A 57,671-nucleotide genomic window follows, 5' to 3' on the forward strand; every position below is an offset into this window, starting at 1 on the left:
CTCCGTTTTTCGTGCTGTTCTTGGGGTTTTTTGGTTCTAAAATGTTTTTCCCGCTCCCTTTGTGGGGGCGCCACTACAGAAACAAAAAACGCCACCTTACGGTGGCGTTTTCAATCAACCGCTACCTGCTCAGCGCTTGCCGCTGCCCAACAAGCCACTGCCCAGCCTGATCAGGTCGCTGACGCCAAACTGGCCGTCGCCGTCCTGGTCCAGCACGCTGCCCAGCAGACCGCCGCCGATACCGCCGGCCTGCGTCACCTGCTGCTTCTCCTGGCCCAGGATCTGCGCCAGACCATCGGGGTTGGCCTGGGCGCCGCCGCTGCTCATGCGCTGGGCGATGTAGGCCATCACGATCGGGGCGAGGATCTTCAGCAGCTGGCTGGAGCTGCTCGGGCTCAAGCCGGTGGCCTGGGCCAGGCCGGTCTCAGCGCGGTCCTGGCTGCCGCCGAAAATGTGGCCGAGGATGCCGGCGCCGTTGGCTGCCGGGCTGTTGCCGCCGCCCATCACCGCGCCCAGCACGCTGCCGATGTCCAGGCCGCTGTGGTTGTTTTGCAGTGCTCCGAACAGGGCTTCGGCGCCCTGCGGCTTGGCCGCGTTGTTGCCCAATGCGCCCATCAACAGCGGCAGCGCGGCGCTGATCGCGCCTGAGGCCTGCTGGCTGTCGATGCCAAGCTGCTGCGAAACCTGCTGCAACGGTGCGCCCTGCAGCTGGGAAAGAAGGTCGTCGGTCAGGCTCATCGGGATTCCTTGAATGGCGGGTTGCCGAGCGGCATGGTAACCCCCGCAAGGGGGCGTAAGTGAAGAGGCCGACGACGTGTTGGCTTGTGGGCGGAAACAGCACCGCCCGCGCAGGGCGGGCGGTGCTGTCTCGTCATTGGATCAACGGGCCGGGCTTACAGCTCGATGTCCTCGGCGCCCGGGGTGGCGGTCGGGAAATCGCTGCCCGGATGCGGCGGCGGTGCGAACGGATCAGCCGGGGCGGCTGCCGCGGCCAGCTTCTGCAGGGCGGCGGCGATGCCTGCGCCGTAGGCTGGATCGGCCTTGTTGCAGTTGTCGATATGGCGCTGCTTGATGAAGTCCGGCGCATCGCCCAGGGCGCGTGCAGTGTTCTCGAACAGACGCTGCTGCTGCGCGGCGTTGTAGCTGCGGAACAGGGCGCCGGGCTGGCTGAAGTAGTCGTTGTCGTCTTCGCGGAAGTTCCAGAAGTCGGCATCGCCACGGATCTTCAGTGCCGGCTCGCGGTACTGCGGCTGCTCCTGCCACTGGCCATAGCTGTTGGGCTCGTAGTGCGGCAGGCCGCCGTAGTTGCCGTCCACACGCATGGCGCCATCGCGGTGGTTGCTGAAGACCGGGCAGCGGGCGGCGTTTACCGGAATCTGGTGGTGGTTGACACCCAGACGGTAACGCTGCGCATCGGTATAGGCGAACAGACGCGCCTGCAGCATCTTGTCCGGCGACGGGCCGATACCCGGCACCAGGTTGCTCGGTGCGAATGCTGACTGCTCCACGTCCTGGTACCAGTTGACCGGGTTGCGGTTGAGCTCGAACTCGCCCACTTCGATCAGCGGGTAATCGCTCTTCGGCCAGACCTTGGTCAGGTCGAACGGATGCACGCGATAGGTCTCGGCTTCCAGCTCCGGCATGACCTGCACGAACAGTTTCCACTTCGGGAACTCGCCACGCTCGATCGCCTGGAACAGGTCACGGCCGTGGCTTTCGCGGTCCTTGCCGACCAGCACTTCGGCCTGCGCATCGGTCAGCGCCTGCACACCCTGCTGGGTGACGAAGTGGAACTTCACCCAGAAGCGCTCGCCGCCCTCATTGGTGAAGCTGTAGGTGTGCGAACCGAAGCCGTTCATATGACGGAAGCTGCGCGGGATGCCGCGGTCGCTCATCACCACGGTGACCTGCATCAATGCTTCCGGCAACAGGGTCCAGAAGTCCCAGTTGTTGCGGGCGCTGCGCAGGTTGGTGTGCGGGTCACGCTTGACCGCCTTGTTGAGGTCGCCGAACTTGCGTGGGTCGCGCAGGAAGAATACCGGCGTGTTGTTGCCGACCAGGTCCCAGTTGCCTTCCTCGGTGTAGAACTTCAGTGCGAAGCCACGGATGTCGCGCTCGGCATCGGCCGCACCGCGCTCACCGGCCACGGTGGTGAAACGGGCAAACATCTCGGTCTGCTTGCCCACCGCCGAGAAGAGCTTGGCGCGGGTGTACTTGCTGATGTCATGGGTGACGGTGAACGTACCGAATGCACCGGAGCCCTTGGCATGCATGCGGCGCTCGGGAATGATCTCGCGATTGAGGTTGGCGAGTTTTTCAAGCAGCCATACATCTTCCATCAGCAACGGGCCGCGCGGGCCTGCGGTCTTGCTGTTCTGGTTGTCCACCACAGGCGCACCGAAGGCGGTGGTCAGCGGCGTCACCGGTGCGTCGCCGTGCTGCTGCTTGGGGGTGGTGCTGGTGTCACGCTGCGACTGCGCGGCCTGCTCGGGGGAGGGGGCGCTGTGGTACGGACAGGTCGGCTTGGTGTCGTTGCTCATGGCTGGCTCCTGCTGGCGTTGGGGTAGTTCTTGCACCGACTGTAACCACCGACGTGTTAAATGAATAATCAAATGAACTGCTCGCTCTGATAGGGCTTACCTATTGCTCAGCTAGCCGGGATAAATGCGCTCTGTTGATGCCGCAGGCTCAATGCGCTGGCCGTCAGCCGGTATGCTGGGCACCTGCCTGTGCCGGAACCCCCAATGAGTCAACGCGCTGCCCGATTGCTGCACCTGCTGGATGAATTGCGGCGGCGCCGCACGCCGGTGCGCGGTGCCGAGCTGGCGCAGCGCCTGGAGGTGAGCTTGCGCACCGTGTACCGGGATATCGATGCCTTGCGCGCGCAGGGCGCCGATATCGCGGGTGATCCGGGCATCGGCTACCAGCTGCGGCCGGGTTTCCTGCTCCCACCGATGATGTTTTCCGCCGAAGAGCTCGAAGCGGTGCTGCTGGGCGCGCGCTGGGTGGCCTCGCATGGCGACCCGGAACTCGCGGCTGCAGCCGACACCGCATTGCAGCGTGTCATCGGCGTGCTGCCCGAAACGCTGCGCCTGCAGGTCGAAACCAGCGGCCTGTTCGCACCGCACTGGCACGCGGTACCACCGGAGCCATGGCTGCCAGCCTTGCGCCGTGCCATCCGCGATGGCAATGCGGTGCGCATCCAGTACCGCGACGTCGAGGGCAGGGTCAGCGAGCGCATGATCTGGCCGTTCGCGATGGCGTTCATGGCCGACGTACGCATGCTGGCCGCGTGGTGCGAAATGCGTGGTGATTTTCGTCACTTCCGCGCTGATCGATTGCTGGCACTGGAAGACACCGCGCAGCGCTATCCAGCGCAACGTCATCAGTTGTTGAAACGCTGGCGTGCGCAATGCATGACGGATACATGATGCGTCACTGCTGACAGCGGCTGTCAGTAGCCCCTGCGCACACTGTCGGCTCCTTACAACGCAGGTGCCTGACATGACCGATATGCTTACCTTCTACAGCCATCCACATTCGCGCGGCCGCATTACCCGCTGGATGCTGGAAGAAACCGGTCTGCGCTACGACGCGGTGATGCTGGAGTACGGCACCAGCATGAAGTCAGCGCAGTATCTGGCAATCAATCCGATGGGCAAGGTGCCGGCCTTGGTGCAGGGGACAACCGCGATCACCGAGAACGCCGCGATCTGCCTGCACCTGGCTGATCTTGCGCCGGCCAAGACCTTGTTGCCGCCAGTGGGCAGTGCCGAACGTGGAGAATGCTATCGCTGGGTGCTGTTTGCGGCCGGGCCGTTGGAAGCCTTCGTCACCGACCGTCGCCATGGTGGCTTGGCACCGCCGATGGAGGCCGGTTATGGCACCGCCGAGGATCTGTTGCGTACGCTGGAAGCAGCAGTTGCCGGCAAGCGCTATCTGGTGGGGGACAGTTTCACCGTCGCCGATCTTTATATGGCGTCGTTCCTGAGCTACTACATCCGCGTAGGTGAGCTTGAGGCCAAGCCGGCATTCACGGACTACTGCGCCGTCCATCTGCAGCGGCCGGCGTCGGTGCGTGCGGGCGAGTTGGATGATGCCTTGCTCCCGCTTGTGGGAGCGGCGTAAGCCGCGAAGCTGACATTGCTCGAAAGGCAGAAAGAGCCAACCCCTCCCCAACCCTCCCCTTGGCCTTCGGCCAAAGGGCGGGGGTAGAAGCCGTAGTGCCGAGCCATGCTCGGCAGCGGGTTGCGCCGGGAAAGCCCCATGCCGAGCATGGCTCGGCACTACAGGTGGGGCTTCATGCCGAGCATGGCTCGGCACTACAAGTGCGCTGCGGCTCAGATCAGCGACTTCACCCGGTACAGGGCTTCCAGCGCCTGCTTCGGCGTCAGCTCGTCCGGATCAATCGCCTGCAACGCATCCAAGGCAGCCGAGCTCGGCGCGGCGAACAAACCAAACTGCTGCGGCGCATCCAATGCCTGTGGCGCCATCGCCGCGCTCTGGGTTTCACCGCCACGCTGTTCCAGCTCGGCCAGGCGACGACGTGCCTGGGCGACGGTGGACTTGGGCAGGCCAGCCAGTGCCGCCACCTGCAGACCAAAGCTGCGGTTGGCCGGGCCGTCCTTCACCGCATGCATGAACACCAGCGTGTCGCCGTGTTCCACCGCATCTAGATGCACGTTGGCGATGCCGCTGGCGCCGCCTTCATGGCTCTCATCGGCCAAGGCGGTCAGCTCGAAGTAGTGCGTCGCAAACAGCGTGTAGCAACGATTCTGGTAGGCCAGGTGGCGCGCGACCGCATCGGCCAGCGCAAGACCGTCATAGGTCGAGGTGCCGCGGCCGATTTCATCCATCAACACTACCGAATGTTCGGTGGCGTGGTGCAGGATGTAGCTGGTCTCGGCCATTTCCACCATGAAGGTGGACTGGCCCTTGGCCAGGTCGTCACCGGCGCCGATGCGGGTCAGGATGCGGTCGATCGGGCCGATCACCGCGCGGCTGGCCGGCACGAAGCTGCCGATATGGGCCAGCAGCACGATCAATGCGTTCTGCCGCATGTACGTGGACTTACCGCCCATGTTCGGGCCGGTGATGACCAGCATGCGACGGTCTGGATGCAGGTCCAGGTCGTTCGGCTCAAACGGGGTATCGCGTACCGCTTCGACCACCGGGTGGCGGCCGCGTTCGATGCGCAGGCAGGCCTCTTCCTGCAGTTCCGGCTGCGACCAGTCCAGCGCCTGCGCGCGTTCGGCGAATGCCGCCAATACGTCGAGTTCGCTCAGGGCGCCAGCGCAGCGCTTCAGCGGTTCCAGATGCTGGCCAACGATATCGAGCAGACCTTCGTACAGCAGTTTTTCGCGACTAAGCGAGCGCTCACGTGCGGACAGCACCTTGTCCTCGAAGTTCTTCAACTCCTCGGTGATGTAGCGCTCGGCATTGGTCAGGGTCTGACGGCGGGTGTAGTGCACCGGCGCTTTATCGGACTGGCCCTTGCTGATCTCGATGTAATAGCCGTGCACGCGGTTGTAGCCGACCTTCAAGGTGGCGATGCCGCTGGACTGGCGCTCGCGTGCTTCCAGGTCGATCAGGAACTGGTCGGCGTGGGTGGATAGGCGGCGCAGTTCGTCGAGTTCGGCGTCATAGCCTTCGGCGATCACGCCGCCATCGGAGAGCTTCAATGGCGGCTGTTCGGCGATGGCACTGGCCAGCAGATGGGCGCTTTGATCGTGCGAGCCAAGCTCGGCGCGCAGCTGCTGCAGGCGCGGCGAATCCAGCGTGTCCAGCTGCGCTGTGATTGCCGGCAGCAGGGCCAGGCCGTCGCGTAGGGTGGAAAAGTCGCGCGGGCGCGCAGAGCGCAGCGCCATGCGGGTGAGGATGCGCTCGATGTCGCCGAGGGCGCGGAAGCTGTCGCGCAGGTCGGCGTCGGTACCGCGGTCGATCAGCGTTGCCACTGCATGATGGCGCTGCTGCAGCACATTGCGCAGGCGCAGCGGGCGGTGCAACCAGCGTCGCAGCAGGCGCCCACCCATCGGTGAGACGGTGCTGTCGAGCACGCCAAGCAAGGTATTGCGGGTGTCGCCGTCAACGCGCGTATCCAGTTCCAGATGGCGGCGGGTGGCGGCATTCATCGCGATCGCTTCGCCGGCGTTCTCCATCGAGATGGAGGTCAGGTGCGGCAGGCGCTGCTTCTGGGTTTCCTCGACATAGCCGAGCAGGGCGCCAGCGGCACCGGTGGCGCGCGGCTTGTCGTCGATGCCGAAGCCGCTGAGGTCATGCAGCTTGAAGAAGTTCAGCAGGTGGCGGCGGCCGCTATCAGCGTCGAACAGCCACGGCGCACGACGGCGCACGCCATTGCGATGGCGCAGGAATTCCGGCCAGTTTTCCTCGTCCGGCACCAGCAGCTCAGCTGGTTCCAGTCGGGCCAGTTCGGCCTCAAGCGCGTCATCAGTGTCGACTTCGTTGACCAGGAAACGACCGCCAGCCAGATCGGCCCAGGCCAGGCCGTAACCGGCCTTGCTGCGCGACAGCGCCATCAGCAAGGTGTCGCGGCGCTCGTCCAGCAGGGCCTCGTCAGTGACGGTGCCCGGGGTAACCACCCGCACCACCTTGCGCTCGACCAGGCCCTTGGCCAGCGCCGGGTCACCGATCTGCTCGCAGATCGCCACCGACTCGCCGACCGCGACCAACCGTGCCAGATAGCCTTCAAAGGCGTGCACCGGCACACCGGCCATCGGGATCGGCGCGCCACCGGAGCTGCCGCGCTGGGTCAGGGTGATGTCGAGCAGACGCGCGGCTTTGCGCGCGTCGTCATAGAACAGTTCGTAGAAATCGCCCATCCGGAAGAACAGCAGCAGGTCCGGGTACTCGGACTTGGCTGCGAAGAACTGCTTCATCAACGGGGTGTGTTCGGGCTTCTTCTCGGTCACGCGGGGTCCACTTGGTCGGTTGGGCAGGGGGCTGCCGCAAAGAGGACCATTGTAGGCGCTGTGCCCCGGCACACGAAGTGGCCATGTTCACCCGGGTTGCGTACCTGTGCGCCCTGCCAGTGTTGCCTGGCTTGGCGAGCGGTGTGAATGGGGCAGCGCATCACCTGGAGGGTTGGTGCTGTAGAGGCGCGGGCTTGGGCTGAACAACGGTATTGTCCCAAGCAAGGTTATTGCCTGATGCGCATGGCGTCTGGCGGCGGCAGGCGGCTGCGCAGGGAAGGCGCGTTGACGGATGAGATCCGGCAACGAGAGGAGGGCGCCTGTTGCAAGCCTGTTTGGCCGGAGGTCCGCCTGTTTAGAAGTTCAGCGTCGCTGTAACTCCGACCGTACGGAAGCTGTCCGGACCGAGATATTGGAAGAGCCCGCCCTGGTTCAGCACCGTCCCGAATGAAACGAAGCTGCGGTAGTGCTCGTCCAGCAGGTTGCGCGCATACAACGAAACTTCCCAGCGACCGTCCTCGGCGCCTATGCCAACTGAAAGATTGGCTATGCCGTAACCTTTGGTGCGGGTGTGGGATTGAGCCACCGAGTTGTAAAAAGTGCTTCGGTAGTTCCAGCCACCACTTGCATTGAATGCCAAGCCGTTGCCCAGCGCATGTGAGTAAAGGCCACTGAGGCCATAGCTGTACTTTGACACGAAGGTTGGCGAGAACCCGGACATGTCTCCCATCAGAATGCCATTGACCAGCTCGCAATTGGCGTCGCTCTCCACTTCGCAGCGCCCGTAATAGTCTACGAACTTGGCATCGGTGATCGCACCATTGGCAAGCAAAGTGAAGTCGGCAGATGGGCGCCAAGCTACTTCCAGCTCAACGCCCTGGGTACGCATCTTGCCCGCATTGGCCATACCAAAGCCCAACGTCTCTGGAATGTAGGTCTGTGCCTGGAAGTCCTTGAAGTCGGAGCGGTACAGGCTGGCGTTCACGGTCAGTACGCGATCCAGGAACTGCGATTTGACGCCAATTTCGTAGGCGGTGGATTTTTCAGGCTGGATCTTGTTGGAGCTGGTGCGTGTGGCATCTACCGTTGGGCCCTTGTAGCCAGTGCCGACATTGGCGTACCACATCAAGTTTGGTGTCTGCTGGAACTGGATGGCAGCTTTACCCGAAACATTGGCCTTGCTGATCTGCACGGACGACGCGACGGTCGAGCCGAGGTAGACGATGGGCAACCCATCCACGATCGGAGGGGTCAGCGGGGTGATGCCCGATTCCACGTTGTCATGGGTATAGCGCAGTCCGGCGCTGGCTGACCAGCGTTCACTCAGCGGGTAATTGCCGTTGGCGTAGAAAGCGTAGCTTTTTGTGTCGGCATCGATGTGCTGTTTGGGGCCAGTCACTGAAAACAACCTGGTCGGTTCGGTCGAGGTCAAGTTGAAGCCACCGTAGCCCATGTATTCGTAAGTGCTTGCAACGTTCACATAGTAGGCGCCGAGCACGTAGTCCAGCTTGTCAGCGAGTGTTTTTCCGGCAAGGCGGAATTCCTGGCTGATCTGGTGGGCACGGATTGTCGTCAGATTGTTGTTGAGGTAGTCGCCCGGTGTCTGGTCGATGTCGTGCATCTGATACACGCTTGAGCTGCGGTATGCGGTCACCGAGGTGAGCTGGGCACCACCGGCAAGCCGGAGGTCGGCTTTTCCGCTGAACCCGGTAACGCCTTGGAAGGCCAGCGCCTCGCCGTCGCCAGGGCCGATGAAGTTGTCCCCGCCTACGTTGGCAAAGCTGGCAAGGGCGTTGTTGTACGCCGCATCGTTACCCAATGTGTAAGGGATGTTTACTGTACGGGTAAGTAAGGTCTGTCGTTCCGCTGTCAGCAGCAAGTCGAGGTTTTCAGTAGGAGTCCACAGCCACTTGCCACGGACACCTTTTCCGGTCTGGTCGCCTATGTTCCAGTCGTGGAAGGCACTGGGTATCGCGCCGTCCTGGTCCTTGTAGTAAGCGGAAATGCGGACTGCGGCATTGTTTGAAACCGCAAGGTTGCCCGTCAGGCGCGCGACGTGCTCATTCCGTTCGCCCAGTGAGAGCGAAACGGTACCGCTGTTGGTGCCTATTTCCGGGTTATGGGTACTGATGTTGACCACGCCGGCGGAGGCGTTCTTGCCGAACAGCGTACCCTGTGGTCCACGCAGTACCTCGATGTGCTCCACATCGCTGAAGCCTGCAACACCGAGGTCGCGCGGAATGCCGATGACGACATCGTCAACCACGGTGCCGACGGTCTGCTCGGAGGCAACGCTATAGGCTTGCGTGCCGATGCCGCGGATCTGGAAACCACCACTATTGGAGGTGCCTGCTGTAGCCGAGAACGACACACCGGGTGCCAGGTATTGCAGGTCGGAGATGTTGCTCATGTTGGTGCGGTCGAGCTGTTCGGCCGTCACTACACTGACGGAGATAGGCGTACGTTGCAGGGGCTTGGCCTGGTGGGTGGAGCGTACCGTCACCGTGTCCAGGTCCTTGGTGGCAGGCTCCGAAGCGGCAGTCTGCTCCGTGGCCAGCGCGGGTTGTGCGGCTGCCAGCGCGGAAAGCAGGGCCAGTGACAAGTGTGTGCAACGCGGCCCGCTTCCGGGGCTCCGGTGTTGGTGCGTGGTGGATTTACTCATGCATTTCTCTCCGATGGTGCGGCTGGGAACCGGTGGGTCCGGTGGGTTTGTGCGTTGATCTGTTTGCGCAGGTGCCGTGCTTGCTGACGCTTGCCACCGTCGAGAAATTCAGCCGGGACATAGTCAACACGGCGATTCAACGTGGGTCTGAATAAGGTTGCTTCCGGTCCGGCGTAGTGGCCGCTGAAAGCACGCGGTGAGCCGTGACGTAGGAAGCTGCTACACGTTGGCGTAGCGGGCTCCGTGCCTGGTCTCTATCCGCAATGTTTGCCGCAAGTGCTGCATCAGAGCGGGGCTCGCTGGGGCAGGTGGATAGAGCAGCGACGCGGGTGCTGACGTTGTGCACAAGATGGAATGGCCGCCTGCATCCAAACGTTGCGTACGACGTCCAGGCTTGCCGTTTGCCAATCGTCGGATAATCCGCTCAGCGCTGCAGAGCGGCCTACACGAGCAGTCAGTAGTCAGTGGTTTGCTGACGGTTGCTGGCAGGGATGTTGATATTGCCTTGCGTTCCATTTCCGTAGTGACTCCACGCACGTTGGTCAATGCTTGCCACGCGTTGCGGGAGCGAAGATGTTCACTTGGTAATGTCGGCGTCAATGGGTTGCTGCGAGTTGCGCGAATTGGAACATTTCAGCGAAAAGTTGCAGGTGTTATCGAGCGGGATAGTTGTTTGATTTTCATCAATGGCGATGATGCAAGTGTGCATGGTCTGCGTTTATCCAAGTAAGGATTGCAACGCCGCTTGCTGCGTAGGCGATGCCTGTTTGCGCAGAGTGCGTGAGGGAAAGGCGAGTGGCGGAACGCATGAGGGGACGGATACTTCGACTGCGATGGGTACAGCTCGCTCTGCACGCCTGAGAAGGCATCTGCGTAGGCGCCGGCATTGGCGGTCGCTGCGAGGGGAGGCGAACCCGGCGGATGGCGCCAGAAGCAACATGGCGAGCGTGAGGTATGTGTCGCGCATGGCGGTCGCTTTGCGCTAGGCGTTCAGGTGCTCAGCGGTCGAAGCAACTTGCGGCGGTATGGATCTACCCGCAACACTGGGTGCGGATCTTCGGTGCCAGCACTGATGGCAATCCCATCGTCAGCAACGAGCGTGTAGGAACGCAACGTCTGCGGGTTGCAAAGGTGCCAAACGGATCTGGCGGTATTGCTGGCACAGCCGGACAACAACCCTGGGGGCTAGGCGCGAATTTGTTGCCTGTCATTCCTGCGCATGGGCAGCTGACGCTCTGGCCTGGCAATGCGGTCTGCTTCACCGCCGTATTTGCGGTGTCGATGTCGCATACTATGCACGGCTGGATTTACGTTCTTTGCTGCTTTCCAGCATCCGCTGGCGGAAGAACGGATACAGTGCCGCGCTGAACAGGATCGCCACCGTGGCGTAGGCGAGCAGTTGGGCATCTGCGCCGAGAAGCGCGTACAGGCAGTAGGCGATGGCGGCGGCCGCGGTGAACAGGCAGGCCGCGCGCATCCAGCCCTGTTCGCCACGATCAAGGGTGGTGCAGATCAGTGCGCCGGCAGAGAAAAGGTAGGGAATGATGGTCAGCAGAACCGCGATATTGGTCAGCTGGTCGAACTGGCGGGCCAGTGTGGGTGAGGAAGTCACCAGCAGCAGCGCGCTCATCAGTACTGCCACGATCATCAGGCCGGTGCCGGGCATGCCGTGCTTGTTGAGCCTGCAGAACACGCGCGGGAACAACCCGTCTTCCGCTGCTGCCTTGGCAGACTGTCCGACCAGCAGCATCCAACCGCCCAGCGCGCCCGCTGATTTGAGAATCGCGCACAGCGCGATCACCAGGACGCCCCAAGGGCCGATCATCAGCTGTGCGACATCGGCAAACGGTGCCGAGGAATCGCGCAGCTGCGCCATCGGCACCATGCCCATGATCACCAGCGAGCAGCTGATGTAGATCACCGCCGCCAGCGCCAGTCCGAGCAGGGTGGCCAGCGGGATATTGCGCTTGGGGTTGTCGATGACATCGGCCGATACCGCTGCGCTCTCCACGCCCATGAAGGCCCACAGTGCGATCGAGGCGCTGCGTGAGATGGCTGCGCTGTCGTCCATGCCGCTGACGTTCCAGCCGGCACTGAACAAGGCCGGGTCGAACCACCACCAACCGAAGATGGCGATACCCAATATCGGGATCAAAGCCAGCAGCAGAGTGCCGGTCTCCAACGCGCCGATCCAGCGTGCACCACGTGCATTTGCCAGACTCAGCAACCAGATCACCGCCAAGGTAAAGCCCAATCGTGGGTAGACATCCTGCAACCAGGGCCACAGGTGGCTCAGATAGCCGGTAACTACCAAGGCGATGGCGACGTTGCCGATCCAGTTGCCGAACCAATAGGCGTAGTTGCTGACGAAGCCGATGTAGTTGCCGAAGGCATCGCGCGCGTAGGCGTAAGGGCCGCCGGGCTGCGGATCGAGTTGTGACAGGCGAGCGAACACCAGTCCCAGCGCGATGGCGCCAGCGGTGGCTATCAGCCAGCCTACCGAGGAGATGCTGCCGACGGTGGCCAGATTTGCCGGTAGCAGGAATACGCCGGTGCCGATCATGTTGCCGGCAACCAGCATGGTCGCCATGGTCAGGCCCATCTTCTTGGGGTTTGGCGGGCTCATGTCCAGGCCGGGTCGGAGGTGAAGTCGATGGTCAGCCAGAAGCGTCCCGAGCGTGCGTCCAGCTGCGCAGCGATCTCATCGCGCAGGCGGTCGACATCACCGATGCTGCCGAGCTGTGTATCGGGTCTGGTCAGGATGTGGATCTCGACGAACTGCATGCGGCCGATTTTGGCAACGTGGCTGGTGAAGCCTTCGAACTGGTGCTTGGCGACGAACGCCTGCATCACCTGTTGCACGAGTTGATCCAGCTCGCTTGGTGCTACCTGCAGGACTTCGCGCGCAGCTTTCCATGCTCCAAGCAGCGGCACTGGTAGCGTCGCCAAGGCGATGCAGGCGAGCACCAAAGGGTCGAGGTAGGGAATCCAGTGTTCATGGGCGCCGCCGCGGAGTGCCAGTGCGATGACGAAGGACAGCACCACGGCAAGGCTCATCAAGCCGGTAAGCAGCCATGCGCGTGCGTCCAGGCGCAGCAGGCCGGATTGCAGCCGCCGCGCGTGACGGCCAATCCACACCGCCATCGCCAGGTCAACCACGGCCAGCAAACCGGCCCAGAGCAGGCCAGGGCCAAGTCGTGTCTCGTGGCCGCCGTCGCTGAAGCCGATCACTGCATTGGCCAGTGCGTAGATGCAGGCCAGGCTGAGGATCGCGCCGCCCAGCGCTTCGACCATGGGCTCAAGGTGCCAGAAACCGTACTGGAAGCGTGGGCTCTGCTCACGGGCCATCAAGCGCAGTACAGCAAGAGCGACCAGTGTCAGTGCCACGTCGACCAGACTGTAGATGCCATCGAACAGGATCGCTTGTGAGCGCGCGAGCATGCCACCAAAGAAGCCGATCGCAGCAACCAGTACGGTGGCTGCGATGGAGAGTTTCAACACGCGTTGTTCCTGGCGGGTGCTGGTCATTTGGTTGGTCGCAGGCCCGGTAGCCATGTAAGGGGAGCTAGGCTTTGAAAGCCCCTCTCCCGTTTACGGGAGAGGGGTTGGGGTGAGGGCGCTTTGAAAGCACGCGGAGCAGATTTTGAGTTGAGCTGGGCGGAGCCAGAGCCAAGGCCAAAGTGCAGAAAGCCAAAAAACCAAAAGCTCCCCTCATCCGTCCCTGCGGGCCACCTTCTCCCGCAAGCGGGAGAAGAAACAGCTAGCGCCGAGTCTTTCCTCTAGCTCAAATCTTCAAAACCTCCACCCGATAACTCGGCTTCTCACCGCTGTTATCGATGATCAAGCCATGCACATCCGACTCGAACCCCGGGAAGCGCGCGTTCTGCTCACGGGCGATGCGCAACGACTGGATGATCGGTTCATCGCTGGCGCCAAAACGCTCGCCCGGCATGATGGTCGGGATGCCCGGCGGATAGGGCACCAGCATGGTGCCGGCGACGCGGCCGCTGAGCTGGTCGATATCCACCCGCTCGATCTCGCCACGCACCAGATGGTTATAGGCCTCGGCCGGCGTGATCACCGGCTCCGGCAGCTCCACATACATCTCGCGCATCACCTCGGCCACGCGGAATTCCCGGTTGAATTCATGCAGGGCCGTGCACAGGTCACGCAGGCCCCAGCCGGCGTAAGCGGCAGCATTGTCGTCGAGCAGGCTGGGCAGTGACTGGCTCAGCGGTGCATTGGCGTCGTACAGGTCCTTGAAGGCCAATAGCTCCGTGACCAAGGTGCTCCACTTGCCCTTGGTGATGCCCATCGAAAACAGGAACAGCACCGAGTACAGGTTGGTCTTCTCCACGGTGATGCCGCGTGACCACAGGAACTTGCTCAGCACCGCTGCAGGAACGCCCAGCTTGCCCATCTCTCCGTCCATCGACAGGCCGGGCGTCAGCAGGGTGACCTTGATCGGATCGATCAACACATAGTCGTCGGCGAGATTGTCGAAGCCGTGCCAACGTGCATCCGGTCGCAGGTACCAGTCCGGCCGCGAGGTGGCCATCGGCTTGCTGCTGTCGCCCTTGGCCAGGGTGCGCTCCACGCCATCGGGCTGCCAGACCTTGAACCACCAGTCATCGCGGCCCAGGTCCTCGCTGACATGCAGCATCGCGCGACGGAAGGCGACGGCTTCGTCATGCATTTCCTGCACCAGCGATTTGCCGGCGTCACCTTCCATCATCTTCGACGCCACATCGCAGGAGGCGATGATGCCGTAATGCGGACTGGTGGAGGTGTGCATCATGAAGGATTCGTTGAAGCGTTCCGCGTCCAGTTCCCGCGTTGCCGCGTTGCGCACGTGGATCATCGATGCCTGCGAAAACGCAGCCAGCAGTTTGTGCGTGGAGTGGGTGGTGAAGATGATCGCGTCCTGCTCGCGCGGCTTGCCCTTGGCCATGCCGTAGTGGTTCTCGTAGAAGGGGTGGAACGCGGCATAGGCGTACCAGGCTTCATCGAAGTGCAGGAAGTCCACCGCGCTGCCGAGGTTGTCGGCAATCTTCTCTGCGTTGTAACAGAGCCCGTCATACGTGGAGTTGGTGACCACCGCGATACGCGGCTTGGCACCGGGCTTGGCCGCCTTGCTGGCCAAAGGATTGGCCTGGATCATCTTCTGCAGTGCCTCTCCAGAGAACTGGTCAAGACTGATCGGCCCGATGATGCCGTGGGCATTGCGGCTGGGAGTGAAGTACACCGGAATGCCGCCGGTCATGATCAGCGAGTGCAGCAGCGACTTGTGGCAATTGCGGTCGACGAACACGATGTCGCCACGCGCCACCGTTCCATGCCAGACGATCTTGTTGGCAGTGGAGGTGCCATTGGTGACGAAGAAGGTGTGGTCGGCGCCGAAGTTGCGCGCGGCCTCGGCTTCGGCGTCACGGATCGGGCCGGTGTGGTCGAGCAGCGAGCCCAGCTCCGGCACCGAGATCGACAGATCGCTGCGCAAGGTGTTCTCGCCGTAGAACTGGTGCAGTGCACGGCCTACCGGCGACTTGGTGAAGGCTACGCCGCCCGCATGACCGGGCGTATGCCAGGAGTAGTTGGACTGTGCCGAATGGTGGATCAACGCCTTGAAGAACGGCGGTAGCAGCTTGGCCATGTAATCGTCGGCGGCGCGCATTACCTGGCGGGCGATGAAGCTCTTGGTATCCTCGAACAGGAAGATGTAGCCGTGCACGAACTTGAGCAGCTTGCTCGGTATCTTCTCGATGGTGCGACGTTCGCCGTACAGGAATACCGGCAGGTCGGCGCGACGCTGGCTCTGCTCGCGCAGGAAGGCGAGCAGGCGCTGGAACTGGTCGTCATCGTCCTCGGTGCCGTCGATGGAGATCAGCACCGCCGACGCTGCCACATAGGTGCGTGCGCCGGCGCGGGCATCGTCCAGGTTCAGGCCCGAGAGCACGCGCTGGTCGCTCTTGCGCAGTTCTTCGGCCAGAGCGCGGATGAGGATGCCGGCGATACGCGGCGATTCGTAGTCGGCATCGATGATGACGATCGGGTAATCGAGTGATTTGAAGTACATGATGTTGTTCCTATCTACCGAGCGGGGGATCAGTTCGTGCTGGCACGGGCGGTGCCATTCGGAGTGAATTTGGCAAGGCGCTGCTTGCGGCGCTCATCGCTGAAGAACGGATAGAACACGGTGATGAACAGTACGAACAGGAAGGCGTACTGGACGATGCTGCCGGACGAGCCATAGATGGCCCACAGGCAGTAGACGACGGTGATGCTGGTCAACACCCAGAACGCGCCGGTATGGACGAGGGTGTGCGAACGCTCCACCACGAAGTAGCAGGCCACGCAGGAGTAGATGTAAGGCAGCAGGGTCAGTACCACCGCGGCCGATGTGATCACGTCGAACTGCGCGGATGCGGTTTCCGAGGTGGAGGTGATCAGTACAGCCAGGGTCATCAGCACGGCGACAATCAGCACGCCTTTGACTGGCACTTCATCCTTGTTGATCTTGCTGAAAATGCCGGGGAACAGGCCGTCATCCGATGCCGCTTTGGCGCTCTGTGCAGTCAACAGGATCCAGCCGCCCAGTGAGCCGGCAGCGCCGACGAAGGCGCACAAGCTGACCAGCGCGCCGCCCCAGCCGCCAACTGCGTTTGCGGCGGCCAATGCGAATGGCGCATCCGATACCTGCAGGTCGGCGTTGGGCACCATGCCCATGATCACCGAGGAGCTGGCTATATAGGCGATTGCCGCGAGGAACACGCCAGCCAGGGTGGCGCGGGCAACGTTCTTCTCCGGATTCTCGACCACACCTGCAGTCACAGATGCGGATTCAACTCCGATGAACGCCCACAAGGTCAGGGCCGCCGCGCTGGAGACGGCGCCGAAGTTGGATTGGCCGGATACGTTGTAGGCGCCCTTGAAGATGGTCGGGTCGAAGTAGAACCAGCCGAAGACGGCGATGCCAAGGATGGGTACCAAGGCAAAGCTGGTGGTCACCGTCTGCACGCGGGTGACGAAGGATGGACCGATGACATTGGCAAAGCTCAGCGCCCATACCAGCGTCAGCACCGCGATACAGCGTGGCACGGGCTCGGACAGGATCGGGAAGAAGTAGCTGAAGTAGCCGACCGCCGCGATCGGAATGGCGACATTGCCGATCCAGTTGGCGAACCAGTAGATGGTGTTGGTCTGGAAGCCCATGTAGGGGCCGAACCAATCACGTGCATAGGCATACGGGCCGCCCGCCTTCGGTGCCAGCTTGCCGAGCTTGGCGAACACGAAGGCCAGCAACAATGCGCCAGCGGTGGTTATCAGCCAGCCCCAGATCGAGGCGGTGCCGATCTTGGCCAGGCTGGAAGGCAGCAGGAAGACGCCTGAGCCCATCATGTTGCCTGCCACGAGGAAGGTCGCGCCGACGACCCCGATTTTCTTCTGACCTGCCATGACTATCTCCTCTCACCGGCATTGCCGGGTAATTCGATGGGAAGGACATTGCGTGAATCGTTGGGTGGCCAGCCGCACGTGGCGCGTGCAGTCATCGGCTGCCTGTTACTTGATGAAGTTGTATTGCAGGCTGCCCTGCAGGCGCAGGGTGTCCGCATCGTGGCCGTTCTGCAGCTGCTGCTGGCCGTACAGCAGTTCCATGCCCATGGTCCAGGACGGTGCCGGGCTCCACAGCAGGTTCAATGCCGCGTAACGGCTGCGACGGAACGCATCGCTGGCCAAGGCATCGGCGCTGTCGATCTGCAGTTGCCCGTAGATCAGGTTGGAACGCCACAGGTCCGACCAGTAGTGGGTATAGCCGAAGAAACCGCCACGCAGTGGAAGCGCTCTGAGCCGGCCGTCGCTATCGAGGGCGGCATCGAGATTGGAGCCGGTGAGGTCGGCGGTGTAGCGGCTGATGCCCTTGCCGCCGATCAGGCCGAACAAAAGCAGGTCGCGCTCGGCTACGGAGTAGGAACCACTCAGTTGCAGGCCGCCGCCGAACGTGCGGTCGCTGCGGCCATCGCCGTCGTAGCCAAGGCTGCGCAGCACCGCGCCCAGCTGCAGGTGGCCCCAATCACGCTCCATGCGTGCGACCAGGCTGATGTCGGGCAGGTGCTCGGTCTTGCTGTCGTTGTCGCCGGTGTTGGCGAGCTGCGAATCGGGGTTCTCAGCCGCCACGGTCAGGCTGTTGCCCTTGCCCAGCGCGAAGCTGTGGTGGATGCCCGCTACCAGCAGATAGCCGGCCGCGCCGGGGCCGGCAAAGTCCAGTGTGTCTGGCAGCGAGTCGGCATCCATGAAGGTGGAATAGCCGTAGCCGGCATAGGTATTGCCCAACTGGCCGTACGCGTGGCGCAGGCGGAATTCGTAGCTGTCGCTGCTGCCGAAGAAGTCGTTCTCCAGGTAAAAACGCAGCTTGCCGTGTGTGGTTGGGCGCCGTGCCTCGAAACTGAAGCGGGTCTGCTTGGCGTGCATGCCGAAGTGCGAGACATCACGGTGCGGGCTGTCGACCGGAATCGACGAAGGAATGAATTGCTCGGTATCACCAGCGGCGTGGCGGTCTGCAATCGCATCGAGCTTGGCATAGCCGCCGAGCCGGATCATGGTGTCGGTGCCGGGGATGGCAATGAAACCTTTCAGTTCCGGGTCGGTCGGTGACGGCGCGTTATCCAGACGTGAGGCAGCGGTGGAAGGGTCTGCGACCGAGTCACGCGCCGGCAGGATGCTCTGTGCGGTGATTGCTTTGCCGGTGCCGGCAGCTGTTGTATCCAGGGGGGAGGTCGCGGCAGGCGGCGGAGGTGGTGGCGGTTTTGGGGTGGGACTTGCCTGTCCTTGCTCCAGTGCATCCAACCGCGCGTTGAGCGTTTGCAGATGCTGCTGCGCCTGCGCGATCTCCGCCCGCAATGCGGCAACGGAGTCCTGCGCGCCTGCTGCGCCGGGTAGCAGCGCAAGTGGCAGCAATGTGGCCAGCGTCAGTGGTTTCATCGCCTGTTCCGTGGAGAAGAAAACGTCACTCACGGCCGGAACATATCCCCGCCGCGATTCACCTATCGCTTGCGTGGCGACACGCTGACTGCCCCCTCAGGCCTGCGTGAAACCTGCCTATTTACCATCGTTGAAATCAGGTTATGACTACGTGAATTTGGGATGAAACCTAATGTCATAAACGGTGATTTCTGATAGCTGAAATGGCTTCAGTCTTCGCGATCCACCTGGCCAATTTCCAGCGGCATCCGCGTGCCATCCAGCAACCCGCGGCTGAGCTTGCCGTCCTCGATGAACAGCAACTCGCCGTTCTCGCCGTCCTTGATGCTGCTGTCGATGGCGATGATGCGGTCGCCGTGGAAGCTGCTGACGTGTGACATCGAGGTGTGGCCGACCACGATGCGCTTGAGCCCGAGCTGGTCGAGCACGCTTTGCACACCTGCAGTATCCAGCTGGCCATTGAAATAGCCGCGGTACCAGATCGGGCTGGTCTTGCCGTCGTATAGCGGTGCGGTGGCCGGATCCGCTTTCACTTCTGCCTTGGGCCGGCCCAGCGAGGCCTGATACGCGGCGTTGGTGGCCGCTGGAGCGAGCGCGAGTTGTAGTGCATCAGGCGAGATGCCGCCATGCAGGAACAAGGTATCGCCGATGCGCAGCAGTACCGGACGCGTGCGCAGCCATTGCCCGATCACCGAATCGCTGCCGTACAGCTGCGGGTAGCTGCGGCCCAGCAGCTGGGCGCTGCGCAGGTACTTGGGATTGACGTAACGCAGGTCGTCGTACAGCACCATCGTTTCATGGTTGCCGAGCACGAAGTGCACTGCACCGCCAGCCTGCGCGGCCTGCTGCTGCAGGCTGTAGAGCAACCAGAAGGCTTCGGTGACCTGCGGGCCACGGTCGAATACGTCGCCGGCGATGACCAGCGTGTCCTGACCCAATGCCCAGTTGTCGTCGCTGTCGATCACGCCGTTGGCGCGCAGCAAGCGGCGCAGCAGATCGTACTGGCCATGGATGTCGGAGACGGCGACGATTCGCGGCACTGCGGGCAGTACCTCACTCGTCGGCACAGCGAGCGGGGCGATACGCAGTGGATGCGGATAGCTGCACTCTGGTGCGATGACACGGGCGATATCACGCCTTGCCTTCAACTTCCGGGAAATCACCCGATCGTCGCAGATCCATTGTGCCTGCAGTCGCTTGCCGTCGCGGAACACATAGGGGCCATCGGCCTGCACATGCGCCGCTGGCTGCGGCACCTCGCGGGCATTGGCATCCAGGGCGGACAGGGCACTGCACAGCAGCAGGATGAGCAGGGCGCGGAGGATGTGCATTGCAGGCTTCCAGAGGCGGGTGGCCGTTTGCACCCGCCTGCAGCCTATGCGTTCGCTGCACCTACAGCATGTGCTATCGGTTGGTGCCGTCTGCGGCTCAGTCGCGGCGCAATGCGTTGCGGCCCGGTGCGGTGGGCAAGGCATCGCTGCCAAGTACGACGCGATTGCGGCCCTGTTTCTTGGCCTGGTACATGGCGGCGTCGGCACGTGCCATCACCCGCTCGTAGTCCGGGTGGCCGTCATACAGGGCGACGCCGATGCTGGCGCTGATGGGCAGCAGCTGGCCGTCGGCCAGGGTGACCGGTGTATCGACCAGGCGTCGGCACAGGCCATCGGCGATCACCATGGCCTGGCGTTCCTCCACCGCCACCAGCACAACGACGAATTCTTCGCCGCCGTAGCGGAATACGTAGTCGCTGCCACGGGTGAACTGGCTGAGGATGCCGGCGACGTGTTGCAGGGCGCGGTCGCCAGCTTCGTGGCCGTGCTCGTCGTTGATGGCCTTGAAGTGATCCAGGTCCAGCAGCAGCACGGCAAAGCTGTCGCCGGACTTTTCCGCCAGCTCGATCTCGCGGCGCAGTACGGTGGGCAGGAAGCGGCGGTTGAGCAGGTTGGTCAAGGCATCGCAGCCGGCATCCAGTTCGCCGATGCGCTCGAACAACATGCCAAGCAAGGTGCGGATCTGGCTGACCTTGGAGCGCACATCCTGTAGCTGCGCGGTACGCGCGGCAGGGTCGTTGTCCTGCTGCAAGGTGTGCTGCAGCAACTGGTCGACGTCATGGATCAAACCGCTGATCTGGCGGGTCTCGGAGCTCTCGCCAAAACTCGGAATGCCTTTGTGGTTGAACCAGAGACCGAACTCCGAACGTGCAAGGGTCTGGAAGCTGCCCAGGTCGCCCTGCGCCGCCAGGGCGTACAGGAGGGTATTCTCCCAATCCAGCAGCAATGCACGCTGGCGTTCGCGCTCGGTGCTGACGTTCTGCACCAGCGAGAACAGCCGGTAGGCGGCATCCGTGCGTGAGGAACGTTCCCGTGCGTTGGAATAGGCCAGTGTCATACCCTCCAGTGCGATGTCGAACGATGCGGTGAGGCTGGCAATGGCGGCATGTGCGGCTTCGCCGTGTCCGGCCTGCGCGCCGATCAGCTGGAACAGGCGTTGCTTCAGCACGCGGGTGCCACGGGTGACCAAGTCAACCGGTATGCCCACGCGTGCATGCACATCGCCGATGACGCGCTGGTTGGCGATCAGCTGCTCGACGTTGTCGGGCGTTGCGCGCAGCAGGTCCCTGACCCAACGCTGCATGGCCGGTTGCAGTCGTACCCGGACCTGGTCGTGTGACATCGAGCGTGAGGCACGCGCGTCGTTCATCATGACCTTGTAAAAATGCGCGGCCAGTTCAGCGGCATGCGCGTCTGCCAGGCTCGCGAGGATCTGGCTCGCATCAGTGCCGGCGGCGTCGAGACTGTGTTTCCAGGCATCTGCGAGCGCGCTGCTGTCGGTGTCTGGGGGTGGTGCGGGGACGATGTTCATGCGTACGACCGGTAAAGTGCCAAGAGGCAGCCGACTATTATCGGCAGCAACAACAGGTTTTTGAGGACGTTGTGTTGATGGCTGGATTCACTGTTTGTTCAAGTTCGCTTGTGCTGGGCACCACTATCGGAATGGCGGAATGATCAGCGCCGGCCCGTTTCCGTTGATGGCGCTGGTTGCCCTGTTGGCGCTGGCGATTGGCTGGTTCTTCGCGCGCGCATTGACCCCTGTTGCCGATGGAATGCGCAGCCGCGCTGGTGCGGTGGTGCTGGATGCGTTTCTGCTGGGTTTGCTTGGCGCACGTCTGGGGCACGTGGCGCTGCATGCTGGCGACTATCTGCCGCAGCCGCTGTCCATCATTCGTCTGGGCGATGGCGGTTATTCGATCTGGGCCGGCCTGTTGGTCGCCGCCGCCTATGCGCTGTGGAAGACCCGCCAACGCATCCTGCGCAAGCCGGTGTTGCTTGGCCTGGCTGCCGGTGCGGCGTTCTGGGCAATCGGCGGCATGGCGTTGTTTGCAATGCAGCGCTCATCCATTCCGTTGCCGGACGCAGTGCTGGTTGACATGCAGGACAAGCCGGCACCGCTGGCTGCATTTGCCGGCAAGCCAACCGTGATCAATCTGTGGGCGACCTGGTGCGGGCCTTGCCGGCGCGAGATGCCGGTGCTGGCGCAGGCGCAGCAGGCGCACCCGCAGGTGCAGTTCGTGTTTGCCAACCAAGGTGAAACCCGCGATGAGGTCGCCGACTATCTGCGTGCCGAGAACATGCAGTTGGGCAACGTGCTGCTGGATGCCGAGTCGCGGGTGATGCAGCAGACCGGTGCCCGCGCATTGCCGACAACGTTGTTCTTCGGCGCCGATGGGCGGCTGCGCAATGTGCACATGGGCGAGCTGTCGCGCGCCACGCTGGAAGCGCGCCTGCGCGAAATGCAATAACCCCTTTCCTGAAAGAGACACACGATGATGCGTTCCCGTTCGATGTTGCTGTTGTTGTCCGCCATGACGCTGACGCCGCTGGCCTGCGCACAGACTGCCAGTGCCCCGGCGGCGACTACGGCAAAGCCGGCTGCGGCCAATGAGCCGGCGGTAGTGAAGACCCTGCGCTCGCAGGGCGTGGAGTTCATGGGCACGTTCGAAACGCCGGTTGGCCTGACCGGCTATGCCGGCGTCGCCGGCCAGCGTCCGCTGGGCGTGTATGTGTCCAAGGATGGTGAGTACGCGGTGGTTGGCACGTTGGTGAACGCCAAGGGTGAGGACGTCAGCGCCGCCAAGCTCAAGGAGCTGGTATCCGGGCCGATGGGCCAGCAGGCCTGGGCCAAGGTCGAGGCCAGCCATTGGGTGCGCGATGGCAAGGCCGATGCGCCGCGCGTCATCTATTCCTTCAGCGACCCGAATTGCCCGTACTGCAACCGCTTCTGGGAAGCTGCACAGCCTTGGGTAGCCGCAGGCAAGGTGCAGATCCGGCAGATCCTGGTCGGCGTGATCCGCGAGGACAGTGCCAACAAGGCCGCCGCGATTCTGGGCGCAGCCTCGCCGGAGCAGGCACTGATCCAGAACGAGCGTGATTTCGCCAAGGGCGGCATCAAGCCGCTGGCGACGGTGCCGGCGGCGGTGCAGGCCAAGCTGCGTGCGAATGAGGCGTTGATGCTGGACCTGGGCTTCCAGGGCACGCCGGGCATCCTGTTCAAGGATGCAGACGGCACGGTGCAGATGCGCTCGGGCATGCCGCAGGGTGATGACATGCAGACGGTGCTCGGACCACGCTGATCACTGAACCGGGCGGCGGCGATGTAATAGTCTCCGCCGCCACAGGCTGACTAAGCTGGCCCCGCTATGAGGAGCCAGCCATGAGTCACGACCACAACCATCTGCCCAGCGAAATCCGTCACGAGAAACCACTGTGGTGGGCGCTGGGCCTGACCACCGCCTATCTGGTAGTCGAAGTCATTGGTGCTTTCTGGACCAACAGCCTGGCGTTGTTGTCCGATGCCGCGCATATGGCGACTGATGCCATCGGGCTGATGATCGCCTTGACCGCCGTTCGCCTGAGCCGGCGTCCGCCCGATGCCAAGCGCACCTACGGCTATGCGCGGTTGGAAGCGCTTGGTGCGGTAGCCAATGGCCTGCTGTTGTTCGGCGTGGGTATCTACATCCTGTTCGAGGCCGTGCAGCGCTTCCAGCAGCCGCAGGCGATCGCCTCCACCGGCATGATGTGGGTGGCTGCATTCGGCCTGGTGGTGAACCTGATCGCGATGCGCCTGCTCAGCGCGGGCAGCGGCGAGAGCTTGAACGTCAAGGGCGCCTATCTGGAAGTGTGGAGTGACATGCTTGGCTCGGTGGCGGTGATTGCCGGCGGCCTGATCATCCATTTCACCGGCTGGACCCTGGTTGATCCGATTCTTGCGGTGCTGATCGGCTTGTGGGTACTGCCACGCACCTGGGTGCTGCTGCGCGATGCGATCAACGTGTTGTTGGAAGGCGTGCCCAAGGGCGTGGTGTTGGCCGATATCGAGCAGGCGCTACGCAGGCATGCCGGTGTTGCCGGTATCCATGATCTGCATGTATGGGCGCTGGCATCGAGCACGCCTGCATTGACTGTGCATGTGGTGATGAATGATGGGCAGGCACCGGATGTATTGCGTCGTGAGCTGGCTGATCTATTGCATGAGCGGTTTGATATCGATCATGTGACGGTACAGGTTGAAGCGGATCACTGTGGTGATGATTGTGCTGAGAAGAAGGCGGGCGGTGGTGATCATGATCATGATCATGATCACGAAGGTCATGCGCATGGGCCGGATGATCAAGGTCACCATGGGCATGTGCACCGCTAAAGTGTAGTGCCGAGCCATGCTCGGCAGAGGCTTTACCGATGATCCATCAGCCTCGGTTGTTGTTTGTGGGAGCGGCGTAAGCCGCGAAGCTGGCATTGCTGGAATTGCCGGAACAACTGCAATCTGATTGATCTGTGGTTTCGCGGCTTACGCCGCTCCCACAACCTGGCGCGCGTGCCGGTAAGGCTCCTGCCGAGCATGGCTCGGCACTACAGGTGAAACAAAAAAACGGAGCCTTTCGGCTCCGTTTTTCATTCAATCAACCGGCAAAAACTCAAACCACCGGCTCACGCAGCTCCGGCATGTCCCAGCCCTTGCGCGGTGCAAAGCGGTCGCCATGACGCGCCTGCAAGGTCTTCAGTTTCTCAACCAATACATCCACACCCGTCGCGCGGATATGCTGGATCGGGCCGCCGCGGAACGGGGCGAAGCCGGTGCCGAAGATCACGCCGGCATCGAGCAGGTCGGCATCGGCGACCACGCCGTCGTGCAGGCAGGCCACGGCTTCGTTGAGCAACGGCAGGATCAAGCGGTCTTCCAGATCCGATGGCGCCTGGTAGTCCTTGGCCACTTCCGGCTTCACTGCGCGGCCGTTCTCCCACTTGTAGATGCCCTGGCCATCCTTCTTGCCGCGCTTGTTCGGCTCGACGGTCGCCAGTGCGGCCGGGATCTGCAGACCGAGGAAGGGCGCCAGTTCCTTGCCAACGCCAGCGGCCACGTCCAGACCCACCGTATCCAGCAGCTCGATCGGGCCCATCGGCATGCCGAACTTGACCGCGGCCTTGTCGATCACCGGGCCAGGGATGCCTTCGGCATACGCGGTGGCGGCTTCCAGCATGTACGGGAACAGCACGCGATTGACCAGGAAGCCGGGCGTGCCGGCCACCGGCACCGGGAACTTGCCCAGCGCCTTGCAGAACGCAGCCAGACGCTTCTCGGTCTCCGGCGCCATGCCGTCGTGGTGGATGATTTCCACCAACGGCATCTGCGCGACCGGGTTGAAGTAGTGCAGGCCGGCAAACTGCGCCGGGCGCTGGATGTGGTCACGCAGCTCGACCAGCGGGATCGAGGAGGTATTGGTGGTCAGCAGCGCATCGGCCTTCATCTTCGGCTCCAGCGTCTGGTACAGCGCACGCTTGGCTTCCGGGTTCTCGATGATGGCTTCGATGACCAGATCGGCATCGGCAACACCGTCACCGGCGAGATCAGCCCTCAGTCGTGCGGCCACTTCCGGGCGCTTGCTCTCATCGCGCACCTTCTTGTCGAACAGCGCCTGCGCGCGGGTCATGGCCGGGTCGATGAAGCGGTGCTCGCGGTCCTGCAGGGTCACGTTGAAGCCCTTGTAGGCTGCCCAGGCAGCAATATCGCCGCCCATCACGCCGGCGCCGACCACGTGCACGTGCTTGATGCCCGAATCCTTGCCGCCCAGGCCCTTGAGCCGTTCGGTCAGGAAGAAGATACGGATCAGGTTGCGCGCGGTCGGGCTGCTGGCCAGCTTGACCACGGCGCGGCGCTCGGCGTCCAGGCGCTTCTGGATCGGGCTGCCGCCGGTGCGCTCCCAGGTGTTGATAAGCGCGTAGGGCGCCGGGTACTGGTCCTTCTTGGCCTTGCGTGCGACCTGCTTGGCCATCTGCGGGGCGAGGATCTTGCGGGCCAGGAAAGTATTGGTGGCCCAGGCGGTGGCGCGTTGCTTGAACGGCCGGGTCACCCCGGTCTGCAGCAGCGCGATGGCCGCATCGACCAGCACCGCCGGAGCGGCGACCTTGTCGACCAGGCCGATAGCACGCGCGGCCGAGGCCGACAGCGTGCGGCCGGTCAGCATCATGTCCATCGCCGCAGGCGCGCCGACCAGCTGTGGCAGGCGCGCACTGCCGCCCCAGCCGGGGAAGATGCCCAACTGGGTCTCGGGCAGGCCGATACGGGTGGATTGATCGTTGGAGGCCACGCGGTAACGGCAGGCCAGCGCCAGCTCGGTGCCGCCGCCCAGGCAGTGGCCGTGGATCGCGGCGACGGTCGGGCAGGGCAGCTCGGCCAGCTTCTGGTAGACGCTCTGGCCACGGCGGATGGCGTCATTGACGGTACCGCGGCGGTCGAATTCCTGGAATTCCTTCAGGTCGGCGCCAGCAATGAAACCGGCCGCCTTGGTCGAGCGCACCACCACGCCCTTGGGCGGGTCGATGGCCAGGCGCTCGACGATGTCGCCCAGTTCCAGCAGCACGTCCTGCGACATGGCATTGACCGGGCTGTCCTTGCGGTCGAGGCTGAGCACTGCCACGCCATCCTCGCGCAGCTCGGTTTGCCAATGATTGAAGCGGAGCCCGTCGAAGCCTGAGAGCATGGGACGTTCCATCCGGTTGTGTATGGAGAAGGCCGCTATGATCCAGAGGTTGTTTCCCTGCCGTCAAATCCCAATGTCAGGAAATGTGTTGTGCTTATCTGGTCAACGCCCCTGCAGGTTAGCCGAACGGGAGTTAAAAGCTGGTGCGGTGCCGCTGGGACAGGGTGCTGAACTTTTGCCGCGAACAGCGGTCTTAATGCCCGACGTCGGTTGGGCTGACAGGAGTGCGGCCCGTTATGGCCGAGGTTGAAACACCGCAGGAGCTGGACCTGGAACTGGTCCGGCGTGTGCAGCGCGGCGAAAGCGCGGCGTTCGATGTGTTGGTACGCAAGTACCAGCATCGGATCATCGCGTTGATCGGGCGCTACATCGCCGACTGGAGTGAATGTCAGGACGTGGCCCAGGACACTTTCGTGCGCGCCTACCGTGCGCTCGGGAATTTCCGTGGCGACGCCCAGTTCTATACCTGGTTGCATCGGATCGCAGTGAATACCGCAAAAAACTATCTGGCAGCACACAACCGGCGCCCCCCCACCGACGACATCGAGATCGGTGACGCCGAGCAGTTCGACAGTGGGGTGCGCTTGCGCGACAACGACACGCCCGAGCGTGAGTTGATGCGCCAGGAACTGGAACAGACCGTGATGAAGGCGGTTGATGCGTTGCCCGAAGAGCTGCGCTCAGCCATTACGTTGCGAGAGGTGGAAGGCATGAGTTACGAGGATATCGCGCAGAAAATGGGATGCCCGATCGGTACGGTGCGGTCGCGGATCTTCCGTGCCCGCGAGGCCATTGATGCACAGCTGCGTCCCTTGCTGGATACCCCCAGCGCTACCCGTGAACGGAGTCGCGTATGAACCCGCAAGACCGTAACCCGGTGTCGGCCGGTGCTGCGCCGGACAAATTCGAATTGCACTACCGCCAGCAGCTGTCGGCGCTGGTGGATGGCGAGCTGGCCGCCGATGAGGCGCGTTTCATGCTGCGCCGCTTGGAACACGACAGCGAGCTTTCGGCCTGCCAGGAGCGCTGGCAGGTAGTGGGTGACGTGATGCGCGGCCAGGCCTGCGCACCGGCACCCCTGGATTTCAGTGCGCGGGTCCGTCAGGCGGTGGACGCCGATGCCCGCCAGAACGGGCCGGTTGTTGCCGCGCCTGCCCAAGAGCGGGCAACGCGTACTGGCTGGCGGCGTTGGGGTGGCGGTGCCGCCTTGGCTGCCTCGGTGGCTGCGGTGGCCTTGTTCATGGCCCGTGAGCAGTTGCCGGAAACCAGTGCGCCGACGCCGGTCATCGCGACCACGGCGGAAGTTGCTCCAGCACCGGAACCGCCATCGGCACCCACTGCGGCGGATGCCGGCAATGTTGCCGGTTTGGTTGCAGCCGCACCGGCGGTTGCTGCAGCCGTGACCCGTCGTCAGGACGCCAATGCCCGCCGTGGCAGTGCGACCCGCACCCAGCAGGCGGCGCGCGCCGGTACTGCGCGTGTGGCCGAGCCGCAGCGGGCCATCGCTTCCGCGCCGGTATTGCCGGCGACCCCGGCACTGCGCCAGGACCCGTTCGCCACCGGCAACGGGGTGCTGCATGCGCGGCCTTGGCCGCGCTCGACGGTAGCACCGTCGCTGTCACAGGGGGCGCTCAACGCCAGTTTCCCTGGACAGGAGCAGGGTGGGGCGACGTTCTACCCGTTTGAACCGCGCATGCCGGCACAAAGTGCCGACGATGCTGCGTCGCGCAGGCTGTTGCCGCGTCAGTGAGTGTTGCTTGCCGGTCGTCCGCCTCCGGGCGACCGGTTTCTTCCCCGGATTCCAGGTTTGTGCGCTGTTGGCTTGCGTACCGGGCTTGGCTGTTCTTTCCCGCTTTGACTGAATTGGAGGTTCGAAGCTGATGACCCCACGTATCCAAAACAAGGTGTTTGGCCTGCTGGCGATGACCCTGCCGTTGGTGGCCTGCGCGCAGAGCCCGGCCCCGAATGCACCGGCCGAACAGGTGGCCGCTACCCGTGCCGCGCCCGCGCCGCAGCTGGTGCAGGGCCTGCCTGACTTCACCCAGCTGGTCGACCAGGTTGGCCCGGGCGTGGTCAAGGTCGATACCGTGATCGGCGCGCGCCGCAATCCGCGCGCTGCCCAGCAGGGCCCGGACATTGACCAGATGCCGGAGTTCTTCCGCCGTTTCTTCGGTCCGGACTTCCAGATGCCGGGGCCGGGTCAGCAAGGCCCGGACAGCGGTCCGCGTGGGCGCAGCATGGGCTCGGGCTTCATCATCTCCAATGACGGCTATGTGCTGACCAATCACCACGTCATTGATGGTGCCGAGTCGGTCAAGATCACCCTGAGTGATCGCCGCGAGTTCACTGCCAAGGTGGTCGGCAGCGATGCGCAGTACGACGTGGCGCTGTTGAAGGTCGAGGCCAAGAACCTGCCAACCGTGCGCGTAGGTGACTCCAACTCGCTCAAGCCCGGCCAGTGGGTGGTAGCGATCGGTTCGCCGTTTGGCCTGGACCATTCGGTTACCGCCGGCATCGTCAGTGCGTTGGGTCGCAATACCGGTGGCCAGGAGCAGCGCTATGTGCCCTTCATCCAGACCGACGTGGCGATCAACCAGGGCAACTCCGGTGGCCCCTTGCTGAATACGCGCGGTGAAGTGGTCGGCATCAATTCGCAGATCTTCTCCGCCTCCGGCGGCTATATGGGCATCAGCTTCGCGATCCCGATCGACCTGGCGATGAATGCAGTCGAGCAGATCAAGAAGACCGGCAAGGTCAGCCGCGGCCAGTTGGGTGTGATGGTCGGTGAGGTGACCAGCGACATCGCGCAGGGCTTCAAGCTGCCTGACAGCCGCGGTGCGCTGGTGAACCAGATGGTGCCCGATAGCGCGGCGGCCAAGGCGGGTATCGAGGTGGGCGACGTGATCCGTGCGGTCAATGGCACCGAGATCAATACCTCCAGCGAGTTGCCGCCGATGATTGGCGCCATGCCGCCGGGCAGCAGGGTGCGGATGAGCATCCTGCGTGACGGCAAGCCACGCGATATCACCGTCACCCTGAGCGAACTGGCCGAGGATGCGGCGCGGCCGGGTAACACCGCTGCCGCTGGCGATGAGGCCAAGCCGCAGGCCGGCGCCAATGCCCTGCTGGGGCTGGAAGTGGCTGATCTGACCGCCGCCGAGCGTCGCCAGCTTGGCCTGGAGTCGGGCGAGGGCGTGCGCATCACCGGTGTCAACAGCCAGTCTGGCCGCGAGGCGCGTCTGGCCCCGGGTATGGTGGTGCTACAGGTCGGACGTGCGCCGGTGGGCAGCGTTGCCGCCCTGAACCGGGAGCTGGCTGGCTACAAGAAGGGCGACGTGGTGATGTTGCTGGTCCGGGCCGGTGCCAACAGCGCCTTCGTCCCGGTCCGCGCTGGCGAATAAGCCCGCCAGGCCTTGTGATAGCAATGGGAGCCGCCTTCGGGCGGCTCCTTTCATTCAGCTGCCAGCCAAACCCTGTGCGGGGCTTGGCTCCGGCATGCGATAATGGCCCGTTATCCTGACGACGCAGCGCCGCCGCCGCCACCTATGTCACATGATTCGATGCGGATGATCCGCAACTTCTCCATCATTGCCCACGTTGACCACGGTAAGTCCACCCTGGCCGACCGCATCATCCAGTTGTGTGGCGGCTTGACCGCGCGCGAAATGGAAGCGCAGGTCCTGGACAACAATCCGATCGAGCGCGAGCGTGGTATCACGATCAAGTCGCAGTCGGTGTCGGTGCCGTATACGGCCCGCAACGGCCAGACCTACTTCCTGAACTTCATCGATACCCCCGGCCACGTCGACTTCTCCTATGAAGTCAGCCGTTCGCTGGCCGCCTGCGAAGGTGCGCTGCTGGTGGTCGATGCGGCCCAGGGCGTGGAAGCGCAGTCGGTCGCCAACTGCTACACGGCCATCGAACAGGGCCTGGAAGTGGTGCCGGTGCTGAACAAGATCGACCTGCCCACCGCCGACATCGACCGCGCCAAGGCCGAGATCGAGGCGGTGATCGGCATCGATGCTTCTGATGCAGTGGCTGTCAGCGCCAAGACCGGCCTGAACATGGAAGAGGTGCTGGAGGCCATCGTGCACCGCATCCCGCCGCCGGCCGACCGTGGCAGCGACAAGCTTCAGGCGTTGATCATCGACTCCTGGTTCGACAACTACCTGGGCGTGGTCTCGCTGGTACGCGTGATGCAGGGCCAGATCAAGGCCGGCGACAAGATCCAGGTCATGTCCACCGGCCGTTGGCACCTGGTCGACAAGGTCGGCGTCTTCACCCCCAAGCGCAAGGAAATGCCTGCGCTGCGTGCCGGTGAAGTGGGCTGGATCAATGCCAGCATCAAGGACGTGCACGGCGCGCCGGTTGGCGACACCCTGACCCTGATGGCTGACCCGGCGTCCGAGCCGCTGCCCGGCTTCCAGGAAATGCAGCCGCGCGTGTTCGCTGGCTTGTTCCCGGTCGATGCCGAGGACTATCCGGACCTGCGTGAAGCCCTCGACAAGCTGCGCCTGAACGACGCCGCGTTGCGTTTCGAGCCGGAAAGCTCCGAGGCGATGGGCTTCGGCTTCCGCTGCGGCTTCCTCGGCATGCTGCACATGGAAATCGTGCAGGAGCGGCTGGAGCGCGAGTACAACCTCGACCTGATCAGCACCGCACCGACGGTGATCTACGAGGTGCTCAAGAGCGACGGGACCATCGTGATGATGGACAACCCGGCCAAGCTGCCGCCGGTCAACCAGGTCGAAGAGATCCGTGAGCCGATCATCCGCGCCAACATCCTCACCCCCGAGGAGTACATCGGCAGCATCATCAAGCTGTGCGAAGAGAAGCGCGGCAGCCAGATCGGCATCAACTACATGGGCAGCCAGGTGCAGATCAGCTATGAGCTGCCGATGGCCGAAGTGGTGCTGGACTTCTTCGACAAGCTCAAGTCGGTCAGCCGTGGCTACGCCTCGCTGGAATACCACTTCGTGCGTTTCGAGGCCGGCCCGTTCGTGCGCCTGGACGTGCTGATCAACGGTGACAAGGTCGACGCGCTGTCGCTGATCGCCCACCGCAGCCACGCCGATCGCCGTGGCCGCGAGCTGTGCGAGAAGATGAAGGACCTGATCCCCCGGCAGATGTTCGACGTGGCCATCCAGGCCGCGATCGGCGCGCAGATCATCGCCCGCACCACGGTCAAGGCCATGCGCAAGAACGTGCTGGCCAAGTGCTATGGTGGCGACGTTTCGCGTAAGAAGAAGCTGTTGGAAAAGCAGAAAGAAGGCAAGAAGCGCATGAAGCAGGTGGGCCGCGTGGAAATTCCACAGGAAGCCTTCCTCGCTGTGCTGCAGATGGACAAGTAACAGTGAATCGAGAGTAGGGAATGGGGAGTCGTAACGGCCGAGCGGAAACGCTTGGGACTGCGCGATTGCCTGCTCCCCATTCCCCGTTTCCATTCCGAAGGAACATGAATGAAATGGTTTGAAATCATCCTGGTTGTGTTGACCCTGGGCTCTGGCCTGGTGGTGCTGCTGGACAAGCTGTACCTGCGCAAGCGTCGTGCCGAAAAGGCCAGCCTGCTGGACAGCGAAGAGCCGGCGGTGGTGGATTATTCACGCGCGTTCTTCCCGGTGCTGGCGGTGGTGTTGATCCTGCGCAGCTTCGTGGCCGAGCCGTACAAGATCCCGTCCAGCTCGATGATGCCCAACCTGCTGATCGGTGATTTCATCCTGGTCAACAAGTTCTCCTACGGCTTCCGCCTGCCGATCACCAATACCAAGATCATCCCTGTGGCCGAGCCCAAGCGCGGTGATGTGGTGGTGTTCAAGCCGCCGCATGCGCCGGACCAGAACTGGATCAAGCGCGTGATCGGCCTGCCGGGCGATCGCATCGGCTTCCACGGTGACACCTTGTCGATCAACGGCGTGCCGATGGTCTACGAAGACCGCGGTGAGTACGTTGGCAAGGGCCCGGGGGCAGAAATGACCGGCGCCTCGCTGCTGACCGAGCAGCTACCGGGCCGCAGCCATACCGTGCTCGAGCTGCTGGGTCGTGCCGACCCGCGTGGCCAGGGTGACTGGGTGGTGCCGGAAGGTCAGTATTTCGTGATGGGTGACAATCGCGACAACAGCGAGGACAGTCGCTTCTGGACCCAGACCCACTTCCTGCCGGAAGAGAATCTGCGGGGCAAGGCGTTCCTGATCTGGCTGAACTGTGAAGGCTGGTTCTGCAAGGGTAGTTTCGAACCGTCGCGTATCGGGGCGGGCATTCAGTGAGTGGACAACGCGTTTCTGGGGAGATCGCAATGAAGCACAAACAAGCGGGTATGACGCTGACCTCGTTCCTGATGGTGTTGGCAGTGGTGGGCTTCGGGCTTTACATCGGCATGAAGTTGTTCCCGATGTACCAGGAGTTCTATTCGGTGAAGGTGGCGATGAAGTCGATGGCCAACGAGTCAACCGGTGAATTCAATCCTTCGACCGCGACCCAGGCGTTTTTCAAGCGCATGGACATGAATTACTCCGATAGCGTCAAACGCGACAACATCAAGTTCGAGCGTACCGACGGTGGCTGGCGGATGAACGTGACCTATGAGGTGCGCAAGCCGCTGATCGGCAATCTGGACATCGTAGGCAATTTCACAAATTCCCAGGACTTCACCTCAGGCAGTGCTCAATAAAACGTTCCAACGGGGTGATCTGATCGGTCACCCATTCAAGGACCAGGGTCTGCTGAAGCAGGCCCTGACCCATCGTAGTGCCGGTGCACCGCACAATGAGCGCCTGGAGTTTCTGGGCGACAGCATCGTCAACATGTTGATTGCCGAGGCATTGTTCACCCGTTGGCCGAAGGCGGACGAGGGCGCGCTGACCCGCGCGCGCTCCGCGCTGGTCTGTGAAAGCGCGCTGGCGGTGATCGCACGTACGCTGCAGCTGGGCGACCGGTTGACACTGGGCCCGGGCGAGATGAAGTCAGGCGGCCATCGCCGCGACTCCATCCTCGCTGATACCTTCGAGGCTGTGGTTGCCGCGATTTACCTGGACGCTGGTTTCGACGCCTGCCGCGAGCGGATAATGCCGTGGTTCGAGGCCTCGCTGTCGGCAGTACCGGCGGGCAAGCCCGAGAAAGACCCCAAGACACGCCTGCAGGAATGGTTGCAGGCCCGGCAGAAGACCCTGCCGGTATACGAGCTGGTATCGGAGACCGGCGACGACCACGCCAAGCACTTCCATGTGCGCTGTTGCGTGGCTGACCCTGCCGTAAGTACCGAAGGCGAAGGCACTTCGCGACGGCTGGCCGAACAACAGGCGGCAGCCGCCGCAATAGAGCAATTGGATTCCAAGTGAACGACACCTCCTCTCATCGCTGTGGCAGCGTCGCGGTCATTGGCCGCCCCAACGTTGGCAAGTCGACCCTGACCAATGCCCTGGTCGGCGCCAAGGTCAGCATCGTCTCCAATCGTCCGCAGACCACCCGTCACCGTCTGCTCGGCATTGCCACCTACCCGGAAGGGCAGCTGGTGCTGGTCGACACCCCCGGGCTGCATCGCCAGCAGAAGCGTGCGATGAACCGGGTGATGAACCGCGCCGCGCGTGCTTCGCTGGAAGGCGTGGATGTTGGCTTGCTGGTGATCGAAGCCGGTCGCTGGGATGAAGAAGACACCCTTGCGTTCAACGTCCTCAGCGACGCCGGCGTGCCGGTCGTGCTGATCGTCAACAAGGTTGACCGGATGAAGGACAAGGGTGCGCTGCTGCCGTTCCTGCAGGAGATCACCGTCGGCCGCGAATTTGCCGCTGTGCATCCGATCTCGGCACTGAAGCGCAATGGTCTGGACGCGCTGGTGCGAGACCTGATCGGGCTGGTGCCGGAAGGCCCGCCGATGTTCGGCGAAGATGAAATCACCGACCGCAGCCAGCGTTTCCTCGCAGGTGAGCTGGTCCGCGAACAGCTGATGCGCCAGCTCGGCGAAGAGTTGCCTTACGCCACTACCGTCGAAATCGAGCGTTTCGCCGAAGACGGTGCGCTGCTGCGCATCGGCGCGGTGATCTGGGTCGAGCGCGAAGGCCAGAAGGCGATTGTCATCGGCAAGGGCGGCACCCGCCTGAAGGAAATCGGGGCCAAGGCGCGTCTGCAGATGGAACGCCTGTTCGGTGCCAAGGTATTCCTGGAAACCTGGGTGCGCGTACGTGAAGGCTGGTCTGATGACGAGGCCGCGCTGAAGGCCTTCGGCTACGGCGAGCAGTAAGGCTTGGTCCGGGAACCGGGAGTGGAAACTGCCTGGTTCTGCCGCAGCTTGCGGCCCTGGTTGCTACCTGGCTATGTGAAAGGTCAGGTTGCGTGATGAAGGCCGACGCTGCGACGACACAGTTTCGCAGCGAAGGCATGCCGCCGGGGAGCCTGTCCAACTCCCGTTTCTCCATTCCCGACGCCCCGCCTTAGATGCGCATCGAAGACCAGCCCGCCTACGTGCTGCATGCCCGGCCTTGGCGCGAGACCAGTGTGCTGGTCGAGGTGCTGAGCCAGGAGCATGGCCGCCTGGGCCTGCTTGCGCGTGGTGTGCAGGGGGCCAAGAAGCAGGCGTTGCGTGCAGCCTTGCAGCCCTTGCAGGCAATCCGTTTTGACGCACAGCAGACCGGCGAGTTGGCGCAGCTGCGCAGGGCCGAAAGCCAGGATGTGGCGCCGCGGCTGCACGGCCACGCCATGCTCGCCGGGTTCTATATCAACGAACTGGTGATGCGGCTGACGCCGCGGCAAGATCCGGTGCCGGAGCTGTATTCGGCCTATGGCGAGCTGCGTGGTCAGCTGGATCAGGAGCAGACGCTGGCATGGTCATTGCGTCGCTTCGAGCGTGATCTGCTCGATGCGTTGGGCGTTGGCTTCGACTGGAGTTGTGCTGCTGATGGCGAGCCAATCGATCCGGCCGCGCGTTATCGGCTGGATCCGCTGCAGGGGCCGCTGCGCCTGCTGAGTGAGCGCAACAACGAACGGCGTGCGTTGGCCACCGGCAGCGCGCTGCTGGCCTTGGCCGCGGATCAGCAGCCCGGTAGCAGCGATGTCGCCAGCCTGCGCCTGCAGATGCGCTCAGTGCTGTTGCATCACCTTGGCGGTCGCGGGCTCAAATCCTGGGAAATGCTGGGCGAACTGGCCCGGCCGCAACCGTAGTGCCGAGCCATGCTCGGCAAGGGTTTCAGCGATAGGGCCGGCCCATGCCGAGCATGGCTCGGCACTACGCCTGATCAGCGCAACAGGGCGCTGACGGCGCTACCGAACTGTTGCCGTGCCTGCATCGATGCCGGATCGTGGTTCAGTTGACGCACTGCAAACGCCAGGCGCGAAGCACCGACAAAGCCACAACTGGCCTGCAACCTGTGCAGTTGGGCGTGCAGGGTCTTGTCGTCGTGTTCTTCCAATGCATGACTGACCGCATCGCGGGTGCCGGGCAACTCGGAGAGGAACAGTTCGCGCAGTGCACGCACATGCGCCTGTTGCCCGTTCAATGCATTCATTGCGGCTGATTCGTCCCAATCCAGTGCGGCCTCGGCAACGCCGTCGTCTGCCTTTGCAGTGGACTTGGCCAGCGCACGGCGCACGCTTTTCAGCAGTGCATCGCGACTGATCGGCTTGACCAGGGTTTCGTGGAAGCCGGCCTGTTGCAGTGTCGCCTGCATCTCCTGGCTGGTATCAGCGGTGTGCGCCAGCGCAACGGTGTGCGGATGACGCTCACGCAGGTTGCGCAGAAGACCAGCACCGTTGCCGTCAGGAAGGTTCACATCCAACAGCCATAGGTCGTAGCTATCACTCTGTGCCCAGCGCAACGCACTGGCGCATGAATCAGCGATATCTACCTTGGCCGGTAGCGATTCCAGCACAAACTGGAAGAAGCCCTGGCTGGTCATGTCGTCCTCGACCAACAACAGGCGCGGCAGGTTTCCTTGGTGATGCGTATTCATCTGCTGCCTCCATGTCAGCTACTGCCCGCATATTAGCGATGGCGCCGTGATCTGCAAGTCATCGGGGTGTTCACGTTGAGCATCTGCGACAATGACCGCCCTTTTGCCCGCAGCCTGTTGCCACGTGGCCCGATCCAGATCCCCCCGCATAGACAAGACTCCGTTCCAGACCGACATCCTCGACCTGAGCCACGACGGCCGTGGCGTTGCACGCCGTGAAGGCGAGGGTGGCAAGGTCACCTTCATCAGCGGCGCGCTGCCGCAGGAAACGGTGATGGCCGAGCAGACCGGCAAGAGCCGGCATTTCGATGAGGCCAAGACGGTCGAAGTGCTGAAGGCCTCGCCGCATCGCGTCGAGCCGCGCTGTCCGCATTTCGGCGTCTGCGCTGGTTGCGTGTTGCAGCATCTGGAAGAGTCGCAGCAGATCGTCGCCAAGCAGCAGGTGCTGACCGACAACCTGACCCGCATCGGTCACGTCAGCCCGGGCGAGGTGTTGCCGGCGTTGGTGGGTGACAGCTGGGGCTACCGCCGCAAGGGGCGCTTTTCGGTGCGTCGCGTCGAGAAGAAGGACAAGACGCTGGTCGGCTTCCGCGAACTTGATCCGCGTTTCGTCGCCGATCTGTCGCAGTGCCTGACGGTGATCCCGGAGATCGGCAGCAAGGTCGGCGTGCTGTCTGCCTTCATCGAAACGCTGGATGGCAAGCGCGATATCCCGCAGATCGAATTCATCGCCGGCGATGCCGCCATCGCGCTGACCGTGCGCCATCTGCAGCCGCTCAGTGATGCCGACAGGCAGGCGTGGATCACATTCGGCCAGGAGCATGGCTTCGCCATCTACCTGCAGTCCGGTGGCCTGCACACCGTGGCGCCGTTGTGGCCGGCCGAAGGTGTCGCATTGTCGTTCGCGTTGCCGCAGTGGGACGTGGACCTGGCATTCCGTCCGCTGGATTTCATCCAGGTCAATGCCAAGCTCAACCAGCAGATGATCGCGCATGCGCTGACCTTGTTGGATGCAAAGCCGGACGAACGCGTGCTCGACCTGTTCTGTGGCCTGGGCAACTTCACCTTGCCGCTGGCGCGCAGCGTGCGCGAAGTGGTCGGCGTCGAAGGCGAGGCCGGACTGGTCGCGCGCGCCAAGGAAAACGCCGAGCGCAATGGTCTGGCCAATGCCGAGTTCCATGCCGCCGACCTGACCCTGGATCAAAGCGAAGCACCGTGGATGAAGCAGGGCTTTGACAAGCTGCTGCTGGACCCGCCGCGTTCGGGTGCGATCGATGTGCTCAAGCAGTTGCCGCTGGAGCAGTTCAAACGCATCGTCTACGTCAGCTGCCATCCGGGCTCGCTGGCGCGCGACGCCGGTTACCTGGTCAACGAGCGCGGCTTCACCCTGGTATCAGCCGGCGCGATGGACATGTTCCCGCACACCGCGCACGTGGAAAGCATTGCCGTCTTCGAGAAGAGGTAAGCGGTGGGTATCGAGATCGAACGCAAGTTCCTCGTCACCAGCGATGACTGGCGGGCCGCCGCGCACGCCGTCATCCCGATGGCGCAGGGCTATATCAACGATACGGCGGCGATGGACAGCGGCGCGCAGAAGGCTTCGGTGCGGGTTCGCATCCAGGGCGACGAGGCCTACCTGAACATCAAGTCGCGCGAGCTCGGCCACACCCGCCAGGAGTTCGAGTACCCGGTGCCGGTGAACGAGGCGCGTGAGCTGCTGGCGCTGTGTGTTGGCGGCCTGATCGACAAACGCCGATATCTGGTCAAGCACGACGGGCTGCTGTGGGAAGTGGACGAATTCCTCGGTGACAATGCCGGACTGGTAGTGGCCGAAGTGGAACTGGAGAACGCCGACCAGGTGTTCGCCAAGCCCGACTGGGCCGGTGCCGAAGTCACCGACGAACTGCGTTATTACAATCTGGCCTTGGCATCGAAGCCGTACAGCCAGTGGTGAAGCCCCTGCCGAGCCATGCTCGGCAGGGGCTTCGCCGGTATGGTGTCCGTCACAAATGACCGGGCATTGCTCCGGATTTACCGGCAAGGCCCCTGCCGAGCATGGCTCGGTACTACTTTGATATTAGGAACCCACATGCGCATCGATATCTGGTCCGACGTTGTCTGCCCCTGGTGCTGGATAGGCAAGCATCGCTTCCAGCGCGGTCTGGAGCTGCTGGGCGCCGACGTGCCCGATATCGAGGTGCGCTGGCATCCGTTCCTGCTTGACCCGGATGCCGGCACCACCCCGGTGCCGCTGCTGGAGGCCTACGCTGCCAAATTCGGCGGCCCCGAACGTACCCGGCAGATGCTGGCGCAGACCCAGAGCACCGCCCAGGCCGAAGGCTTGCCGATGGATTTCGGCAAGGGTCAGGTCAAGGTCAGCACCCTGTCGGCGCACCGGCTGATGTGGCTTGCCGGTCAGTACGGGGTGCAGGAGCAGGTTGCTGAGGCGCTGTTCCGTGCGCACTTCGCCGAGGGCCGCAACCTGGCCGACCCGCAGGTGCTGATTGCCGCTGCCGCGGCGGGCGAGATCCCGGCCGAGCGCGTGCAGGCGATGCTGGCTTCTGACGAAGGTCTGGCCCAGGTCCAGGCCGGCATCGGCCAGGCCCAGGCGCTGGGCATCCAATCGGTGCCGACCTTCGTCATCAACGGCCAGTACGCGGTGCAGGGCGGGCAGCCGGCGGAAGTGTTTGCCGACGTGCTGCGCAAGATCGCGGCCGAACAAGCACCGTCAGGTGCCGCCAGCCAGGATGAACAGGCCTGCGGCCCGGATGGCTGCAGCGTCTGAACGAGGGCTCTGACGCGGCGGGCGCCATCTGCGACAATATTCCGCTACACCGCAGTCTGCGGTGGATTGGAGTCCTTGCATGCTTTTGATCGGCGTTGCCGGCACTGAACTGACTGCCCAGGAGCGTGACTGGCTGCAGCACGACGCCGTGGCCGGGGTGGTGCTGTTCAAGCGCAACTTCGCCTCGCGGGCGCAGGTGGTGGAGCTGGCCGCGGCGATCCGCGCTGCCACCGTACGTCCGCTGCTGATCAGCGTGGACCAGGAAGGCGGGCGGGTGCAGCGTTTCCGCGATGGCTATGCCGATCTGCCGCCGCTGGAAGGCTTCGGCAAACTGTATGCGAGCGATCCGGACGGCGCCTTGGCGCTGGCCGAGCAGCACGCCTGGCTGATGGCCAGCGAAATCCGTGCCAGTGGCCTGGACCTGAGCTTCGCGCCGGTGGTGGACGTGGGCCATGGCAACCTGGCCATCGGCAACCGTGCCTTTGGCGAAGACCCGCAGGTCGTCGCCGCCTTGACCGCTGCCTATGTGCGCGGCATGCATTCGGTCGGCATGGCTGCCACGCTCAAGCATTTCCCCGGGCATGGCACGGTCCGGGAGGATACCCATGTGGATACCGCGGTGGACCCGCGGCCGCTGGCCGAAATTGAAGCGCACGACCTGATTCCGTTCCGGGCCGGCATCGCCGCTGGCGCCGATGCGGTGATGATGGCGCACGTCATCTACCCGCAGGTGGCGCCGGAGCCGGCAGGTTACTCGCCGCGCTGGATCAACCAGATCCTGCGTGAGCAGATGGGCTTCCGTGGCGTGGTGTTCTCCGACGACATCGGCATGGCGGCCTCGTTCGCCGCCGGTGGGGTCAAGGCCCGCGTAGATGCGCATCTGGATGCTGGTTGCGACGTGGTGCTGGTCTGCCACCCGGAGCTGGTCGAAGAATCACTGCAGGCCGTGACCGGCCGCAGCTTGAACACCGCCGCCCTGTTGAGCCTGATCGGCCGCGGGGCGATGGGCTGGGGCGGCCTGCTGGCCGATGCCCGGCATGCCGATACTCGTAATCATCTGTTTGAAAACCTTGGAAGAACCGCCTGATGTCCAAACTCACTCTTGAACAAGCCGTGGCCCAGGCCGACCTGCTGGTCGACCGTCCCACCATCGACACCGCCATCGCCGGCATCGCCGACGCCATCGCGCGTGACTACAAGGGCGAAGTGCCGGTGTTCATCTCGATCATGAATGGTGCGCTGCCGTTCGCCGGCCAGCTGGCACTGGAGCTGGGCGCGCGTGGCCAGGATGCGCAGTTCGACTACATGCAGGCCTCGCGTTACCACGGCGAGACCGGTGGCGAGCTGGTCTGGAAGCATCGCCCGGTGTCGGCCCTGTTCGGCCGCCGGGTGATCCTGGTTGACGACATCCTGGACGAAGGCTTCACCCTGCAGGGCGTGCGCGAATGGTGCCTGGAGCAGGGCGCAACCGACGTGCGCATCGCCGTACTGACGGTCAAGCAGCACGACCGTGCGCTGCCGGGCGTCAAGGCCGACTATGCCGGCATCGACCTGCCGGACCGCTTCGTGTTCGGCTTCGGCATGGACGTCAACGAATCGCTGCGTTCGCTGCCGGCCATCTACGCAATGAAGCAGTAATACCTTTGGGCCGATGCTGGTCATCGGCTTTCGGTTTGATCGCGGCTGGGCCACGCCAAGGGCGTGGCTTGCGCGTGCCCAACGAGAACATCAGGAATGAGCATGGAACCTATCGCCCTGGCCGTTATTGGCGGCACCGGTGTGTACAAGCTGGCAGCGTTGGACGATGTGCAGACGCACGATGTGCTGACCGCCTACGGCGCCCCCTCCGGCCCGGTCCGGGTTGGCCTGTTGAATGGCCAGCGCGTTGCGTTTCTGGCGCGGCACGGTGAAGGTCACTCGATTCCGCCGCACAAGATCAACTACCGCGCCAATCTGGCCGCGCTCAAGCAGCTGGGTGCAACCCGTGTGCTGGCCTTGAACACGGTTGGCGGCATTGGTGATGACTTCGGCCCGCGCGTATTGGCCTGCCCGGACCAACTGATCGACTACACCTGGGGTCGGATTTCCACCCTCAGTGAGGAGGAAGGCAGTGAGGTCCTGCATGTGGACTTCGGCCACCCCTACACCCCGTCGTTCCGTGCCAAGGTGCTGGCAGCGGCCAAGGCCAAGGGTGTGGCGATGCAGGACGGCGGCTGCTATGGCGCCACCCAGGGCCCGCGCCTGGAAACCAATGCCGAGATTGCCCGGATGCGCCGCGACGGCTGCGATCTGGTCGGCATGACCGGCATGCCCGAAGCTGGGCTGGCGCGCGAATTGGGGCTGGAGTACGCCTGTTTGGCGATCGTCGCCAACTGGGCAGCTGGCTGCGGCGATGCCGCGGAGATCACCATGGCCGAGGTTTTGGCCAATGTGGAGGCAGCTTCGTCCGGTTTGCCGACTTTGGTGGGTGAATTGGCCCGGGGGTGATTGTCATCCCGGCTTAAGGTTTGCATACTCCGCCAGTGCGCTTCATTCAGCGTGCATCAATCCATTCATCGAACAAGGTCTCGCATCACCATGCCGAACGGTACCGTCAAGTGGTTCAACGACGCCAAGGGATTTGGCTTCATCTCACCGGAGGACGGCAGCGCCGATGTCTTCGCGCACTTCTCTGCGATCAATTCCAAGGGCTTCCGCAGCCTGCAGGAAGGCCAGCGCGTCAGCTATGACGTGACCCAGGGCCCGAAGGGTGCCCAGGCTTCGAACATCATGCCGGTCGAGTGATCGACCCGCATGTGCGGAAAAACCCCGCCTAGGCGGGGTTTTTTTTTAAGGATGCAGTCGCCCAGGGAGGGACTGTAATGAGCAAGACATTGGATATCGCCATTGTCGGCTACGGCACGGCCGGCCAAGCGTTGGCCGTGCTGCTGTCGCGCGATGGGCACCGGGTGCAGGTGTTCGAGCAGGCCGCAACGCCGGGCCCGGTAGGCGCGGGCTTCCTGCTGCAGCCCAGTGGCCTGCAGGCGTTGTGGCAGATGCAGTTGATGCCGCAGGTGCTGGAGCACGGCGCGGTGGTGCGCCGCCTGTACGGCGAGACCCCATGCGGTCGCGCGGTGATGGACATGACCTACGCCGGGCTGGATGCACGCCTGTGTGGCGTGGGCATGCAGCGCGGGGCGCTGTTCTCGCTGCTGGATGCCGCCTGGGATGCCAGCCCGTCGCTGCATGTGGACAGCCGCATCAGCGCTATCGATGACACGTTGCAGCGCGTGCAGGACCAGCACGGGCGCTGGCATGGCCCGTTTGATCTGGTGATCGCCACCGATGGTTCCGGCTCCGGGCTGCGCGCGCGGGTGCAGGGCACCAAGCTGGATCGCATTTATCCTTGGGGGGCGCTGTGGTGCCTGCTGCCGCGCGGCGATTGGCCGCATGGCGACGAGCTGCGCCAACGCTATGTGGCCGCGCGCAAGATGATCGGCCTGCTGCCGGTGGGCACGCGCCCGGGCGACGGCGAGCAACGCCTGAGCTTCTTCTGGAGTTTGCCGCGCGATGGTTTCCAAGCCTGGGAGCGCGATGGGCTGGAGCCGTGGCTTGATGAGATCACCACGCTTTGGCCGGAAGCGCGCGAGCGGCTGGCGGGGGTAACGGTGCAGGCGCAGCTGGCCCGCGCCAGCTACCGCGATGCGGTGATGCAGCGCTGGTACCGCGGCCGCCTGGTGTTGGCCGGTGACGCAGCACACTCGATGAGCCCGCAGCTGGGGCAGGGCGTCAATATGGCGCTGATGGACGCGATGGCGCTGCGCGATGCCTTGCGCGCGGAGCAGAGCATTGATGCTGCATTGGCGCGTTACCAGCACCAGCGCAAGGCACATGTGTGGCTGTACCAGTTCTGGAGCCGCTGGCTGACGCCGATCTTCCAATCCGATCACGATTGGATCGCCAATGGCCGGGACCTGCTGTTCAAGCCAATGGGACGTATGCCCGGCGGTCGTGGCCATATGCTGCGGGTGCTCAGCGGCACCCAGCATGGCCTGTTTGGCAAGCTCGCGCTGCAGGATGAATTCATCGCCGCGCTGGCCCAGGTCGCGCAGAATCGTTGAGCAGCGCGCGCACGCCGGGTGCTTGCGGCAGAATCAAAGGCGGTCCTCCCCGAGTCGCCGCCATGCAGCCGCAGCCGCCTCCGTTTGAAACCCACGTCGTCGACAACCAGCCGCCACCGTTTGCCGAGCGCGATCTGTGGCACGACGATCTGGTCTTGCAGCAGTGCGTGCAACGCGAAGGTGCTGAGTCCTTTGCTGGGGCATTGCAGCACTACGGCGTGTTGGCCGGTGGCGAGCTGTACCGCATTGGCTTTGATGCCAACCGACAGCGCCCGCTGCTGCGCACCCACGACGCGCACGGCAATCGGATCGATACCGTTGATTTCCATCCTGCCTACCATCGGCTCATGGCCACGGCGAAAACCCGTGGCGTGGCCGGGTTGTCCTGGCGTTCGGCGCAGCCCGGCGCACATGTGGCGCGTGGGGCGCTGAGCTATCTGCATCATCAGGCCGAAGCTGGCACCAGTTGCCCGCTGACCATGACCCATGCCGCCGTGCCGGTGCTGCGCCAGGAGCCTGCGCTGGCCGAATGGGCCAGCAAGGCAGCCGCACCTTTCTACGACGCGCGCGATGTACCTATCGGCGACAAGCCGGGCATCACCCTCGGCATGGGCATGACCGAGAAGCAGGGCGGTTCCGACGTGCGCAGTAACACCACGCTGGCGACACCGTTGGCGGGCGAGGGCGAGTACAGCCTGGTTGGACACAAGTGGTTTTTCTCCGCGCCAATGTCCGATGGTTGGTTGGTGCTGGCGCAGGCGCCGGGTGGACTGAGCTGCTTTTTGATGCCGCGGCGGCTGGCCTGTGGACGGCGCAACAACTTCCATCTGATGCGCTTGAAGGACAAGCTCGGCGATTGGGCCAATGCCTCCAGCGAGGTGGAGTTCTGCGGCGCCTGGGCGCGGCGCGTGGGCGAAGAAGGGCGCGGCGTGGCGACCATCATCGAGATGGTGATGCTGACCCGGCTGGACTGCATGTTGGGCTCGGCCGCGCAGATGCGCATGGCCTTGGCGCAGGCGCTGCATCATGCGCGGCATCGGCGCAGCTTCGGCAAGCTGCTGGTCGAGCACGCGTTGATGGCCAATGTGCTGAGTGACCTGGCAATCGAATCGGAAGCGGCGACCACCTTGGCAATGCGTGTAGCCCGCGCAGTCGATGCCGCGCCGCAGGATCCACAGCAGGCGGCGTTCGCGCGCATCGCCACGGCCATCGGCAAGTTCTGGATATGCAAGCGTGCGCCGGGCTTCGTCAATGAAGCGCAGGAGTGCCTGGGCGGTGCCGGCTATGTGGAAGAGTCGATGCTGCCGCGGCTGTACCGGCAGGCGCCGTTGAACTCGATCTGGGAAGGCAGTGGCAATGTGCAGTGCCTGGATGTGCTGCGTGCCTTGCAGCGCGAGCCAGAAACGCGTGTGGCCTTGCTGGCCGAGTTGCAGCAGGTCGCGGGTCGCGATGATGACTACGACAAGGCGCTGCAGGCGCTGTTGGAGCGGCTGCAAGGAACGGAGTTGCTGCAGGCCGATGCGCGCACGCTGGTGGTGGATATCGCGCTGCTGTTGCAGGCGGCGATGCTGTTGCGCGCGGACAGCCCGGTGGCGCAGACCTTCGTACGTTCGCGGTTGCGCCAATCGCAGCCGGTGTATGGGCAACTACAGGCAGATGCACCGTTCGCCGACATCCTGGCCCGCGCTATGCCAGTAGGAGCGGTGTAAGCCGCGAAGTCGGCAGCAATGCAGTCGCGAGTCGGCCTGCAACCGCAGAATGCCGGCTTGCAGGCGTTGCCTTGTGGGAGCGGCGTAAGTCGCGAAGCGGACAGCGATTGCAGTCGCGAGCAAGCCCGCAACTGCAGAATCAAGGCCGCCGCGTAAGGCTGCTGTCTACGCCGCTCACGGCTTTCCTGCAACGCACCTCGCCGCAGCCGTGATCAACCGGCACCATCCAGCGCAGGGTCGAAGCGCAGCACCTGGTTGCGACCACTGCGCTTGGCCCGGTACAGCGCGGCGTCGGCCTTGCGCAGGAGGGTGAGGCCGGCCACGCCATCAACCGGATACGTCGCCACGCCCAGCGATATGGTGATCGGCGGCAGCGTCTTGCCGGAGAACGGCACGCTCATCTGCGACAGGGCAAGGCGCAGTTCCTCGGCCTGACGCAGGGCATTGCTGCTGTCCGACTCGGGCAGGATCACGGTGAACTCTTCGCCGCCATAGCGGCAGGCGATGTCCTCGCCGCGCAGGCGCGAACCCAGCAGTTGGCCGATGGCTGCCAGCAAGGCGTCGCCGCCGCCGTGGCCGTGGGTATCGTTGAACTGCTTGAAGTGATCCACATCCAGCATGATCACCGACAGCGGGAAGTCGCGGCGGCCGCAGCGGGCGATTTCGCGGGTCAGTGATTCTTCCAGATAGCGGCGGTTGTACAGGCCGGTCAGCGGATCGCGGATCGACTGCAGGCGTAGTGACTCGCGCAGGCGCAGATTGCTCAGTGCAAGCGACAGCTGTTCCACCGCCGATTCGGCGATGTGCAAGCGGGGCAGCGGGCCGGGACCAGCACCGGAAAGAAACAGAAAACCAATCTGCACGCCTTGTGCCGACATCGGGATGCAGGCGGTGGCCACACTTTGACCGTGCTCAGGCCGGCTGATGTGCGGGCAGCTGGCATCACGCAGCAGGTCATCAATCAGATGCGGTTGCCCACGCCGTAGCGCCCAGCAATCGCTGGGTGGCAGGAAAGCGCTGGTTTCCACCAGCGGCTTGCCCCAGCTGACGATGTTCTCGACGCGATCATTGGAGGCGCGCAGCAGATAGATCGAGCCGGCGATAGTGGGCATCAGTGCTTCCAGCGTACGCGCGCTGATTTCCAGGGCTTCTTCCGGGTTGGCGCAGCTCTGCAGCAGGCCGGTATAGCGGCCCAACGTCTGCAGGTCGGCGCTGGAACGTTCGATCTGTTCCAGGTTGCCCGCCAGTTGCTGGCTGGCGCTGGCTGCGCGTTTCTCGGCGCGGGTGCGGCGGCGCAGCTCGGACAGCAGGATGCCGTAGACCGATGCGACCACGGCCAGGCCGAAGGGGATACCGGCAAAGGCGAGCCCCAGCAGCAGGTCGGCGCTGCGGCGCGAGCTGGCGGCGCGATCCACCAGTCGCTCGTGTTCTTCCTCGACCATGGTCCGCACCTGCTCGCGGATCGCGCTGGTGGTGCGGAATGCGCTCTGGTTGATTGCCGCGCGCGCGGCGTCCAGGCCTTGGCCGTCGTATATGTCGACGACGTGCTGGATCTGCTGCAGGCGCCTGTTCACCAGCTCGTTGAGCTTGAGCGCGTTGTGTGCCTGATCGGGATTGTCGGGGACCGACTTGGACAAGCTGCTCAGCAGCAGCGGCAGCCGTTCCACGCTCACCTGGTAGTCCAACAGATAGGCCTGGCTGCCGGTCAGCAGGTAGCCGCGCTCGGCTGACTCGGCATCGAGCACCATTGACTGGATTTCATCAATCCGGCTGATGACTTCGTGGGTATGGGCGACCAGTCGTGCATCGGCGATGAACCGACGCGCTCCGACGAATACACCGACGCCAATGGCGACGAACACCAGCGCCGAGAAAATCAGCGCGAATTTACTGCCCGTGTGTTTCCGCATCCTGCCCTTGACTGCATGATCTAGGTGATACGCACGTGCTGCCTACGCGTGCGTGATCACATGCCCGCCCGGATGTGGTGTGCATCCGGCCCCCCGTGGCATCACGCATCCAGCGCGAGCGTCACGCAGCTGCCATCACTATGTCAGCTGCGTGGCGAAGTCTATCAATGCTTGGCGGCGTCTGCTTTTTCGCGCGCTTGCTTGGCTGCATCGTGGGCGTGGTCGGCAACCTTCTGCGCGGCGTCGGCGGTAGCGGCGCTGGCATCGGCGGCTGCGTCCTTGGCCGCGATCGAGGCGTCGTCGGCAGCCTTGGCGGTGGCGTCGGCGGCGTTGTCCAATGCCTGCTGCGATTCTGCGGCAGCGTTACGGGTGGCTGCTGCAGCCTGGTCGGCGGCATCGCGGGTTGCGTCGGCAGCGGATTCGGCTGCGTTCTTGGCCGCATCGGCGGCATGGTCGGCAGCAGCGGCTGCGTCCTGCTTGGCCTGCTCCGCGTTAGGGTCATTGCAGCCAGCCAATGCCAGCACCAGGCCTGCGGTCAGTACGGGGACAAACAGCTTCATTGCACTCTCCTGAGTTGGACCAATGTGGTCACCCTAGAGGCTGGCGTATTCAGATCACGTCAAGACCAGACCCTGCGGTCATGGCGCGCAGTACCTTTGCAGGAGCAATGCAGCGAAGGGTGGTACACGCCACGGTCCGCACTTGCTCGTACTGCGGTTTGCAGGTGGCGGCAGGCGGCGTGGGGAAAGATCCGCTTCAACGTGCAGGCTGCCGGTGGGGCGTTGTGGCGCGTTTGCGCCCCTGCGTGGCGATGCTGGAGCAACCCCCGCCCATAAGAAAAGCCGCTGGCGAACCAGCGGCTTTTCAAGACCAGCTTGGAAGCAGAAGTTATTACTTCTTGGCTTCTTCAGCAGCGTCCTTGGCCTGTGCAGCAACGTCTTCAGCAGCCTTGGCAGCGTCAGCAGCGGCGCCAGCAGCAGCGTCGGTGGTGGCAGCAGCGGCTTCGCCAGCAGCCTGACCAGCAGCGTCAGCAGCGGTGGCGGCGGTGTCAGCAGCAGCCTGGGCAGCGTCAGCGGTAGCAGCGCCAGCGGTGGCAGCAGCGTCAGCAGCGCCCTGGGCTTCGGTTGCAGCGGTGTCAGCGGCAGCGGCGGCGTCAGCAGCCTGCTCCTGCTTCGAGCAGGCGGTCAGGGCCAGACCCAGGGTCATTGCGATCAGCAGCTTGTTGATGCTCATTTGTGAATCCTCGTCGTGAAATTAGGCAACGCGCCATTGCGCGCCGGGAACATGATGACAAGCCCATTTCGACTGTCAAGCGGTCCCGCATTCAGGTTTTAAAAGATCTGAAATTTTTCAATCAAATCAATTCAATGGCGATGGCAGTTGCTTCGCCGCCGCCGATGCAAAGCGACGCAATGCCACGCTTGAGGCCACGCGTGCGCAATGCATTTACCAGCGTAACCACCAAGCGGGCACCCGATGCACCGATGGGATGGCCCAGTGCGCAGGCGCCACCATTGACGTTGATCTTGGCATGCGGAATGCCCAGCTCACGGATCGGTGCCATCGCCACAACGGCAAAGGCTTCATTGATTTCGAACAGGTCGACGTCGGCGATGTTCCAGCCCGCCTTTTCCAGGACCTTGCTGATCGCGCCAATTGGCGCGGTGGTGAACCATTCCGGTTCCTGCGAGAAGGTGGCATGTGCGGCAATGCGGGCCAGCGGCTGCACGCCGCGCTTGGCCGCATCGTCGGCGGAGAGCAGCACAATCGCGGCGGCACCGTCGGAGATGCTGGAGGAACTGGCGGCGGTGACGCTGCCGTCCTTCTTGAAGGCCGGGCGCAGGGTCGGGATCTTGCTGATGTCGGACTTGCCCGGCTGTTCGTCCTGGTCGAACGCCACGTCGCCCTTGCGGGTGGCAACCGTGACCGCAACGATTTCATCGTTGAACGCGCCGTTGGCCTGTGCGGCCTGTGCGCGGGTCACCGATTCAATGGCGTAGGCGTCCTGCTCTTCGCGGGTGAAGCCGAACTTGGCCACGGTGGCCTCGGCGAACACACCCATGGACTGGCCATCATAAGGGTTGGTCAGGCCATCCCATGCCATGTGGTCCACTGCCTGGAAATTGCCGTAGCGGTTGCCGGTGCGCGAGTTGGGCAGCATATGCGGGGCGTTGGACATGGACTCCATGCCGCCGGCAACCACGATGCTGGCCGAACCGGCCTTGATCAGGTCGTGACCCAGCATGATGGCTTTCATGCCCGAGCCGCAGACCTTGTTGAGCGTGGTGGCGCCGGCGCTGGTCGGCAGGCCGGCGGCAAGCGCGGCCTGACGAGCCGGTGCCTGGCCCAGGTTGGCCGGCAGCACGCAGCCCATGATGACCTCGGACACGTCCGCGGCGGGAATGCCGGACTGCGCGATGGCGGCGCTGATGGCAGTGGCACCCAGGGTCGGGGTGGGAACGCCGTTGAACTGGCCAAGGAAGGAGCCAATGGCGGTACGCTTGGCGGCGGCGATGACGATGTCAGACATGAGCAATCTCGGTTATACCTTGCGGCAATTATCGAACGTCTGCGGGATCGGGCACATTGGACCAACGGCACATCCCCACAGGCAGTGGATTGTCGTTGCAGTATAGAAGGTAGCCGGAGTGCTACCGGGATCAGGTAATACCTGAATTGGCGAATCATCCATAGGAAGGGGAGCAAGGGAATGAGTAGTGCAATGGTTAGCAGCAATCTGGTGCGCGGCGCGTTGGCCAGTTCATTGGCGCTGGCGTTGGCAGCCTGCGGCAGTGGTAGCGGGCCCAAATCCGATCCGCCGCCGGTGACGCCACCGGTGACGCCACCACCCACTACAACGCCACCCGTGACCCCCCAGCCCGCGTTTGATGCGCATCTGGCATTGACCAATACGCCGGCGGCGCACGCCATGGGTCTGACCGGTGAGGGCTACCGGATCGGCGTGATCGACTCAGGAGTGATGCGCAACCATCCAGCGCTGGCAGGACGCGTGCTGGCCAACCACAACTATCTCAATCCCGCACAGAACAACTTGTCGGTGGATGATGTGGTTGGGCATGGCACCACGGTTGCACAGCTGGCCGCTGGCGCGGCGACCGGACGGTGGCCGGGTGGCGTCGCGCCGGGCGCGCAGATCCTGTCCGCGCGCATCATCGCCGACAAATCGCCAACCGATGATGGTTCCGGCAATGGCAATGAAGTGACCGGTGCGCTGGGCATGGCTTCGGTGCATGCGGACCTGATCCGCGATGGCATGCGCATCATGAACAACTCCTGGGGCGGCCTGTACTGGACCCGGGCGAACGTGACGGCGGAGATTGCCAACGAGTACCGTCCTTTCATCAACAACAATGATGGTCTGGTGGTGTTCGCCACCGGCAACGAATCGAAGCCCAATCCCTCCGACATGGCGGCGTTGCCGAGCAAGGTTGGCAGCCCCGGCACCTATCCGGCGGCCGACCTGGAACGCGGCTGGTTGGCGGTGGCGGCCTTGGATACCGCCAAGCCGACGGCGTTGGCGTCCTACTCAAACGCCTGCGGCGTCGCCAAGAATTACTGCCTGGTAGCGCCGGGTACCGTAGCGTTCGTTGGTCATAACAGCACGGCCAATAATCTGTCTTATTACTACGGCAGTGGCACCTCCTATGCGGCGCCCTTGGTCTCGGGTGCGGCAGCGCTGGTATGGCAGGCGTTCCCTTACTTCAACAATGACCTGGTTCGGCAGACGCTGCTGGGGACTGCGACCGACCTGGGTGAGGTCGGGCCGGATGCGGTGTTCGGCTATGGCCTGCTCAATGTCGGCAAGGCGGTGAAGGGGCCGGGCAAGGCTGATTGGGGTGATATCAAGGTCAATGTGAGTCAGCTCGGGCTCAATTCGATATGGAGCAATCCGATCAGCGGTGCCGGCGGCCTGGTGAAATCCGGCAGCGGATCGTTGGGCTTGTCGGCTGCCAACACCTATGCCGGTGCCACCCGTATCCAGCAGGGCACGCTTGCGCTGCGTGACGGCGGCTCGATCCGTTCCAATGTCAGCATCGATGCGCAGTCCAATCCTTCGGCTGCGGCACTGCAGTTCATGGCGGGCACCACGCGCGTGGTCGGCAACGTGGACAACGGCGCCAGCGTGATTGTGCTCAGCAATGAGGGCTCGGCAACGATCGAGGGCAACTACGTGCAGCGCTCGGGCGCACGCTTGATGGTTGCGCTTGGTTCCAATGCCTTGCAGGTCACAGGAACGGCGAGCCTGGATGGTGGGGTGACGGTAAATGGTGCGGTCGCCGGCTATGTGCCGCAGGACGGTCGCCGCCAGGACCTGCTGCATGCTGGCGGAGGTATCAGCGGGCAATTCGCAACACCGGCTACCGGCAGCACCGGCGTTACCTTGCTGCAGACCCAGTACGGCTATGACGCCAATAACGCTTGGCTGCAGTTGGACCGTGTCAGTGTCACTACGGCGGCAAACGCTGCCAGCGTTGGCTTGCGCGCGATGTCGGCAGCGCAGCGGGTGGAGCAGGCGTTCGAGCTGCTGGATACCGATGCCGGTCTTCAGGCTACGGCGTTTGGCTCGGCGGCGGCATCGGTGCAAGGTGTTGGTGGCGGCTTTGCCGGCCTGGCCCAGAGCCTGGAAAGTCTGTCCGGGCAAGCCCATGCCACCGCCACGGCGATGACTTTCGACAGCATCGACATGAGCCGGCGTGCGCTGTCCAGCCAGTTCGCCGAGGCTGGTGCGCGGCCGGCAGCCAGTGGTGTGTGGATGCGCAGCCTGGGTGGCGGCGGGCAGGGCGGTTATCTGGGCAGTGACTACAGCGTTGGCGGTTGGATGATGGGCGGCGAAACCGCGTTGTCAGGCAATGCGGTGCTGGGTTTCGCGTTCGGTGAGACCCGTGCCAATACCAGTGGTGGCGTGACCCAGGATCGCAGTCGCGACCGTCAAACCCAGTCGCAGCTCTACGCTGGCTGGCAGCGCGGTGATGCCTATGTGCTGGGCCAGGCTGGGTTTGGCCAGTACCAGCGTGAGCTGGATCGCGGTTTGTTGCTGGGTTCCGAGCGCGCCGGGGTGCATGCGCGTTACAGCGGCAACTTCCTGTCCAGCAGCGTCGAGGCCGGTTATCGGCTAGGCCATGGCAAGGCGCAGCTGACACCTTATCTGGGCGCGGACTACACGCGCATTGATGGTGGCGCTTTCAACGAACAGGGTGGCTACGGCTTCGGGCTGCGCGCCGATGACTGGAGCAGCAGCCGGGTGCAGGCTTTGGCCGGCTTGCGTGGGCAGTACCTGTGGAAGCGGGTGGCATTCAACGGCTATGCCGAATGGCAGCAGGCGCTGGGTGGCAATGGCCTGAGCCTGGATGCCAGCTTTGTCGGCGTGGATGCCTGGGCACCGATCGCCGGCCTGCAGCCGTCGCGTTCGGGCGGTTTGTTCGGCCTGTCGGTGGACTCGTGGCTGACCCGTAATACGCGCCTGTCACTGGGCTATGACCAGCGCTTCGGCCCGCGCGGTGACAACCGGCAGGTGTCGCTGCGTCTGCAGCAGGCGTTCTGATCCGGCAGCGGTTCTGGGTTGCTTGAAAGCAGAAGGCGGGCGAGATGATCGCCCGCCTTCTGCGTTGTCGAGCCTTGTTTACTCGCCGCGCAGACGGTTCATGCGCGGCACCGAACGGCCCATCGGCATTTTCAGTTTACCGATCGCTTCCAGTCGGCTTTCGGCGATGCGGTCGGCCGCGCGCTGCGGCGAGACGTCATCGCGCTCGGACTGGTCGAAGATCTTGCCGAGGTTGTGGTAAATGCTGCGGATCAGGCGCATCGCGCGCTCGCGGTTGTAGCCGTCGATCTCCAGCGACACGTTCATCACGCCGCCGGCATTGACTGCATAGTCCGGTGCCCACAGTACGCCGCGCTTGTACAGCTCATCGCCGACGGCATGGCTGGCAAGCTGGTTGTTGGCGGTGCCACAGATGACCTTGGCCTTGAGCCGCTCCAGTGTGCTCATGTCGATGGCGCCTTCCATCGCGCAGGGGGCGAACACGTCAGCGGCGACGTCGTAGATGGCATCGGGCTTGACCGCTTCGCAGCCGTATTCAGTAACGGCCTTCTGCACCAGCACCGGGTCCAGGTCGGTGACGTAGAGCTTGGCGCCACGCTCGCGTAGCAGCTTCACCAGTTCCATGCCGATATGGCCCAGACCCTGCACGGCAATGCTGAGCTTGCCGATTTCCTCATGGCCGAATTTGCGTTTGACCGAGGCCATCAGCGCCTGCAACGCGCCGTAGGCGGTAAACGGGGCCGGATCGCCGGAGCCGCCATGGACCTGGTGCACGCCGGTGACGAAACCGGTTTCCAGGTAGATGTTTTCCATGTCGTTGACGTCGGTGCCGACGTCCTCTGCGGTGATGTAACGGCCGGCCAGCGCTTCGACCTGACGGCCAAAGGCGCGGAACAGCACTTCGCTCTTGGCGGTCTTCGGGTCGCCGATGATCACCGCCTTGCCGCCACCCACATTCAGCCCGGCCAGGGCGTTCTTGTAGGTCATGGTGCGGCTCAGGCGCAGGACGTCGCGCAGCGCGTCATCGGTGTTGGCGTAGGGGCGCATGCGTACGCCTCCCAGGGCCGGACCGAGGGTGGTGTTGTGGATGGCGATGATCGCCTTCAGGCCGGCGTCGCGGTTCTGGCAGAACACAACCTGCTCATGGCCGGAAGTCTCGAGGGTTTCGAAAAGCATGCAAGCTCCGATGGCGTATCTGCCACAACGTCAGTGATCGTGTAGCCAAATGGCTGGCCGGAAAACAAAAAATGCGACTTCGTCATTGGCAGGGACGGGGGTCGCGGAGCGCCATTCTAATCCATTCCCGGTAGGGGAGTGTTCAGCCCGGCCTACCGCTGGCGGCGTCTGGTTTTGCCGATATGGGCGGCGCCGGCCCCAGCGATAGCCCAAACCGGCAAAAGGTCACGCTGCGCTGCAACCTGACCTGCGGGGGCGGCGGTTCTATTATCGGTTGCAATAGAAACCGGATGTTGCACGGCCCATGAGTACCCCCGCCTCCCAGCTCCCGCAGGCGCAGCCTGAAACCACCCCGCTGCGCTTCGTCACCGCCGCCAGCCTGTTCGATGGCCATGATGCCGCCATCAACATCATGCGCCGCCTGATCCAGGCGCAGGGCGCGGAGGTGATCCACCTCGGCCACAACCGCAGCGTGGAAGACGTGGTGCGCGCCGCACTGCAGGAAGACGCGGACGCCATCGCCCTGTCGTCCTACCAGGGCGGGCACGTGGAGTACTTCAAATACATGGTCGACATGCTCAAGGAGCGTGGCGCTGGTCATATCAAGGTGTTCGGCGGCGGTGGCGGCACCATCACCCCGGAAGAGATCCGCGAGCTGCAGGCCTATGGCGTGGAGCGCATCTACCACCCCAACGACGGCATGAAGATGGGGCTGGTGGAGATGATCGAGGACGTGGTGGCGCGTGCTGGCAAGGCCCGCGAAGCTGCCGCCCGCGACGTGCATGCGGAAGCGCCGTCAATCGAGGATGAGATCGGCATCGGCCGCGTGCTGTCGCAGTTGGAGGACGCCAATCACGGTGAGGCCGAACTGGGCTTGCTGCGCAAGCAGTGGCAGTTGGCTGCAGGCAAGACGCCGGTCATTGGTATTACCGGCACCGGTGGCGCGGGCAAGTCGTCGGTCACTGACGAACTGCTCAACCGCTTCCTGGCCAGCTTCCCGCAGATGCGCATTGCGGTGATCTCGGTCGACCCGACCCGGCGTCGTACCGGTGGTGCGCTGCTGGGCGATCGCATCCGCATGAACTCACTGCGCTCCAAGCGCGTCTACATGCGTTCGATGGCAACCCGCCGGCAGCATGCGGCGATCAATACGGTGCTGCGTGATTGCATCGGTTTCCTGAAGTCGTTGCACTTTGATCTGGTGATCGTCGAGACCGCCGGTATCGGCCAGAGTGATTCGGAAATCGTCGATCTGGTCGACTTCCCGATGTACGTGATGACCAGCGACTTCGGCGCACCCAGCCAGCTGGAAAAGATCGACATGCTCGATTACGCCGAGCTGGTGGTGCTGAACAAGTTCGACAAGCGCGGCGCCGAAGACGCACTGCGTGATGTACGCAAACAATGGAAGCGCAACCGCGTCGCCTTCACCATGAAGGACGAGGATGTGCCGGTTTACCCGACCATCGCCAGCCAGTTCAATGATCCGGGCATCAGCTGGATGTTCGCCAACCTGTGCCGTCTGCTGCGCGAGAAGGCCAAGGCAGACGCCGGCCTGCAGCCGCAGATCGATACCACCTTGAAGGAGCCCCGTGCGACCGTGCTGATACCCGGTGCGCGCGTGCGTTATCTGGCCGAGATCGCCGAGCAGGGCCGCGGCATCAATGCCCGCATCGAGTCTCAGGCCGAGGTGGCCGAACGTGCGCAGAGCCTTTGGCAAGCACTGAAGGAGCTGGGTGATGCCGCCCAGCCGGGCGCCCTGGATCTGTATTCAGGTGATGCGCTCACCGATGCGGGCGTCGACAACAGCATCCGCACCCTGCGCCAGCGTTACAACGACGCGGTGCAGTCGCTGGACTCGGATGCGCTGCGCTTGCTGCGCGAATGGCCGGCACGGCTGAAGTCGATCACCGATCCGGTCAATGAATACCAGGTGCGCGGCAAGACCATTCGCGTCGAGAACTACCGCGAGTCGCTCAGCCACCAGCAGATCCCCAAGATAGCCGCGCCCACCTACCGCAGCTGGGGCGAGCTGCTGGTGTTCCTGCAGAAGGAAAACCTGCCGGGTTCCTATCCGTATACCGGTGGCGTCTACCCGTATCGCCGCAGCGGCGAAGACCCGATCCGCATGTTTGCCGGTGAAGGTACGCCCGAGCGCACCAATCGCCGCTTCCACTACCTGAGCGTTGGCCAGCCGGCCGCGCGTCTGTCCACCGCGTTCGACAGCGTCACCCTGTATGGCGAAGACCCGGCGCCGCGCCCGGACATCTACGGCAAGATCGGCAACTCCGGCGTCAACATCCCCACCCTGGACGACATGAAGAAGCTGTACTCCGGCTTCGACCTGTGCGCGCCGACCACCTCGGTGTCGATGACCATCAATGGCCCGGCACCGATGATCCTGGCGATGTTCATGAACACCGCTGTCGACCAGCAGATCGAGAAGTATCTGCAGGAAGATCCCGCGCGCTGGGCCGAAGCGGAGCAGAAGATCGCGAAGCTCTTCGAAGGCCGCAGCCGTCCGCAGTATCACGGTGACTTGCCGCCTACCAACAATGGCCTCGGTTTGGCGCTGCTTGGCGTGACCGGCGATCAGCTGGTGGACGCCGAAACCTATGCGCGGATCAAGGCAGAAACCCTGTCCACGGTGCGTGGCACGGTGCAGGCCGATATCCTCAAGGAAGACCAGGCGCAAAACACCTGTATCTTCTCCACCGAGTTCGCGCTGCGGATGATGGGGGATATCCAGCAGTACTTCGTCGACCACAAGGTGCGTAACTTCTACTCGGTGTCGATCTCCGGGTACCACATCGCCGAGGCCGGTGCGAACCCGATCAGCCAATTGGCCTTCACCCTGTCGAATGGCTTCACCATCGTCGAGTACTACCTCGCGCGAGGAATGAAGATCGACGACTTCGCGCCCAACCTGTCGTTCTTCTTCTCCAACGGCATGGACCCGGAATACACGGTGATCGGCCGCGTGGCCCGCCGCATCTGGGCGCGTGCAATGCGTGAGCGCTACGGCGCCAACGAGCGCAGCCAGATGATGAAATACCACATCCAGACCTCGGGCCGCTCGCTGCACGCGCAGGAAATCCAGTTCAACGACATCCGCACCACGCTGCAGGCGCTGTATGCCTTGTTCGACAACTGCAACAGCCTGCACACCAACGCCTATGACGAGGCGATCACCACGCCGACCGAGGAAAGCGTGCGCCGTGCGGTGGCGATCCAGATGATCATCAACAAGGAGCTGGGGCTGAACTTCTGCGAGAACCCGTGGCAGGGCAGTTTCATCGTCGACAAACTTACCGACATCGTCGAAGAAGCCGTCTACAAGGAATTCGAGGCTATCAGCGAGCGCGGCGGTGTACTCGGTGCGATGGACACCATGTACCAGCGCGGAAAGATCCAGGAAGAGTCGCTGTACTACGAGCACAAGAAGCACGATGGCAGTCTGCCGCTGGTCGGCGTCAACATGTTCCTGCCCAAGGAGCATGCGGGCGAAGTGGCGACCGAGATCGAACTGATCCGTTCCACCGAGGAAGAAAAGGGCCAGCAGATCGAGAACGTGCACACCTGGCAGCGGAATCGTAATGCGCTGGCACCGGCGGGCGAGACCTCGCATTCGCATGAGATCGAAGGCGCAGCGACGGATCACGACGCGCACGATGGTCACGGCTTGGGCTATCTGCAGAAGACCGCGCGTGATCGTCGCAACGTGTTTGAAGCGCTGATCGAAGCGGTGAAGACGCACAGTCTCGGCCAGATCAGTCACGCCCTGTACGACGTGGGCGGTGAGTACCGCCGCAATATGTAAGCGCCAGAGATGTAGTGCCGAGCCATGCACGGCAGGGGCCGTATCGGTAAAGCCCCAGCCGAGCATGG

General features: G+C 63.5%; 43 protein-coding genes. 25 read left to right on the top strand and 18 right to left on the bottom strand.

Annotation, left to right across the window (positions count from 1 at the left end):
- Positions 1-129 precede the first annotated feature (129 nt).
- On the bottom strand, positions 130-738 hold the full coding sequence (locus ACVOLS_RS07800) for a DUF937 domain-containing protein (protein ID WP_481545148.1): 609 nt from the start codon (positions 736-738) through the stop codon (positions 130-132).
- 155 nt (positions 739-893) lie between these two features.
- Complete coding sequence (locus tag ACVOLS_RS07805; protein ID WP_282273065.1) at positions 894-2,540, bottom strand: catalase; 1,647 nt, start codon at positions 2,538-2,540, stop codon at positions 894-896.
- 204 nt (positions 2,541-2,744) lie between these two features.
- Here ACVOLS_RS07805 and ACVOLS_RS07810 point away from each other — a divergent pair, with 204 nt between their 5' ends.
- Both ACVOLS_RS07810 and ACVOLS_RS07815 read left to right on the top strand, forming a co-directional pair.
- Positions 2,745-3,431, top strand: coding sequence for a helix-turn-helix transcriptional regulator (locus ACVOLS_RS07810; RefSeq protein ID WP_481545149.1), 687 nt, complete (start codon positions 2,745-2,747; stop codon positions 3,429-3,431).
- A 73-nt stretch (positions 3,432-3,504) separates the two neighbouring features.
- A complete protein-coding gene (locus tag ACVOLS_RS07815; RefSeq protein ID WP_481545150.1) occupies positions 3,505-4,128 on the top strand; it encodes a glutathione S-transferase family protein in 624 nt (207 codons plus the stop codon).
- Positions 4,129-4,340: 212 nt separating this feature from the next.
- Here ACVOLS_RS07815 and mutS read toward each other — a convergent pair whose 3' ends face one another.
- The 9 genes from mutS to ACVOLS_RS07860 all read right to left on the bottom strand — a co-directional run bounded on the left by mutS (position 4,341) and on the right by ACVOLS_RS07860 (position 21,429).
- Positions 4,341-6,896 carry a DNA mismatch repair protein MutS gene (gene mutS, locus ACVOLS_RS07820; RefSeq protein WP_481545217.1) on the bottom strand — a complete coding sequence of 852 codons (2,556 nt, stop codon included), beginning with the start codon at positions 6,894-6,896 and terminating at the stop codon, positions 4,341-4,343.
- A gap of 388 nt (positions 6,897-7,284) precedes the next feature.
- Entirely contained in the window at positions 7,285-9,591 is a 2,307-nt protein-coding gene (locus ACVOLS_RS07825; RefSeq protein ID WP_481545151.1) for a TonB-dependent receptor, read from the bottom strand.
- A 1,291-nt stretch (positions 9,592-10,882) separates the two neighbouring features.
- Positions 10,883-12,217: an amino acid permease gene (locus ACVOLS_RS07830; protein WP_481545152.1), complete on the bottom strand. Its 1,335-nt coding sequence runs from the start codon at positions 12,215-12,217 to the stop codon at positions 10,883-10,885.
- The gene (locus tag ACVOLS_RS07835) at positions 12,214-13,119 is read right to left on the bottom strand and encodes a cation diffusion facilitator family transporter (RefSeq protein ID WP_481545153.1); all 906 of its coding nucleotides are present in this window, start codon (positions 13,117-13,119) and stop codon (positions 12,214-12,216) included. Before ACVOLS_RS07835 ends, ACVOLS_RS07830 begins: the two co-directional genes overlap by 4 nt.
- A 256-nt stretch (positions 13,120-13,375) precedes the next feature.
- Positions 13,376-15,664 (bottom strand): Orn/Lys/Arg family decarboxylase, encoded by a 2,289-nt coding sequence (locus ACVOLS_RS07840; RefSeq protein WP_481545154.1) that lies wholly within the window; start codon positions 15,662-15,664, stop codon positions 13,376-13,378.
- 29 nt (positions 15,665-15,693) lie between these two features.
- Positions 15,694-17,043 carry an arginine/agmatine antiporter gene (gene adiC / locus ACVOLS_RS07845; RefSeq protein ID WP_481545155.1) on the bottom strand — a complete coding sequence of 450 codons (1,350 nt, stop codon included), beginning with the start codon at positions 17,041-17,043 and terminating at the stop codon, positions 15,694-15,696.
- A gap of 105 nt (positions 17,044-17,148) precedes the next feature.
- Positions 17,149-18,567 (bottom strand): DcaP family trimeric outer membrane transporter, encoded by a 1,419-nt coding sequence (locus tag ACVOLS_RS07850; RefSeq protein WP_481545156.1) that lies wholly within the window; start codon positions 18,565-18,567, stop codon positions 17,149-17,151.
- Between the two features lie 209 nt (positions 18,568-18,776).
- Complete coding sequence (locus tag ACVOLS_RS07855; protein ID WP_481545157.1) at positions 18,777-19,898, bottom strand: metallophosphoesterase; 1,122 nt, start codon at positions 19,896-19,898, stop codon at positions 18,777-18,779.
- A gap of 97 nt (positions 19,899-19,995) precedes the next feature.
- Positions 19,996-21,429, bottom strand: coding sequence for a GGDEF domain-containing protein (locus ACVOLS_RS07860; protein WP_481545158.1), 1,434 nt, complete (start codon positions 21,427-21,429; stop codon positions 19,996-19,998).
- 139 nt (positions 21,430-21,568) lie between these two features.
- Here ACVOLS_RS07860 and ACVOLS_RS07865 point away from each other — a divergent pair, with 139 nt between their 5' ends.
- From ACVOLS_RS07865 to ACVOLS_RS07875, 3 genes are all read left to right on the top strand, one after another.
- Positions 21,569-22,366, top strand: a complete 798-nt coding sequence (locus ACVOLS_RS07865; RefSeq protein ID WP_481545159.1) for a TlpA family protein disulfide reductase — start codon at positions 21,569-21,571, stop codon at positions 22,364-22,366.
- A 24-nt stretch (positions 22,367-22,390) separates the two neighbouring features.
- Positions 22,391-23,197, top strand: a complete 807-nt coding sequence (gene dsbG, locus ACVOLS_RS07870) for a thiol:disulfide interchange protein DsbG (RefSeq protein ID WP_481545160.1) — start codon at positions 22,391-22,393, stop codon at positions 23,195-23,197.
- A gap of 80 nt (positions 23,198-23,277) precedes the next feature.
- Positions 23,278-24,264, top strand: coding sequence for a cation diffusion facilitator family transporter (locus tag ACVOLS_RS07875; RefSeq protein ID WP_481545161.1), 987 nt, complete (start codon positions 23,278-23,280; stop codon positions 24,262-24,264).
- A 274-nt stretch (positions 24,265-24,538) separates the two neighbouring features.
- Here ACVOLS_RS07875 and ACVOLS_RS07880 read toward each other — a convergent pair whose 3' ends face one another.
- The gene (locus ACVOLS_RS07880; protein WP_481545162.1) at positions 24,539-26,602 is read right to left on the bottom strand and encodes a 3-hydroxyacyl-CoA dehydrogenase NAD-binding domain-containing protein; all 2,064 of its coding nucleotides are present in this window, start codon (positions 26,600-26,602) and stop codon (positions 24,539-24,541) included.
- A 236-nt stretch (positions 26,603-26,838) separates the two neighbouring features.
- Between ACVOLS_RS07880 and rpoE the strand changes: the two genes are divergently transcribed.
- The 9 genes from rpoE (at position 26,839) to recO (ending at position 35,752) form a co-directional block, all read left to right on the top strand.
- A complete protein-coding gene (gene rpoE, locus ACVOLS_RS07885) occupies positions 26,839-27,459 on the top strand; it encodes an RNA polymerase sigma factor RpoE (RefSeq protein ID WP_313170618.1) in 621 nt (206 codons plus the stop codon).
- Entirely contained in the window at positions 27,456-28,352 is an 897-nt protein-coding gene (locus tag ACVOLS_RS07890) for a sigma-E factor negative regulatory protein (protein ID WP_481545163.1), read from the top strand. Before rpoE ends, ACVOLS_RS07890 begins: the two co-directional genes overlap by 4 nt.
- A 130-nt stretch (positions 28,353-28,482) precedes the next feature.
- Positions 28,483-30,003, top strand: coding sequence for a DegQ family serine endoprotease (locus ACVOLS_RS07895; RefSeq protein WP_481545164.1), 1,521 nt, complete (start codon positions 28,483-28,485; stop codon positions 30,001-30,003).
- A 159-nt stretch (positions 30,004-30,162) separates the two neighbouring features.
- Positions 30,163-31,953 carry a translation elongation factor 4 gene (gene lepA / locus ACVOLS_RS07900; RefSeq protein WP_481545218.1) on the top strand — a complete coding sequence of 597 codons (1,791 nt, stop codon included), beginning with the start codon at positions 30,163-30,165 and terminating at the stop codon, positions 31,951-31,953.
- A 108-nt stretch (positions 31,954-32,061) separates the two neighbouring features.
- Positions 32,062-32,865 carry a signal peptidase I gene (gene lepB, locus ACVOLS_RS07905; protein ID WP_481508334.1) on the top strand — a complete coding sequence of 268 codons (804 nt, stop codon included), beginning with the start codon at positions 32,062-32,064 and terminating at the stop codon, positions 32,863-32,865.
- 29 nt (positions 32,866-32,894) lie between these two features.
- The gene (locus tag ACVOLS_RS07910; RefSeq protein WP_481545165.1) at positions 32,895-33,269 is read left to right on the top strand and encodes a DUF4845 domain-containing protein; all 375 of its coding nucleotides are present in this window, start codon (positions 32,895-32,897) and stop codon (positions 33,267-33,269) included.
- Entirely contained in the window at positions 33,259-33,936 is a 678-nt protein-coding gene (gene rnc / locus ACVOLS_RS07915) for a ribonuclease III (protein ID WP_481545166.1), read from the top strand. Before ACVOLS_RS07910 ends, rnc begins: the two co-directional genes overlap by 11 nt.
- Positions 33,933-34,835, top strand: coding sequence for a GTPase Era (gene era / locus ACVOLS_RS07920; RefSeq protein ID WP_481512644.1), 903 nt, complete (start codon positions 33,933-33,935; stop codon positions 34,833-34,835). Before rnc ends, era begins: the two co-directional genes overlap by 4 nt.
- A 194-nt stretch (positions 34,836-35,029) precedes the next feature.
- Positions 35,030-35,752: a DNA repair protein RecO gene (gene recO / locus ACVOLS_RS07925; RefSeq protein ID WP_481545167.1), complete on the top strand. Its 723-nt coding sequence runs from the start codon at positions 35,030-35,032 to the stop codon at positions 35,750-35,752.
- A gap of 74 nt (positions 35,753-35,826) precedes the next feature.
- On the opposite strand, the gene ACVOLS_RS07930 is transcribed toward recO, so the two are convergent.
- On the bottom strand, positions 35,827-36,540 hold the full coding sequence (locus ACVOLS_RS07930) for an Hpt domain-containing response regulator (protein ID WP_481545168.1): 714 nt from the start codon (positions 36,538-36,540) through the stop codon (positions 35,827-35,829).
- 124 nt (positions 36,541-36,664) lie between these two features.
- Between ACVOLS_RS07930 and rlmD the strand changes: the two genes are divergently transcribed.
- From rlmD to ACVOLS_RS07975, 9 genes are all read left to right on the top strand, one after another.
- A complete protein-coding gene (gene rlmD / locus ACVOLS_RS07935) occupies positions 36,665-38,005 on the top strand; it encodes a 23S rRNA (uracil(1939)-C(5))-methyltransferase RlmD (RefSeq protein WP_481545169.1) in 1,341 nt (446 codons plus the stop codon).
- A 3-nt stretch (positions 38,006-38,008) separates the two neighbouring features.
- Positions 38,009-38,494: a CYTH domain-containing protein gene (locus ACVOLS_RS07940; protein WP_481545170.1), complete on the top strand. Its 486-nt coding sequence runs from the start codon at positions 38,009-38,011 to the stop codon at positions 38,492-38,494.
- 135 nt (positions 38,495-38,629) lie between these two features.
- Positions 38,630-39,325, top strand: a complete 696-nt coding sequence (locus ACVOLS_RS07945) for a DsbA family oxidoreductase (RefSeq protein WP_481545171.1) — start codon at positions 38,630-38,632, stop codon at positions 39,323-39,325.
- Positions 39,326-39,404: 79 nt separating this feature from the next.
- Entirely contained in the window at positions 39,405-40,412 is a 1,008-nt protein-coding gene (gene nagZ, locus ACVOLS_RS07950; protein ID WP_481545172.1) for a beta-N-acetylhexosaminidase, read from the top strand.
- Positions 40,412-40,963 carry a hypoxanthine-guanine phosphoribosyltransferase gene (locus ACVOLS_RS07955; RefSeq protein WP_481512637.1) on the top strand — a complete coding sequence of 184 codons (552 nt, stop codon included), beginning with the start codon at positions 40,412-40,414 and terminating at the stop codon, positions 40,961-40,963. Before nagZ ends, ACVOLS_RS07955 begins: the two co-directional genes overlap by 1 nt.
- Before the next feature lie 102 nt (positions 40,964-41,065).
- Positions 41,066-41,812 (top strand): S-methyl-5'-thioinosine phosphorylase, encoded by a 747-nt coding sequence (locus ACVOLS_RS07960; protein WP_481545173.1) that lies wholly within the window; start codon positions 41,066-41,068, stop codon positions 41,810-41,812.
- A 90-nt stretch (positions 41,813-41,902) separates the two neighbouring features.
- Positions 41,903-42,109, top strand: a complete 207-nt coding sequence (gene cspE, locus ACVOLS_RS07965) for a transcription antiterminator/RNA stability regulator CspE (protein WP_481512635.1) — start codon at positions 41,903-41,905, stop codon at positions 42,107-42,109.
- A 77-nt stretch (positions 42,110-42,186) separates the two neighbouring features.
- A complete protein-coding gene (locus ACVOLS_RS07970; protein ID WP_481545174.1) occupies positions 42,187-43,425 on the top strand; it encodes an FAD-dependent oxidoreductase in 1,239 nt (412 codons plus the stop codon).
- Between the two features lie 62 nt (positions 43,426-43,487).
- Positions 43,488-45,134, top strand: a complete 1,647-nt coding sequence (locus tag ACVOLS_RS07975; protein ID WP_481545175.1) for an acyl-CoA dehydrogenase family protein — start codon at positions 43,488-43,490, stop codon at positions 45,132-45,134.
- Positions 45,135-45,346: 212 nt separating this feature from the next.
- Here the strand turns inward: ACVOLS_RS07975 and ACVOLS_RS07980 are convergent, their stop codons facing one another.
- The 4 genes from ACVOLS_RS07980 to ACVOLS_RS07995 form a co-directional block, all read right to left on the bottom strand.
- On the bottom strand, positions 45,347-47,044 hold the full coding sequence (locus ACVOLS_RS07980; RefSeq protein WP_481545176.1) for a diguanylate cyclase: 1,698 nt from the start codon (positions 47,042-47,044) through the stop codon (positions 45,347-45,349).
- 164 nt (positions 47,045-47,208) lie between these two features.
- Complete coding sequence (locus ACVOLS_RS07985) at positions 47,209-47,604, bottom strand: hypothetical protein (protein ID WP_481545177.1); 396 nt, start codon at positions 47,602-47,604, stop codon at positions 47,209-47,211.
- Between the two features lie 331 nt (positions 47,605-47,935).
- Positions 47,936-48,277: a hypothetical protein gene (locus ACVOLS_RS07990; protein ID WP_282272266.1), complete on the bottom strand. Its 342-nt coding sequence runs from the start codon at positions 48,275-48,277 to the stop codon at positions 47,936-47,938.
- Between the two features lie 121 nt (positions 48,278-48,398).
- The gene (locus tag ACVOLS_RS07995) at positions 48,399-49,574 is read right to left on the bottom strand and encodes a thiolase family protein (protein WP_481545178.1); all 1,176 of its coding nucleotides are present in this window, start codon (positions 49,572-49,574) and stop codon (positions 48,399-48,401) included.
- A gap of 192 nt (positions 49,575-49,766) precedes the next feature.
- On the opposite strand from ACVOLS_RS07995, the gene ACVOLS_RS08000 reads away from it, so the two are divergent.
- Positions 49,767-52,607: a S8 family serine peptidase gene (locus ACVOLS_RS08000; RefSeq protein WP_481545219.1), complete on the top strand. Its 2,841-nt coding sequence runs from the start codon at positions 49,767-49,769 to the stop codon at positions 52,605-52,607.
- Between the two features lie 78 nt (positions 52,608-52,685).
- On the opposite strand, the gene ACVOLS_RS08005 is transcribed toward ACVOLS_RS08000, so the two are convergent.
- Positions 52,686-53,783 (bottom strand): Glu/Leu/Phe/Val family dehydrogenase, encoded by a 1,098-nt coding sequence (locus tag ACVOLS_RS08005; protein WP_481545179.1) that lies wholly within the window; start codon positions 53,781-53,783, stop codon positions 52,686-52,688.
- Between the two features lie 304 nt (positions 53,784-54,087).
- On the opposite strand from ACVOLS_RS08005, the gene ACVOLS_RS08010 reads away from it, so the two are divergent.
- Positions 54,088-57,603: a methylmalonyl-CoA mutase family protein gene (locus ACVOLS_RS08010; RefSeq protein WP_481545180.1), complete on the top strand. Its 3,516-nt coding sequence runs from the start codon at positions 54,088-54,090 to the stop codon at positions 57,601-57,603.
- Positions 57,604-57,671 lie beyond the last annotated feature (68 nt).

Source organism: Stenotrophomonas sp. STEN038 (assembly GCF_056759895.1).

Excerpts from the sequence above, each read along its gene's own strand:
- ACVOLS_RS07800 (WP_481545148.1), bottom strand. The coding sequence starts at position 738 with ATGAGCCTGACCGACGACCTTCTTTCCCAGCTGCAGGGCGCACCGTTG.
- ACVOLS_RS07805 (WP_282273065.1), bottom strand. The coding sequence starts at position 2,540 with ATGAGCAACGACACCAAGCCGACCTGTCCGTACCACAGCGCCCCCTCC.
- ACVOLS_RS07810 (WP_481545149.1), top strand. The coding sequence starts at position 2,745 with ATGAGTCAACGCGCTGCCCGATTGCTGCACCTGCTGGATGAATTGCGG.
- ACVOLS_RS07815 (WP_481545150.1), top strand. The coding sequence starts at position 3,505 with ATGACCGATATGCTTACCTTCTACAGCCATCCACATTCGCGCGGCCGC.
- mutS (WP_481545217.1), bottom strand. The coding sequence starts at position 6,896 with ATGAAGCAGTTCTTCGCAGCCAAGTCCGAGTACCCGGACCTGCTGCTG.
- ACVOLS_RS07825 (WP_481545151.1), bottom strand. The coding sequence starts at position 9,591 with ATGAGTAAATCCACCACGCACCAACACCGGAGCCCCGGAAGCGGGCCG.
- ACVOLS_RS07830 (WP_481545152.1), bottom strand. The coding sequence starts at position 12,217 with ATGAGCCCGCCAAACCCCAAGAAGATGGGCCTGACCATGGCGACCATG.
- ACVOLS_RS07835 (WP_481545153.1), bottom strand. The coding sequence starts at position 13,119 with ATGACCAGCACCCGCCAGGAACAACGCGTGTTGAAACTCTCCATCGCA.
- ACVOLS_RS07840 (WP_481545154.1), bottom strand. The coding sequence starts at position 15,664 with ATGTACTTCAAATCACTCGATTACCCGATCGTCATCATCGATGCCGAC.
- adiC (WP_481545155.1), bottom strand. The coding sequence starts at position 17,043 with ATGGCAGGTCAGAAGAAAATCGGGGTCGTCGGCGCGACCTTCCTCGTG.
- ACVOLS_RS07850 (WP_481545156.1), bottom strand. The coding sequence starts at position 18,567 with ATGAAACCACTGACGCTGGCCACATTGCTGCCACTTGCGCTGCTACCC.
- ACVOLS_RS07855 (WP_481545157.1), bottom strand. The coding sequence starts at position 19,898 with ATGCACATCCTCCGCGCCCTGCTCATCCTGCTGCTGTGCAGTGCCCTG.
- ACVOLS_RS07860 (WP_481545158.1), bottom strand. The coding sequence starts at position 21,429 with ATGAACATCGTCCCCGCACCACCCCCAGACACCGACAGCAGCGCGCTC.
- ACVOLS_RS07865 (WP_481545159.1), top strand. The coding sequence starts at position 21,569 with ATGATCAGCGCCGGCCCGTTTCCGTTGATGGCGCTGGTTGCCCTGTTG.
- dsbG (WP_481545160.1), top strand. The coding sequence starts at position 22,391 with ATGATGCGTTCCCGTTCGATGTTGCTGTTGTTGTCCGCCATGACGCTG.
- ACVOLS_RS07875 (WP_481545161.1), top strand. The coding sequence starts at position 23,278 with ATGAGTCACGACCACAACCATCTGCCCAGCGAAATCCGTCACGAGAAA.
- ACVOLS_RS07880 (WP_481545162.1), bottom strand. The coding sequence starts at position 26,602 with ATGCTCTCAGGCTTCGACGGGCTCCGCTTCAATCATTGGCAAACCGAG.
- rpoE (WP_313170618.1), top strand. The coding sequence starts at position 26,839 with ATGGCCGAGGTTGAAACACCGCAGGAGCTGGACCTGGAACTGGTCCGG.
- ACVOLS_RS07890 (WP_481545163.1), top strand. The coding sequence starts at position 27,456 with ATGAACCCGCAAGACCGTAACCCGGTGTCGGCCGGTGCTGCGCCGGAC.
- ACVOLS_RS07895 (WP_481545164.1), top strand. The coding sequence starts at position 28,483 with ATGACCCCACGTATCCAAAACAAGGTGTTTGGCCTGCTGGCGATGACC.
- lepA (WP_481545218.1), top strand. The coding sequence starts at position 30,163 with ATGCGGATGATCCGCAACTTCTCCATCATTGCCCACGTTGACCACGGT.
- lepB (WP_481508334.1), top strand. The coding sequence starts at position 32,062 with ATGAAATGGTTTGAAATCATCCTGGTTGTGTTGACCCTGGGCTCTGGC.
- ACVOLS_RS07910 (WP_481545165.1), top strand. The coding sequence starts at position 32,895 with ATGAAGCACAAACAAGCGGGTATGACGCTGACCTCGTTCCTGATGGTG.
- recO (WP_481545167.1), top strand. The coding sequence starts at position 35,030 with ATGCGCATCGAAGACCAGCCCGCCTACGTGCTGCATGCCCGGCCTTGG.
- ACVOLS_RS07930 (WP_481545168.1), bottom strand. The coding sequence starts at position 36,540 with ATGAATACGCATCACCAAGGAAACCTGCCGCGCCTGTTGTTGGTCGAG.
- ACVOLS_RS07945 (WP_481545171.1), top strand. The coding sequence starts at position 38,630 with ATGCGCATCGATATCTGGTCCGACGTTGTCTGCCCCTGGTGCTGGATA.
- nagZ (WP_481545172.1), top strand. The coding sequence starts at position 39,405 with ATGCTTTTGATCGGCGTTGCCGGCACTGAACTGACTGCCCAGGAGCGT.
- ACVOLS_RS07955 (WP_481512637.1), top strand. The coding sequence starts at position 40,412 with ATGTCCAAACTCACTCTTGAACAAGCCGTGGCCCAGGCCGACCTGCTG.
- ACVOLS_RS07960 (WP_481545173.1), top strand. The coding sequence starts at position 41,066 with ATGGAACCTATCGCCCTGGCCGTTATTGGCGGCACCGGTGTGTACAAG.
- cspE (WP_481512635.1), top strand. The coding sequence starts at position 41,903 with ATGCCGAACGGTACCGTCAAGTGGTTCAACGACGCCAAGGGATTTGGC.
- ACVOLS_RS07970 (WP_481545174.1), top strand. The coding sequence starts at position 42,187 with ATGAGCAAGACATTGGATATCGCCATTGTCGGCTACGGCACGGCCGGC.
- ACVOLS_RS07975 (WP_481545175.1), top strand. The coding sequence starts at position 43,488 with ATGCAGCCGCAGCCGCCTCCGTTTGAAACCCACGTCGTCGACAACCAG.
- ACVOLS_RS07980 (WP_481545176.1), bottom strand. The coding sequence starts at position 47,044 with ATGCGGAAACACACGGGCAGTAAATTCGCGCTGATTTTCTCGGCGCTG.
- ACVOLS_RS07985 (WP_481545177.1), bottom strand. The coding sequence starts at position 47,604 with ATGAAGCTGTTTGTCCCCGTACTGACCGCAGGCCTGGTGCTGGCATTG.
- ACVOLS_RS07990 (WP_282272266.1), bottom strand. The coding sequence starts at position 48,277 with ATGAGCATCAACAAGCTGCTGATCGCAATGACCCTGGGTCTGGCCCTG.
- ACVOLS_RS07995 (WP_481545178.1), bottom strand. The coding sequence starts at position 49,574 with ATGTCTGACATCGTCATCGCCGCCGCCAAGCGTACCGCCATTGGCTCC.
- ACVOLS_RS08000 (WP_481545219.1), top strand. The coding sequence starts at position 49,767 with ATGGTTAGCAGCAATCTGGTGCGCGGCGCGTTGGCCAGTTCATTGGCG.
- ACVOLS_RS08005 (WP_481545179.1), bottom strand. The coding sequence starts at position 53,783 with ATGCTTTTCGAAACCCTCGAGACTTCCGGCCATGAGCAGGTTGTGTTC.
- ACVOLS_RS08010 (WP_481545180.1), top strand. The coding sequence starts at position 54,088 with ATGAGTACCCCCGCCTCCCAGCTCCCGCAGGCGCAGCCTGAAACCACC.